Annotated in this window: 39 protein-coding genes and 2 pseudogenes; 24 read left to right on the top strand and 17 right to left on the bottom strand. The window is 39.2% G+C overall.

Annotation, left to right across the window (positions count from 1 at the left end):
• Positions 1-436: 436 nt before the first annotated feature.
• Together CUU66_RS03965 and CUU66_RS23980 are read right to left on the bottom strand one after the other, a co-directional pair.
• Entirely contained in the window at positions 437-637 is a 201-nt protein-coding gene (locus tag CUU66_RS03965) for a cold-shock protein (protein ID WP_026694422.1), read from the bottom strand.
• An 85-nt stretch (positions 638-722) separates the two neighbouring features.
• Positions 723-899 (bottom strand): hypothetical protein, encoded by a 177-nt coding sequence (locus CUU66_RS23980; protein ID WP_180955147.1) that lies wholly within the window; start codon positions 897-899, stop codon positions 723-725.
• A gap of 110 nt (positions 900-1,009) precedes the next feature.
• Here CUU66_RS23980 and CUU66_RS03970 point away from each other — a divergent pair, with 110 nt between their 5' ends.
• Positions 1,010-1,726 carry a gamma-glutamyl-gamma-aminobutyrate hydrolase family protein gene (locus CUU66_RS03970; protein WP_101640384.1) on the top strand — a complete coding sequence of 239 codons (717 nt, stop codon included), beginning with the start codon at positions 1,010-1,012 and terminating at the stop codon, positions 1,724-1,726.
• 170 nt (positions 1,727-1,896) lie between these two features.
• On the opposite strand, the gene CUU66_RS03975 is transcribed toward CUU66_RS03970, so the two are convergent.
• The gene (locus CUU66_RS03975; RefSeq protein ID WP_257967887.1) at positions 1,897-2,622 is read right to left on the bottom strand and encodes a transposase; all 726 of its coding nucleotides are present in this window, start codon (positions 2,620-2,622) and stop codon (positions 1,897-1,899) included.
• Positions 2,623-3,096: 474 nt separating this feature from the next.
• Between CUU66_RS03975 and rsgA the strand changes: the two genes are divergently transcribed.
• Complete coding sequence (rsgA, locus tag CUU66_RS03980) at positions 3,097-4,170, top strand: ribosome small subunit-dependent GTPase A (protein WP_101640385.1); 1,074 nt, start codon at positions 3,097-3,099, stop codon at positions 4,168-4,170.
• A gap of 231 nt (positions 4,171-4,401) precedes the next feature.
• Positions 4,402-5,265 carry a phosphotransferase family protein gene (locus CUU66_RS03985; RefSeq protein WP_101640386.1) on the top strand — a complete coding sequence of 288 codons (864 nt, stop codon included), beginning with the start codon at positions 4,402-4,404 and terminating at the stop codon, positions 5,263-5,265.
• A gap of 654 nt (positions 5,266-5,919) precedes the next feature.
• On the opposite strand, the gene ytaF is transcribed toward CUU66_RS03985, so the two are convergent.
• The 3 genes from ytaF to CUU66_RS04000 all read right to left on the bottom strand — a co-directional run bounded on the left by ytaF (position 5,920) and on the right by CUU66_RS04000 (position 9,289).
• A complete protein-coding gene (ytaF, locus tag CUU66_RS03990) occupies positions 5,920-6,588 on the bottom strand; it encodes a sporulation membrane protein YtaF (RefSeq protein WP_180955148.1) in 669 nt (222 codons plus the stop codon).
• Between the two features lie 851 nt (positions 6,589-7,439).
• Positions 7,440-8,261, bottom strand: coding sequence for an undecaprenyl-diphosphate phosphatase (locus tag CUU66_RS03995; protein WP_101640388.1), 822 nt, complete (start codon positions 8,259-8,261; stop codon positions 7,440-7,442).
• A 161-nt stretch (positions 8,262-8,422) separates the two neighbouring features.
• Entirely contained in the window at positions 8,423-9,289 is an 867-nt protein-coding gene (locus CUU66_RS04000) for an EAL domain-containing protein (RefSeq protein ID WP_101640389.1), read from the bottom strand.
• Positions 9,290-9,458: 169 nt separating this feature from the next.
• On the opposite strand from CUU66_RS04000, the gene CUU66_RS04005 reads away from it, so the two are divergent.
• Positions 9,459-11,204, top strand: a complete 1,746-nt coding sequence (locus CUU66_RS04005; protein ID WP_101640390.1) for a methyl-accepting chemotaxis protein — start codon at positions 9,459-9,461, stop codon at positions 11,202-11,204.
• Here CUU66_RS04005 and CUU66_RS25295 read toward each other — a convergent pair.
• Positions 11,181-11,672 carry a transposase gene (locus CUU66_RS25295; RefSeq protein WP_101640391.1) on the bottom strand — a complete coding sequence of 164 codons (492 nt, stop codon included), beginning with the start codon at positions 11,670-11,672 and terminating at the stop codon, positions 11,181-11,183. The genes CUU66_RS04005 and CUU66_RS25295 overlap by 24 nt on opposite strands.
• Positions 11,673-11,818: 146 nt before the next feature.
• A complete protein-coding gene (locus tag CUU66_RS04015) occupies positions 11,819-12,868 on the bottom strand; it encodes an N-acetylmuramoyl-L-alanine amidase (protein WP_101640392.1) in 1,050 nt (349 codons plus the stop codon).
• A gap of 591 nt (positions 12,869-13,459) precedes the next feature.
• On the opposite strand from CUU66_RS04015, the gene CUU66_RS04020 reads away from it, so the two are divergent.
• From CUU66_RS04020 to CUU66_RS04035, 3 genes are all read left to right on the top strand, one after another.
• Positions 13,460-13,657, top strand: coding sequence for a hypothetical protein (locus tag CUU66_RS04020; RefSeq protein WP_101640393.1), 198 nt, complete (start codon positions 13,460-13,462; stop codon positions 13,655-13,657).
• Between the two features lie 2 nt (positions 13,658-13,659).
• On the top strand, positions 13,660-14,007 hold the full coding sequence (locus CUU66_RS04025) for a hypothetical protein (RefSeq protein ID WP_101640394.1): 348 nt from the start codon (positions 13,660-13,662) through the stop codon (positions 14,005-14,007).
• 558 nt (positions 14,008-14,565) lie between these two features.
• Positions 14,566-15,597, top strand: coding sequence for a S66 family peptidase (locus tag CUU66_RS04035; RefSeq protein ID WP_101640396.1), 1,032 nt, complete (start codon positions 14,566-14,568; stop codon positions 15,595-15,597).
• 269 nt (positions 15,598-15,866) lie between these two features.
• Here CUU66_RS04035 and CUU66_RS25525 read toward each other — a convergent pair.
• A pseudogene (locus CUU66_RS25525) lies at positions 15,867-17,074 on the bottom strand (IS110 family transposase).
• Between the two features lie 719 nt (positions 17,075-17,793).
• On the opposite strand from CUU66_RS25525, the gene CUU66_RS04045 reads away from it, so the two are divergent.
• From CUU66_RS04045 to CUU66_RS04060, 4 genes are all read left to right on the top strand, one after another.
• Positions 17,794-18,021: a FeoA family protein gene (locus CUU66_RS04045; protein ID WP_026695108.1), complete on the top strand. Its 228-nt coding sequence runs from the start codon at positions 17,794-17,796 to the stop codon at positions 18,019-18,021.
• Positions 18,018-20,018 (top strand): ferrous iron transport protein B, encoded by a 2,001-nt coding sequence (gene feoB, locus CUU66_RS04050; protein WP_101640397.1) that lies wholly within the window; start codon positions 18,018-18,020, stop codon positions 20,016-20,018. The genes CUU66_RS04045 and feoB overlap by 4 nt, the downstream gene beginning before the upstream one ends.
• Before the next feature lie 46 nt (positions 20,019-20,064).
• A complete protein-coding gene (locus tag CUU66_RS04055) occupies positions 20,065-20,250 on the top strand; it encodes a FeoB-associated Cys-rich membrane protein (RefSeq protein ID WP_101640398.1) in 186 nt (61 codons plus the stop codon).
• A gap of 798 nt (positions 20,251-21,048) precedes the next feature.
• The gene (locus CUU66_RS04060) at positions 21,049-22,083 is read left to right on the top strand and encodes a metallophosphoesterase (RefSeq protein WP_219622776.1); all 1,035 of its coding nucleotides are present in this window, start codon (positions 21,049-21,051) and stop codon (positions 22,081-22,083) included.
• Between the two features lie 283 nt (positions 22,084-22,366).
• On the opposite strand, the gene CUU66_RS04065 is transcribed toward CUU66_RS04060, so the two are convergent.
• Entirely contained in the window at positions 22,367-23,701 is a 1,335-nt protein-coding gene (locus CUU66_RS04065) for a multicopper oxidase family protein (RefSeq protein ID WP_101640399.1), read from the bottom strand.
• 295 nt (positions 23,702-23,996) lie between these two features.
• Between CUU66_RS04065 and CUU66_RS04070 the strand changes: the two genes are divergently transcribed.
• Entirely contained in the window at positions 23,997-26,411 is a 2,415-nt protein-coding gene (locus tag CUU66_RS04070) for an Ig-like domain-containing protein (RefSeq protein ID WP_101640400.1), read from the top strand.
• A 257-nt stretch (positions 26,412-26,668) separates the two neighbouring features.
• Here the strand turns inward: CUU66_RS04070 and phoU are convergent, their stop codons facing one another.
• Genes phoU through CUU66_RS04095 form a run of 5 tightly spaced genes read right to left on the bottom strand, consistent with a single transcriptional unit; the run spans position 26,669 to position 31,057 of the window.
• Positions 26,669-27,328: a phosphate signaling complex protein PhoU gene (phoU, locus tag CUU66_RS04075; RefSeq protein ID WP_101640401.1), complete on the bottom strand. Its 660-nt coding sequence runs from the start codon at positions 27,326-27,328 to the stop codon at positions 26,669-26,671.
• Positions 27,329-27,366: 38 nt separating this feature from the next.
• A complete protein-coding gene (gene pstB, locus CUU66_RS04080; RefSeq protein ID WP_101640402.1) occupies positions 27,367-28,167 on the bottom strand; it encodes a phosphate ABC transporter ATP-binding protein PstB in 801 nt (266 codons plus the stop codon).
• Between the two features lie 27 nt (positions 28,168-28,194).
• A complete protein-coding gene (pstA, locus tag CUU66_RS04085; protein ID WP_101640421.1) occupies positions 28,195-29,037 on the bottom strand; it encodes a phosphate ABC transporter permease PstA in 843 nt (280 codons plus the stop codon).
• A 37-nt stretch (positions 29,038-29,074) separates the two neighbouring features.
• Positions 29,075-30,043 carry a phosphate ABC transporter permease subunit PstC gene (gene pstC, locus CUU66_RS04090; protein ID WP_101640403.1) on the bottom strand — a complete coding sequence of 323 codons (969 nt, stop codon included), beginning with the start codon at positions 30,041-30,043 and terminating at the stop codon, positions 29,075-29,077.
• Between the two features lie 45 nt (positions 30,044-30,088).
• On the bottom strand, positions 30,089-31,057 hold the full coding sequence (locus CUU66_RS04095) for a PstS family phosphate ABC transporter substrate-binding protein (RefSeq protein ID WP_101640404.1): 969 nt from the start codon (positions 31,055-31,057) through the stop codon (positions 30,089-30,091).
• Positions 31,058-31,248: 191 nt separating this feature from the next.
• Here CUU66_RS04095 and CUU66_RS04100 point away from each other — a divergent pair, with 191 nt between their 5' ends.
• From CUU66_RS04100 to CUU66_RS04115, 4 genes are all read left to right on the top strand, one after another.
• Positions 31,249-31,482: a hypothetical protein gene (locus CUU66_RS04100; protein ID WP_101640405.1), complete on the top strand. Its 234-nt coding sequence runs from the start codon at positions 31,249-31,251 to the stop codon at positions 31,480-31,482.
• A 521-nt stretch (positions 31,483-32,003) separates the two neighbouring features.
• Positions 32,004-32,573, top strand: coding sequence for a DeoR family transcriptional regulator (locus CUU66_RS04105; protein ID WP_101640406.1), 570 nt, complete (start codon positions 32,004-32,006; stop codon positions 32,571-32,573).
• A gap of 69 nt (positions 32,574-32,642) precedes the next feature.
• Positions 32,643-34,289, top strand: coding sequence for a copper resistance protein CopC (locus CUU66_RS04110; RefSeq protein WP_101640407.1), 1,647 nt, complete (start codon positions 32,643-32,645; stop codon positions 34,287-34,289).
• A 20-nt stretch (positions 34,290-34,309) separates the two neighbouring features.
• The gene (locus tag CUU66_RS04115) at positions 34,310-34,966 is read left to right on the top strand and encodes a YcnI family copper-binding membrane protein (RefSeq protein WP_101640408.1); all 657 of its coding nucleotides are present in this window, start codon (positions 34,310-34,312) and stop codon (positions 34,964-34,966) included.
• A 359-nt stretch (positions 34,967-35,325) separates the two neighbouring features.
• Here the strand turns inward: CUU66_RS04115 and CUU66_RS04120 are convergent, their stop codons facing one another.
• Complete coding sequence (locus CUU66_RS04120) at positions 35,326-36,234, bottom strand: vanadium-dependent haloperoxidase (protein WP_101640409.1); 909 nt, start codon at positions 36,232-36,234, stop codon at positions 35,326-35,328.
• Positions 36,235-36,708: 474 nt separating this feature from the next.
• Between CUU66_RS04120 and CUU66_RS04125 the strand changes: the two genes are divergently transcribed.
• The 3 genes from CUU66_RS04125 (at position 36,709) to CUU66_RS04135 (ending at position 39,839) form a co-directional block, all read left to right on the top strand.
• Positions 36,709-37,959 carry an Nramp family divalent metal transporter gene (locus CUU66_RS04125; protein ID WP_101640410.1) on the top strand — a complete coding sequence of 417 codons (1,251 nt, stop codon included), beginning with the start codon at positions 36,709-36,711 and terminating at the stop codon, positions 37,957-37,959.
• Positions 37,960-38,102: 143 nt separating this feature from the next.
• Entirely contained in the window at positions 38,103-38,975 is an 873-nt protein-coding gene (locus tag CUU66_RS04130; protein WP_101640411.1) for a permease, read from the top strand.
• A gap of 15 nt (positions 38,976-38,990) precedes the next feature.
• Positions 38,991-39,839 carry a TIGR03943 family putative permease subunit gene (locus CUU66_RS04135; protein ID WP_101640412.1) on the top strand — a complete coding sequence of 283 codons (849 nt, stop codon included), beginning with the start codon at positions 38,991-38,993 and terminating at the stop codon, positions 39,837-39,839.
• Positions 39,840-40,039: 200 nt separating this feature from the next.
• Here CUU66_RS04135 and CUU66_RS25315 read toward each other — a convergent pair.
• Positions 40,040-41,673: pseudogene (locus tag CUU66_RS25315) on the bottom strand (metal ABC transporter solute-binding protein, Zn/Mn family).
• 280 nt (positions 41,674-41,953) lie between these two features.
• Here CUU66_RS25315 and rpsN point away from each other — a divergent pair.
• The 5 genes from rpsN to CUU66_RS04170 all read left to right on the top strand — a co-directional run bounded on the left by rpsN (position 41,954) and on the right by CUU66_RS04170 (position 46,138).
• Entirely contained in the window at positions 41,954-42,223 is a 270-nt protein-coding gene (rpsN, locus tag CUU66_RS04150) for a 30S ribosomal protein S14 (protein ID WP_101640415.1), read from the top strand.
• Between the two features lie 72 nt (positions 42,224-42,295).
• Positions 42,296-43,480: a GTP-binding protein gene (locus CUU66_RS04155; RefSeq protein WP_101640416.1), complete on the top strand. Its 1,185-nt coding sequence runs from the start codon at positions 42,296-42,298 to the stop codon at positions 43,478-43,480.
• 53 nt (positions 43,481-43,533) lie between these two features.
• A complete protein-coding gene (gene rpmG / locus CUU66_RS04160) occupies positions 43,534-43,683 on the top strand; it encodes a 50S ribosomal protein L33 (protein ID WP_101640417.1) in 150 nt (49 codons plus the stop codon).
• A 493-nt stretch (positions 43,684-44,176) separates the two neighbouring features.
• A complete protein-coding gene (locus CUU66_RS04165) occupies positions 44,177-45,181 on the top strand; it encodes a permease (protein ID WP_101640418.1) in 1,005 nt (334 codons plus the stop codon).
• Positions 45,182-45,193: 12 nt separating this feature from the next.
• Positions 45,194-46,138: a TIGR03943 family putative permease subunit gene (locus CUU66_RS04170; RefSeq protein ID WP_101640419.1), complete on the top strand. Its 945-nt coding sequence runs from the start codon at positions 45,194-45,196 to the stop codon at positions 46,136-46,138.
• Positions 46,139-47,789 lie beyond the last annotated feature (1,651 nt).

A 47,789-nucleotide genomic window follows, 5' to 3' on the forward strand; every position in this document is an offset into this window, starting at 1 on the left:
GACAAAACTACTAAGGATAGCAGAATTAGCAAAATCTGAATCTAAGAGATTAGCTACATTTTGAGAATGGTAACTAGGAGGAGCCGTGTGCATTAATAGTGCAAGCACGGTTCTGTGAGGGGGGTGGAGTCCAATTTACCGCAAGGTAGAAAGGCTCCCTTCTACTCGACTAATGGAAGACGTATCGAACTTCCGCAGCTTTTTTCATGTTTCACTAGCAGTCAGGTAAGCGTACAGAAAAAATCCATATACATTCTCCATATTGTTAATACAGTATGTTATACTGTAAACAAACCTTTGAAGCTTTAAATCTTTTTATATTACCTGTTCCATCTCCCTACTCGAACAATGAGTAGGGTTTTTTAATGAGTAATATAAAGAGAATATAAAAAAACAAGCTCTTTAATAAGAGCTTGTTTATGTCTTCGAAATAAGATTAAGCTTTTTGAACGTTAGTAGCTTGTGGTCCACGTTGACCTTGCTCAACGTCAAAAGTAACTTTTTGGCCTTCGTCTAAAGATTTGAATCCTTCAGATTGGATAGCAGAGAAATGTACGAATACGTCGTCTCCACCTTCGCGTTCGATGAATCCGAAGCCTTTTTCTGCGTTAAACCATTTTACTGTACCTTGTTCCATTTTTGTTGCCTCCTAGTGCGTTAAAACACAATGTATTACTATCCTTGCCCAAAGTGATTCTCAAGAAGAAAAGTCTATATTCATACTATCCCATTACACCGAACAAAAATAATTCTTTTTTATCATAACAGGATACTGAAAATATTGCAAATTTTGGGGGCTGTTCTAAGACCGATGAACTCTTCCTTTCAAGGCTTAAGGTGATCCTTCTTGCTAACCAACCAAAAATAATATCGGTAATTAATGACCATAAAAGTTCCATTCCTTACATCCCTCCGCCATAGAAAAATTAGCAAAAGTATTCTTAGTGGTTCTTCGACTTCTAAATTAGGGTATTTAAAAAATAAATTATTAACAAATGGAGATGAAATTATGAAAAGAAAGCCTATTATTGGTATAACTTGTTCAAACATAGAGTATTCAGGTATAACGAGTAGTTTATTGCATTATAGCTATTCTGATTCTGTAATTAATGCCGGTGGGATTCCTATAATACTACCCGTTGGTAACAAGGAAATAACGGAGAAAATGTTTTCTATATGCGATGGTATTCTTTTAAGTGGCGGTGAAGACATAAATCCTCAGCTGTTTGGTGCTGAACCTCATCCAAAGTTAGGAAAAATTATACCCGAAAGAGACAGCATGGAAATATCTATAATTGAATTTGCTAGAAATAAAAATATTCCTATTTTTGCAATATGTAGAGGAATTCAAATCTTAAACGCAGCACTAGGTGGAACGAATATACAAGATGTTGAAAGTGAAAAGGATAACTGCCTAAAACACTTCCAAGATACCTCCTCTAGAGGGGATGCAACTCATTTAATTACTGTCGAAAAGGGCAGTAAATTAAATAAAATTACAGGGAAAATGGAATTAAATGTAAATAGTTTTCATCATCAAGCAGTTAATGAAGTAGCTCCAATACTTAAACCTATTGCGGTTGCAAAGGATGGAGTTATTGAAGCTGTAGAATCAAATGACAACGAGAATCACTGGATTTTGGGTGTACAGTGGCATCCAGAAGATATGACTAAAACAGACAAGTATATGAAACTTTTATTTAAGGCATTTATTGAAGCATGTTAAACACCGCAATTTGCTTTTTTTGCAAAGAGCTTTGCCTATTATTGGTATTACTCCACTACCATGAAAATTAAATTCTGCCACTTTAGAAAAATGGCCATACTTAAATAGACGCAGCTCAGTCAGTTTTTTAAAAAGGAGAGCGTCTTATCAGTCAATTGTTTTTTAAAATACTAGGATGCTTCCGAAATGGTTACGGTGAATCCCAGGTTCTCAAGTCTCCGGACTGAATGCCTAACAATAGAAGCCTGTCTCTGTTTGTCAAAGTAATCTTCGCCTAGGTCAACGTACATTTCTTTCTGGTAAGAAGGTAATACGCGATTCGAACATCGCGTGGGCGACCACAATGGCTGCACGTTTCTTACCTTTTCGACCGGCTTTCCGTCTGTAGAGGTCACCCAGGTATTTTTCGAACCCCTGAATGATTGAGCTGCTTCTGTTAATGCTGAACGAAGATACTTATTGCCTTTTTTGGCTCTTGCAGATTTCCTTTTTCCAGCACTTTCATTGTGGCCCGGTACTAGGGCAGCCCAATAACATAAGTGTGCGGCACTAGGGAACTGCGTTCCAACATAGGGACCAATCTCAGCGAGGATCTGTTCGGTCATCCTTTTAGCTATGCCAGGAATGGAATCGAGCCGTTCAATATCTTCCTCATAGAAACTTACCCTCTCTGCAATCTCGTTATCCAGCAGTTCAATTTGGTCAGTAAGGAAGTCAATATGCGTCAGTATTGTCTTTAACATAAGCCGTTGGTGAGAGTTCACATATCCTTTTAGTGCAAGCACAAGTTCATCTTTCTTCCGTTTCATTGTGCGTCGAGCCAAGTTTGATAGTTTTACAGGATCGTCCTCGCCATCCGCGATAGCACGAAGCATGTCCTTTGCAGAAACACCCATAATATCGGAAACCACCGATCCTAGTTTAATATTCGCCCCTTCAAGCACCTTTTGAATCCGGTTGTGCTGCCTAAAGGGGCGTTAGTTTAAGATCATTTGCCTTAGGCAGCCATATGCTTTTGTGGTAACGGACAACGTTAGTAGAAAAGTTTTAGTTGTAAATTCATTATTGAAAATGGTAAGATTTACATAAATAAGTTGAAGGGAGTGAGTTGTAACGATGAAGAAAAATTTAATTCGTCTTACCTTGGAGCTATCCAATATAAAACTCACTCAAGTGGATAAACAATTTTAAAGAACTGCAATGGGTGTGTTAGATAAAAATTGTGAAACGAATAATCTTTATTATTCCATTTTCTTCGAATTAGCCACAGGGTATGTAAAAACTCTGCGGCTTTTTATGTTGGATAAGGACGAGTTAAGGCTTTTTCTAAATTTTTCTTCCACATATCATTAAATTGGAGGAAAAACACGATGTTACATTTATTAGGATGGGATACTGGTTTTGAGGATCAATTTGCTAAATATCAAGAAAAAAATCTTAGTCCAGCTAGAGTAATCAGAAGAGGGAACCAATCATATACGATCTTTGATGGAAAACGTAGCCTCCAAGCAAAAATAACTGGGAAGTTCAGGCATCATAGCAACGTGTCCAAAGATTACCCAGCTGTAGGCGATTGGATTGTGTATGAAACAAAAGCACACAGCGAAATTGCAACTATACATGCTGTATTGCCGAGAAAAAGCTACTTCTCGCGGAAGCTCCCCATTTCAGGAGGAAGGAAGTTCAAAAAGGGTGTACTGGAAGGTGGCTCTACAGAGGAGCAAGTCATTGCAGCAAATATAGATGTTGTTTTGATAGTAAGCGGGCTGGATGGCAATTTTGATGTCCGCAGAATCGAAAGATTCCTCACCCTCACTTACAACAGTGGTGCTGCCCCTGTCATTGTTTTAAACAAAATGGATCTATGTAACAAAATAGACGAATACGTGGAGCAGGTGAGACAAATTGCCATAAACGTTCCGACCCTGGTCATTAGTGTGGAGAAAAATAAGAATATGGATAGTTTATTGCCATATTTAACTTCGGGTAAAACGATCGCTCTCCTTGGATCATCAGGGGTAGGAAAATCCACATTAACAAATTACCTAATGGGGGAAGAGAGACAAGTTAAGCAGCCTACAAGCAAGGCTTCCGGTAAGGGAAAACATACTACTACAAGTGCCGAGCTTATTCTTCACCAGTCTGGTTACATGATTATAGACACACCAGGCTTAAGAGAGGTACAGCTCTGGGGAGATGAGGAAGTCCTGAAGGAAACATTCCAAGATGTTACCGTTCTTTTTAAGCGTTGTAGGTATTCTAATTGCCGCCATCAGACAGAACCCGGATGTGCCATTAAACAAGCAATTGAAGATGGTGTACTGAGCCAGAGCCGGTATGAAAGCTATTTAAAGCAATATGACGAACTTTTTAGGTTGAACAGGAAGAAAAAGAAACTGGATATACAATTAAATAAAAAATTGAAACAGAGAAAAAATAATTAAGTGATTAAGCATGGTGGTAGTTCTATGAGAGCCACCTTTTTTGTTAGAAAAATGGACTTAAAGCAATGAAGAAATGTACTTAAACTTAAGAGTGCGTTAGTTTAAGATCCAGCTGCCTTTCTAGGCGGCTTTGGTTTGTTGAACTAACTGTGGTTAGTAGAAAAAATGCTGCCATTTGGATATAGTAGGTAAGTTAACAGGGAGTAGTAATGATTAAGGAGGATAATTTTGATGTTACATCGTGTCATTCAACAATTTGGATTGCGGGTACAATCCATTAATGAGGTTGAAGATTCCCATAGTTCAACAGTCTATAAATGTACTTTGTCTAATAGTGAAAATGTTTTCTTGAAAATCCCTTATACAAAATTGAAGTGTCAGCGGGAGTTTGAAGCCTATGAACTTCTAAAAGGAAGTATTTCCATTCCTGACATGCTGGATTATTGGTCTGGTGATCTGGAGTGTCCTGGTGCTTTTTTGTTATCTGAATTAAAAGGAAAGCCATTAACTTCTGAGGCTTCGCCATCAGTAGCGTTTCAAGTGGGAGTCCTTCATGCCGAGATGCATACTATTCGTCCGCCTGCTGTACAAGTGTTAACTGGCATACAAAACGAATTTACGAACTGGTCTAACTTTGTTGAACATCAATTTTATAGTTTTGCTGAGGATGTAAGGGACGTTTTGGATGCACAATTATACAAACAAGCCATTGTAAAATTTGAAGAAATGAAACGATGGCTTCCCTCCCCAGATGGGCCAAGCTTTATACATATGGATTTTCGTTCAGCTAATATAATTGTTGATGGTAATAAAGTTTCAGGAATAATAGATTTCGAGAGCGTTCGGTTTGGTTCAACTGAAATTGATTTTACCAAACTGTTTCGTGACTTTTTACGCTTTGATACTACCTTGTACAAGGCATATCGAGAAGGTTATAAAAGTATCAGACCATTAATTGACCTAGAAATGGTATTGCCTTTTTATAGATTTACAGATGCCTTTAATAGTATTGGGTGGTGTAAACGTCGTGGAATTGAGAAGAATGCTTTATTTTTAAAACAAAATGTAGAGAGTTTAAAGAAATTTCTATTATAAAATGGGGAATGCACTCTTCACCTTTCTAAGGCAAGCCAAATTACTATCTATACTCCTAATATGCAATTTATTATGTAAGATGGTGAAGAATGGTACTTTAAGTAACGCGTGCGTTGTATAAAAAGAAATGACTTAACCGCATTGAAAAATGGATGGGTAGTTACTTCAAGAAAATATTAAAAGCCAGAGTACAAAGTATTCTGGCTTTATTAGCGGGCTATATTTTTAGCTCTGTTTGAATAACTGGTGCCAATCTCTTATTGGAAATGTTCCGTTTTATTTCCATCATAAAAAGTGGCGAACGTTAGAACGAGACCATGAATCTCATTTAATTTCATTGGAGTTAACGATGTTCTCCGAGCAAATACTAATTATGAATAACCTGAAGTGTAAAGGAGTGGGAATATCAATAGCTGGAGGAGTAGTCTGATTCGGTTTCTTCTAGTTATCAGTCTGAATATCAAGAGAGAATTCTTCAGCTTGGTTAACTAACGGGAGGAGCCAGCTGGAAAATGTGCGAACCACATATAGACGCTTTTTCCTCAATGTCGTAGTAACAACTGTACCGTATCACTTGGAGAAATAAAAAAACTATTAGTCAGAGCTGTGACATAAGCACAGCTCTTTTTCTTAATTACTACCTGTTGAGGAGTATTACGAAAGGATTTTCAACAAACCCAAGAGCAATAATAAACATCCGGGTAAAAATTGAATTTTGCATACCCATTTAATATTTGAAAATCGTTGGCCCAAGTTTGTACCAACAGTAAGAAAAATTCCGCTTATGATAGCAATGATTATGGGTGTCAGAATTAAAGGGTATTCTTGAAACCCAGCACCAATTCCTACTCCTGATGCGTCTAAAGAAAGAGCGATCCCTAACATAAATGACTCCTTGAAAGATATCCGTCCTGACTGGTTAACGTCTGCTTTTTCCGGATTCTTTAGGATTTCAATAACAATTTTGATATTTAGTATCCTTATGATTTTCCTTTTATTTATTGCTGTTCCTTCCAATGGTACAACTGCTCTGGCACTTAAGTTTTTTTCCTTTTTAATTGCAGCATTTATTACCGCTATACTGCCTAAACATATTAATATTAGTCCCCCAATGAGGGATGTACTTTCTGCAGAAATATATTGGCTAATTCCTTGGCCAAAAAGCATTGATACAAAGAAAACGGCTCCTGTAAAAAAACCTATAGTCAACAGCGAAGTAAAGGGAGTATGTATTCCTTTAATTCCATAGGAAAACCCTACTGCGAAGCTGTCAAAACTCAATGAAATTCCGAGTAACATAATGAATAATAATTCAATAAACATTGGTATTCCCCCAGCAGGCACTAATTGATGTTTCATATTCTATGAGGGGGAAGTAATTAGTTGCATGTACCAAACGTAAGCAAAAAGGTTTCCTATGTCTGTGAAAGGAAACCTTTTTGTCGATTGAATCGATGTATTGAGTGCGTCAATATTTTTTCATGTCGAAAAGATGTGAATCAACACAGCCCAAAACGGGGTAATCATTCCCGACAAGGATAAAAATACAGAGATTAAAAAATACATGCAAAGTCAGATTTAAATAACCGGAGCGGAGTCCTTATATGCAAAACTTCAATCAGAAAAACCTGTAAAGAGGACAAATAAAAAAGAATGGATAATTCGCCGGCCAGGGCAGTATATATGTCATTTTGTAAAAAACCAGAAAGCAAAGTTTAATAGAATCAAGATCATAATAAGCAACCAAACTAGATTATTTATTAGAAAATGTAGATTTAACCATTTCATTGTAAGACCTCACAATTAAGTTAACTAACAAAGAAGTAATAAGTAAAAGTATTGGCTCCGCCTTCGCCAGATACCATGATAGCCACCCGTGCTATCCCCACTAAATCTAAATTAACGTTTAGATATTAATAGAATTTGTGCTAGATGTAAGATGTTTGTAAATCTTTAAAGCATAGATACATTAGTGGGAGAAAAAGTAGTAATGCTTGTAGGAAGGTTTTCTATTTAACGGATATTACCTAAAAGTGAATGGTGAAATAAAAGAACAAGGGGGGAAGGCAGCTTTCTTTGTTTCACTACGGAGATTGTTGATATGGCACTTAGGTAAATACCTCAATTAAAAAATTACCACTCATCTTAACAGGATGGTGGTATCTTATTGATGCTTAAAAATAAAACAAGAATATTAAAGCTGCTAATAGAATTCGGTATAAAGCAAAAGGAATTAGTTGAACTCGGTTAATCAATTTGAGGAAGAACTTTATTGAAATTAATGCAAAGGCAAAAGCACTAATGAATCCGACGAGAAAAAATGGAATAACTTCTAAAGTAAAGTACTGCCATTTGCTTAGTAAGGATAAAAAACTGGCACCCGCCATGATCGGAACAGCCATTATAAATGTAAAATCTGCTGCTGCCCGGTGACTCATGCCAAGTAAAACACCGCCTGAAATGGTTGAACCAGATCTGGAAAATCCCGGCCATAACGATAAACATTGAATAAGGCCGACTGTAAAGGCCTGTTTATAAGTAATCTCATCAACGGTCTCAGTGGTTTGCTTACGTCCGCCTAATAAATCAGCTGCAATCATTAAAAAAGCACCTATAACTAAACCGACTAAAACCGTACCCGTTGAAAACAAATGTTCATCAATGTAGTCTTCAAATAAAACTCCTAAAATGCCTGCCGGTAACAATCCCACGATAACATGGGTTAACCGAAGCCTTCCAACTTGGCGGCTTACCCCTTTTTTATAACCCAATAGCTCGATAAAACGATTTCGGAAGACAACGACAACGGCAAGAATGGAGCCAAGCTGAATCACAACCTTGAATGTATTAGCTACTTTTTCCCCTAGAAAGTCCTGAGAACGAAGCCACATATCATCCACAATAATCATGTGGCCAGTCGAAGAGACCGGTGCAAACTCAGTTAATCCTTCTACGATTCCTAATATAAATCCGACAATCAATTCCCATGTATTCATCTGTTTTCTCCTAACCTATAATGCTGAGATTTGTAATACAAGCCTTTTCTGTTTAACTTTGGGGCTGGCTGGAGCTAGTTTATATGATAGTCATCACATTTGTACCTTGATGTTTAAGTTTTTTTGTACAATTGATTTCTGATAAATCAAAATATTCAATTTCAAGCATAATACAAAGTTCTTAATTTAGAGGTTGGTATTGTGCCTTCTTTTAAAATTGGCAAGGGTTTTCCAAGGGCGTATCCTTGCCCTAAGTGCACCCCAAGCTTTTGTAAGTACTCTAATTCTGCTAGGTTTTCTATTCCCTCTGCTATTACTTGAGTATTTGATTGCAAGGCAAAATCCAAAAGAAGCTCCACTAATTGCTGCTGACCTGAGTGTTTATCAATATCCCTGATCAGTGATTTATCCAATTTAATAAATTCTGGCTTTACATATACAAGGGTTTTTAAACTGTTATATCCAGTTCCTGCATCATCTACTGCGATTCTATACCCTTGCTGCCGGTAATGCTTGATTACTTTTACAAACGAATTATAATCAATGACAGCGTCCTTCTCAGTCAGCTCTAATACAATCTGTTTGGGAGATAGCCCATGCTTACTTAAAAGTTCTAAGGTTTTCCCGCTCCTGTACAACGGATTTTCCAATAATTGAGGCTGTATATTAATAAATAATAAATTACTAGTTGGGGCTGTGAATGATCTTGCTTGTTCAGAGTACCTTTCAAGTGAAATATCTCTTAAAAAATACTCCACTTCCATCACGTCTTTGCTCTTCCCGACAAAATCATAGAATTTTTCTGTAGTGGGGAATAGTGATGTTTTTGGAGGACGGTTTAATATTTCATACCCAACAGTACCCCCTGTATGGAGGGAAAGAATAGGCTGAAAGACCGTCTGTATGGCAGTGGGCTCTATTAACCTTTTAAGTTCCTGATTTTGTTTAAATTCAAGATAAAGAAGTTTCCGATTCGATTTTAAGAAAGACAGATAATTTAAGCAGTCTATAATTTTATTGTTTATCATAATTCCATCCTGTATTCTAATATACTTTGTAAACACCTATACCTAGTATAGGTGTTTAATTTTTATAAGAGTATTAATTGTATGTAAATATAATGTAAATATAGAACAATATACCTAGTGGCGTGATACATTATTCTACAGAAAAAACTTAGAAATTTGAGGGGAATATATGCTTATACAAGCCATTAAAAAAGTAGGTAAAACAAGTTCTAGTAGAGACAGGTTAAACCTAACTGTTGGTAAAAAGATTTTAGGCGGGTTTATTATTATCTTAGTTTTGTTAGGAGGAATGGGAGCGATTTCTACTCACGGCATAGCTTTGGTGGATGGCAGGCACGTAAAATTGCTCAATGAAGAAGTCTCGACAGTTGAAAAAATTAAAGACTTAAAGCTTGAAATCATGATTCAATCAAACGCAATTCGAGGATACTTACTTACTGCCGATTCCTCTTATTTAGCCGAATATGATGATTCAATCAGACACTTTGAAAGTAAAGTGAAATACATACAAGCTTCAAATGCGTCAGCAGAGACCAAAAGACAGATAAAGAAGTTAACTCAAATCCATAACGACTATCTGGATAATATTCAAAAACAACTTGAGTTAAAACAGACTAAACGAAATGCTGAATACCTGATTACGGTTAAAACTTCAGCCAAGAAAATATCTAATGAGTTTAGCAGCTATGCAGATCAAATTATAAACTATGAGAAAGGAGAGCTAACTAGTAAAAGCAGTAAAGTAACGAATGAAACTCATAATACTAAATCGTTAATAACAACTTTAAGTATAATTGCCCTCATAATTGGGATTTTTCTTGCCTATTATATTAGCCGGGCGATTTCAGTACCTGTAAATAAGGCTTCTGAAGCCATTAAACGGCTTTCTGCGGGAGATTTCTCTATTAGCGAAATAAAAATACGGAATAAAGATGAAATTGGGACAATGATAGTATCATTAAATAAAATGGTTACGGACCTTCGAGACGTATTAAAACAAGTTAATGCTTCAACAAGCCAAGTGACGATCAGTAGTGAGCTGCTTGCCGCAAGTGCCCAACATTGTGGAGCAGCGGCAGGACAGGTTGCTCAAATTTCCATGCAAAATTCAATAGAAATGGAACAGCAAATGCAGCATGTTTCCAATGTAACTCAGTCTATAAATGATATGGGGGGAGGTATTGAACAAATTTCTAATGAAAGTGAACAAATGATTGAAGCAACCGGAGAAGCAACCCTAATTACAGAGCAGGGATTAGATTCTGTATACAAAATATTCCATCAAATGAATCAAATCAAAGAATCCTTTTCTCACACTACCGAATTAATTAAATCGCTAGAGGAGAGGTCTCAGCATATTGGAAACATTATCATTATGATTACCAAAATAGCTGAAAGTACAAACCTTTTAGCTTTAAATGCCTCGATTGAAGCTGCCAGAGCTGGAGAACATGGCAATGCCTTCAGTGTAGTTGCTGAACAAGTCAGAAAATTGGCGATTGAATCAAAAGAATCTGCGGCCGACATTAAAAACATGATTACTGATATTCAAAGTGAGACTAAAGAAGCTGTGTTAGCCATAAACAGTGGTAATCTAAAAGTACAGGAAGGTTTAGTTAGCACTTCAACTGTTAATACCGCTTTTACTAATATTAAAGATTCAATTCATTCAGTTCATCAGAAAGCTTCAAGGGTTTCCCTGGCTTTAGATAAATTAAATCAATCTAGTAAGCAAATTTCACATTCAGTTATATATGTAAATGACATTAGTAAACTAAGTACGTCAGCGAGTCAAGAAATCGCAGCTGCAGCCGATGGACAGCTTGAGGCGATGACGAAAGTAACGCTTTCTTCGGAATCCTTGTCAAATTGGTCTGATCAATTACAGGTATTACTTTCCCGATTTAAAATCTGAGGAAAACTCAAACCTGTAAGGCCTGCCTTTTTCAGGTGTGCTATTTTGCAACCCAACGATATCTCTAATTACAAGAAGGGATGGTTTGCGGAAAATCCCTAACCTGCACCGGGCAGCCATATACAAGGCATGCCTGAGTCTGCTGGATCCTATTTTGGTAACGTAGTTTACCTTTTCTTTAAACCGGTCAGATTCATATATTTCTGGATCTATTCCGGCGAAAGCAACGAGCTTCTTTAGGTGGCAAAATCGATTGATTTTCTCAATTTTAGAAATAATCGCTGCCAAGATTTTTTTTTCCGATACCGGGGAACGATTGGAAAATCTATATTCTCCCATTTCTTTTGCCAAATCATCTATCTCTTTTGAAAACAAAATAATGCAATGGCGATTTTCTTCAACAAGCGGGTGGTTTAGTTCGAAAGAGATGGGCTGCTGCAGCCGGCATGATCGAAATAGGGCTATCACTGTGTGACCTTTTATTGTATAACCTGGAGTATACTAATACGAGGCTCAATGAAGAATTAAAGGTTGGAAATCTTTTGTTGCATGATATTGTAGATGACGATGTAAAAAACCACAGATATAATCCCCTGTGGTTTTTGCATTGAAAATTAGTATTTTTTAAAGTAACTCACAATTCCGTTTGTAATGCCAAGAGCTGATTTGTCTCTGAATGAACTCGTCTTTAACAAAGATGCGTCATATGAATTAGACAGGAACCCAACTTCTACAAGGACGCTCGGCACTGTGTTCTTTCGGAGAACGATAAAAGACTCACTTTTCACTCCGTTATTTTTCAAACGGGTTGCCGAGTAAGTGGAACTTTGGATGAATGTTGCAAGTTCCTTGCTTTTGGCCGGATATGGATTGATTCGATTGTCATCTTCATCCCTGGAACCATTGTAATAGGTATCCAGTCCGTTAGCTGAAGAAGATGTGTACGAGTTGTTGTGGATGCTCACAAAAATGTCCGCTCCAACCTTGTGGGAATAAGCGGCACGAGCATCAGGAGAAACATATACATCCGTGCTTCGGGTCAGGTACACTTTAGCTCCGTTTGCTTCAAGTTTAGTTTTCGCTCTTTTTGCTATATCGAGAGTGATGTTTTTCTCGTATAACCCATACCCGGCAGCTCCTGGGTCGCTTCCTCCGTGTCCAGGGTCTAATACGATGACATCGCCTGTTGTTAAAGGTTTTGCTGTCGTATTAGAAGCTGTGACTGCAATTAAATAATCTTTGGACACATAAGCATCTCTTCCGTTATATGTGACGATTTTCCAATCACCTGTCTGTCCGTGTGTACTGATGATGGCTCCCTTTGCATATGAACCTAGAATTCTGGCAGAAGTAGATGGAGTTTCTCTGATATTCAGAGAAGTGGCGTTCACTTTGTATTTAGTTATATAGAGCTTTAGATATTGGTCGGAGGCATAAACAGTCTGTCCCTTGTAGGAAATCTTGTCCCAATCTCCAGTGGTGCTAATTGCCTGTAATACCGTCCCGTTTGGAACATTCGCAATGATTCTGCTGGAGGTTGACGGTTTTTCCCGTAAATTTAGGGAGGTAGCGTTCACCTGTACGTTCGTGGCAGCACTAGCATGAATGACGGCAAGGGGCAATAATATTAAAACGACAACAACTGACAATAGAACTTTCTTCATGTTTCCCTCTCTTTGGTGTTTTTTCTAATAGGTTACAGAAGTATTATAAAGTTAAAAAACATAAAAAACAGGAGATAAAAGTCACATTTCATATATAGGTCCATAGGTCTTGATTGCATCCTTTCTTGATTATTAGGCTCTGTTAAACATTCAAGTGCGCACTAACGGACATCATTAAGGAAATTCAAAAACTACATACAGCAGACCTACTTCGATTGAAAGAAAGTCTTTCGCTAAGAGGGATTGTTTAGACAAAAGGAATACATTAAAAAATGGCAGGGATGAAGAGGATTCAAAATGTGAATCAAATGGAGGCTATCCCGCCGATATTGTAACCTCCAGAATACCCAAAACAATCCGGATAAATATCTTAGTAATTGATAAGTCTATTAACTTACAGTAGCCTTTCACAGTTGTCCATTTAATAATACCTTTACTTGAAACCGCACATTTACTTGAGCTTAATAACTTTGTCCTATAATTCGTTACAGAGAGCTGTTTTTTACCAAAAATCGCAGCACAATGATAGGAAGAAACGGGAGGGAGAAGGTTTGAAGCAATCAGTACATAAAGAGGCTGCTAAGTGAGGCAGTGAACGGACGTTCCAGGTTTATCTTTTCTTCTGATGGCAGCAAATCAGATATTGCATCTGTTTCGACATATCAAAAGGCAGCTTCTTCCGATGGTTCAGTCCGAGAAGTTGATGGCTTCAATCGAAAGCCAGGCTTAATCCGCGGCTGCGGTGGAACCGGTGGGGATAATCCAACAGAAGAACCAAAACATGATTAGGCTTGAAAATTGGTCATATTCTTTGCGACGAGATTATAGTCCAAGGTATAAAGAGTGATAAATCGGATGCAATTGATTTAATTGTTCATCCTATTGGAGTTGGAATGTTTAGTACAGAACAATTTGATGAATGGATTGCTGAAGCAACTAAAATCGCTATAACCTATAAAACTAAAATTATTGGAACGAGTCACTCTGATGGTTCATATAGAAACGCAGGTGTATCTATACCAATAGCCTATTGTATAGATAAGGATGGGTCAGCTGTTTTTATTTCAAAGAATGATGTTCGAACACGAGTTTTTAATTGGGAAACAAGTGAAGTGTTAATTTCTAATGAATTAAATTAAATCAATAATCCTTTTTGAACGAACGGGTGCGTTAGTTAAATAAGATGGTTTTATGCTGGCAGCTTTTTATGACATAGTAGACTCATACTGTTTATTAAGGAGGGAATAATGATAGCTATATATAAAGATACCATTTTCGGATTTATCATTGTGGCTATGGTAATACATTTTACAAAAGGCTTAAACATATTGGATAGTTGGATATTGACTGATATAGTAGAATTTCTACTTTGTTTTACTTTACTTATTGTTGTTTCCCTGCTTATTGAAACTATTACTAAGAGGCGTACTTAGGTTTTGTGGCTTTTGTTTTACTGAGCAATACGAGATTCCTGCTCAGTAACAGGCGTACCCATCTGATTCTTTTTACTAACGAGTGCGTTAGTTCAAGAACATCAGGCTGCTTCGGTGGCTTTTTTTGTGTTGTTCTACTAACGAGGAAATAAGAATCCTCTTTATTCGATAATCAGACTATATCCGTGAATAACAGCAGGTAATTTGATGTTTTTATAGAAATTAAATAAGTAAATAATCGAGTTATATAGGGTGTGAGTTAATGTGTTAATTAAGCCAAAAAAATTACAAGCGGGAGATCGTGTTGCAACAGTAAGTCCTTCTTGGGGAGGAGCAGGTGAACCAGCACTTAGATGGCGATATGAACAAGGTGTAAACAGATTAGAGGAAATTTTTGGGCTGAAAGTTATCCCAATGCCAAATAGTTTGAAAGGGGGAGACTATCTTTATAAAAGTCCACAAGCTCGTGCTGAAGATTTGATGACAGCATTTAAGGATGAGAGTATAAAAGGAATTATTTCCAATATTGGTGGAGAGGATAGTATTCGCTTACTCCCTTATATAGATTTTGATGTTATAAATGAAAACCCGAAAATTTTTATGGGTTACTCTGATGTGACCATTTCACATTTATTTTGTCATAAAGCAGGAATTTCTTCTTTTTACGGTCCGGCGATTTTAACCGATTTTGCTGAAAACGTGGAGATGGATCCATATACGATTGAAATGGTGAAACGAACACTCTTCTCAAATGACATTATTGGTGAAATACAACCTGCTAATGAATGGACGAGTGAGCGATTAGAATGGATAGAAGAGAACAAGAACCGTCGACGTACCATGCAGAAAAATTTAGGTAACGAGGTACTTCAAGGATCGGGTGTGGTACAAGGACATTTGATTGGTGGGTGTATTGAAGTACTAGAGTTTGCAAAGGGAACAGATCTTTGGCCAGAGAAGAAACATTGGGAGAATAGCGTACTTTTCTTTGAAACATCGGAAGAAAAACCAGAACCAAATCTTATTAAGTATTGGCTACGGAATTATGCTGTACAAGGCATCTTAAAAATAGTAAATGGAATCATTTTTGGTAAACCAAAAGATGAGAAGTATTTCGACGAGTACAAAGAAGAAATTCAAAAAGTAATGAAGGAATTTGATCTGGAGAATTTGCCAATTCTATATAACTTGAATTTTGGTCATACCGAACCGAAATTTATATTGCCATATGGTGCAATGGCAGAAATTAATTGTGAAAAGAGGACCTTTTCGATTCTAGAAAGTGGAGTGGAATAAATAAAGAAAGGTAAAATGGATAAATCGATATTATTTGTTATTCCACAATAGGTCGCTTTTCTTTCATAAGAAGACGTCTTTTTTAATAAAATCAAATCTTTTAGCAACATATTTAATGGATTAAGGTGTAGATAGTGAACGATTCTACTTCAACTACCATGAAGATTAAATTTTGTAACTTTAGAAAAATGGCCATATTTTAATAGACGCAGCGCAGTCAGTTTTTTTAAAAAAGGAGAGCGTCTTACCAGCCATTTGTTTTTTTAGGATTAGGATGCTTCCGAAATGGTGACGGTGAATCCCAGGTTTTCAAGTCTCCGGACTGAATGCCTAACAATAGAAGCCTGTCTCTGTTTGTCAAAGTAATCTTCGCCTAGGTCAACGTACATTTCTTTTCTCGTAAGCAGGTAATACGCGATTCGTAACATCGCATGGGCGACCACAATGGCTGCACGCTTCTTACCTTTTCGGCCGGCTGTCTGTCTGTACAGTGGACCCGGATAATTCTTCGAACCCCTGACTGATTGAGCTGCTTCAGTTAATGCGGACCGAAGAAACTTATTTCCTTTTTTGGCTCTCGCAGATTTCCTTTTTCCAGCACTTTCATTGTAGCCTGGAACAAGGACAGCCCAGGAACATAAGTGTGCTGCACTAGGGAACTGCGTTCCTCCATCAGGTCCAATTTCAGCTAGGATCTGTTCGGCCATCCTTTTAGCTATTCCAGGAATAGAATCGAGCCGTTGATATCTTCCTGATAGAAACTCACCTTTTTTTAATCACTATCCAGCATTTCAATTTGGTCAGTAAGGAAAGCAATACGCGTTAAAATGGTTTTTAACATTAGCCGTAGGTGAGGGTTCACGTATCCTTTTAGTGCCAGCTCCAACTCGTCTTTCTTCCGTTTCATTGTGCGTCGTGCTAAGTTTGATAGTTTTACAGGATCGTCCTCACCATCCGCAATGGCACGAAGCATGTCCTTCGCAGAATCACCCATGATGTCGGAAACCACCGACCCGAGTTTAATATTCGCTCCTTCAAGCACCTTCTGGATCGGGTTGTGCTGCCAGGCACGTTCCTCGAAAATGCTTCGGCGATAACGAACAAGTTCCCTTAGTTCCCGCTGGGTCCGGTTGGGGATGGCTCTTAGCTATCCATGCCTCAGAAGCTGGGAGATCCATTCTGCATCCTTTACATCGGTCTTGCGACCCGGAAGGGACTTCATGTGCTGGGCATTGACGACAAGGAATTCTATCTCTTCAGCTTCCAATAGGTTAACCACAGGCTTCCAGTAAACGCTGGTGCTTTCCATCGCAATGTGGCTGCATCCGTGTTCCTTAATCCAATCGATTAACTCTAAAAGAAATACCGTTTTAGTGGAAAACGTTCGAACCTCCTTTCCTTTAGATGTCATGATGCAGGCTGTAATATTGTCTTTGTGGACATCCAACCCACAAGCTCTTTCAATGATTACATCCATTGAACTCTTCCTTTCGAGGCTAGTTAGAATGGAGGCTGGTGCAGCAACCAATTAGGATTAATCTACCATGAGTGCTTCCCGCAAGGGGAGCGGCAGTCGTTGGTGCACCGTGGCCGCCCGCGTCAGACTAACGGATGGGCTCAATGGCACCATAGTGTATCGGCCTTCCTCTCCAGCCCTAGAAACAGTATGGACGGCTTGGGAACATTTTCATTCTCTGTGGTGAATCGCTGGTTTTGCGATTTATGAGAGGCTAACGGGTGCATGAGTGAAAGAGGGAAGGGCTGCTTTGGCATCCTTTTCTGTTTTAGAATTCAGATTGACATAGGCACAGGGTAGTTCAGAAAGGAGGCTTCTACGATAGTCTCCTTTTAACTTTCTTCAAAGGAATGTTCCTCAAAATAAAGAAGAAATAAGATTAGGTAAAAGAGAGGTATATTGAGGGGGACAATAATGAGGTACAAAGATTTAGTGAGTGAAAATAGGGGGGCCGTTTAAAAATGTGGTGTTCTTTTTGTAGAGTTGTAACGGAACAGAAAAAACGTGAAATGCCCCAACTTTTCTTCTGGACCCTGGATAAAATCTATTTACTAATGAGAATGAATCTCATATAATAGAAATAAGATTACTGATAATAATTATCATTGTTGTTTAGAAGCCTCATCCTGTTAATGAGGTTTATGGATATAACCAGCTGACATGAAATTGGGGTGGAATCTATGGTACTGACGGAGCTGCAGCCAGGAGGCAGAGCAAAGATACTCGATATCGAAAAAGTGAATGTTCTTGTAAAAAGACGTCTTTTAGACCTTGGTGTTATAGAAGGAACGGAAATCTCAATAAAGCGCATACTTCCATTTGGAGGCCCGTTTGCTCTTGAAGCCGGGGGCCAGTCCATCGGCATCCGCCGAAAGGAAGCAAAGCTGATTCAGGTTGAAGTGTCATGATTCAAGTAGCGCTGGCTGGAAACCCAAATACCGGTAAAACTTCATTGTTCAATATACTGACTGGCTCATATGAGTATGTGGGAAACTGGTCCGGAGTTACGGTTGAAAAGAAAGTAGGCGTCTTGAAAAGCAAAGAGGGAAAGATTATCGATCTGCCCGGCATTTATTCGCTGAACCCGCTTTCGAATGATGAGGCAGTCGCCACCCATTTCCTATTGAATGAGGAATTCACAAGCATACTTAATATAATTGATGCTTCACAGATTAAAAGAAACCTATACTTAACGCTTCAGCTGCTGGAGTACGGCAAGCCGATTATTATCGGCCTCAATATGATTGATGTAGCGCGGGGAAGAGGGCTCGTGATTGACGAAAGAAAGCTCTCAGAACAGCTTGGCTGTCCGGTAAAACCCATTGTAGCCCGTACAGGGAAAGGATGCCGGGAGCTTTCCGGGATGCTTGCTGGATTGAACCGCAGCTTTGAACCCCTGATTCTGGATTATGGTCCTGAATTGGAAGCTTCCATACATAGGCTGAGCGGCTTATTTCCTGAAAACGAGGAGTTCCCGCCTTCAAGATGGCTGGCCCTTCAATTCTTTGAGGGGAATACGGTTGTTAAGGAGCTTCTGGAGAAACACATCTCCCATCAGCAGCTGCAGGAAATCTATTCAGAAGCTGAAAAAGCGGTGAAGCATTCGTCTAAGTCACTGTCTTACTATATCAGGACGGTTAAATCGGCATATATAGACCGAATCCTTTCGTCGGCCGTCAAAACCCATGCATCAGCTTCCTACACATTGTCTGACCGGATTGACACCATTGTTACGAATAAATATCTGGGAATTCCCATTTTCATTCTGTTCATGTTTTTGATTTTTAAATTGACATTTGACTGGCTCGGCACTCCCTTGTCAGATATGCTTGACGGCTTTCTGACGGGAACGGTAACAGACTTTCTAAAATCTGCGCTGAATTCGGCAGGGGCATCCGATTTTATCAAGGCGGTGGTCCTTCAGGGAATTGTGGCAGGAGTCGGCGGCGTACTGGTGTTTGTTCCGCAGATCATGATTCTATTTTTCTTGATATCCTTCATTGAGGATTCCGGCTATATGGCCAGGATTGCCCTCGTGATGGATAAAGTTTTGGAAAGTGTAGGGCTGAACGGAAAGGCCTTCATCCCGATGATTATAGGCTTCGGCTGCAATGTGCCTGGAATAATGGCCGCTAGGACAATCGAGCAGCCTAAGGAAAGGCTCTTGACGGTGATCCTGACACCGCTGATGTCCTGTTCTGCAAGGCTTTCCGTATACAGTCTCTTTGCAGGAGCTTTTTTCACGCATAATCAGGCATTGATTGTGCTGTCCCTTTATCTGTTGGGAATTATCATTGCCCTCTTGCTGGCCAAGATATTCTCATCCACTCTTTTGAAAAATGAAAGCTCCATGTTTGTCATCGAGCTGCCGCCATACCGTTTCCCGCAATGGCAGTCACTGCTCCGCAATACCTGGGAAAAAGGGAAGGGCTTTATCAAGAAAGCCGGAACCTTCATTTTCGGAGGCTCAGTTGCCATTTGGTTCTTAAGCTATGCGGGTCCTGCAGGGTTCAATGTATCTATGGATAAAAGCTTCCTGGCGATGATTGGAGGAGTACTTGCCCCTCTGTTCGAGCCAATCGGTTTTGGCAGCTGGCAGGCAGGTGCTGCCCTCCTGACAGGTTTCCTGGCCAAAGAAGTGGTTGTTTCCACTATGAATATTATTTATGTAGCTCCTGACTTAACGACTTTGCAGGGAATCATGGCACATCATTTCACCCCGCTGTCAGCCTACAGCTTCATGGCATTTTTACTGCTGTACGTACCATGCCTGGCCACGGTTGCAGTCATTAAAAACGAAACAAGATCGGCAAAATGGACGTGGTTTTCCATCGTATATGCGCTGATCATAGCCTATATTGTATCGCTTGCCATCTATCAAATCGGTCGTCTGCTTGGATATTGACAAGCTTTGCCTCCGAGAAAACTTTGCAGAAGGAAGGGAATCTTGCATGATCATCAATCTATTGATTGGCGCCATCATCTTTGGATACGCCGGATTTACCCTGTATAAACATGTAGTAAAAAGCAGACAGGGAAAATGCGCGGCCTGCTCCTTAAGCAAAAACTGTAAGTCCGCCTGCAGCGCAGTTCAAGGCGAGCCGAATATGTGGGCAGCAAATAAGGAATTAAGTTAAATTCAAAGGGTCTAGCTGGGAAATCTTCTGGCTGGGCCCTTTTTATGTTGGTGCAGACCTGTATCTGCCTGCTATTTTAGTTCCTTAATTTTTTCCTCCTCCCTCTTCATATAAAGTTCAATTTTTTTTTTAGATACTGATTAAGAAAGCTAATGTTGCTGGTGTATTGAAGCCGGTGATTCTGGAGCATTTCTCTGCGCTGCCCAATTCAAGAGGCCGTGAAAAAGAATTAAATAACCTTTAACGGGTTAATTCGTGAAGGATTCTTGGGTGTCTGTTCTCCATGTTTTGTATGTTGTTCTTCTTTCGAAATAGAGTTTAATGTCCTGTATATTCGCTTACCGATTGGGCAATCTCGATGTCTAACATCGGAGGTACGACAACCTCTTTTAAATAACTTTCCCATAAGGTTGAACAGAAGGGTGTTCACCACATATATTTTTTATTGATCCATGCTAAAATCCGCTTGCACCAAACTTTCCACTAGAGACTGAATAATAACTAGAATTCAAACCCAGTTTGTGAATATTGTACTTAAACTAGGGGGGGCGTTAGGTAATATAAATATTCGTTAGCTTTTCTTAAAATTAGTCAATAAATTTTTTCGAATGGGCGGAACGGATCGCTTGTTTCAGAACGGTCGTCAAAATGAAACTTCCTTTAGAACTATCCTTATGTTAAGACTTGATATTATTGTGAATTCTAATTAAACGTTCTGTAAAAATGGCAATTTACAGATTTTTTTGCTTTATCATAAAATAGTAATCTGAAAGACGAAAGGGGAATATTTGAGTGTTAATGAAACAAAGAAAAAAAAACATCGCCCAAAAGTTTATGTTTATGAGTGCTTCTGCTGCACTGGGACTATCTTTATTTGCGGCAAGCCCAGCCTCGGCAGCAAATAACGAACATACAAACAAAAAACCTTCCTTTGAATTCGGGCTAATCTCGGACATTCAATATTGCGATTGTGATACATCGGGTGTGCGTTATTATCGTAATTCCATAAGTAAACTGCAGGAAGCAACGGCTACACTCAATCAGCATAATCTTGAGTTCACCGTGCAAACGGGTGATCTAATCGACCGGAACGTAGAAAGCTTCAACACCATTCTTCCATATTTCAATAAGATTGAAGGGAAAAAATATCACCTTCTCGGAAATCACGATTTCGCCGTACCGACAGATGAAGTGGTAGATATTTTAGGTATGAAGAACCAATACTACGACTTTGCCGAAAAGGGCTGGCGTTTTGTCGTACTTGACACAAATGATATAAGCATGTATGCGAATGAACCAGGTTCCCCGAAATACCAACAAGCTGAAAAGATGTATAACCAGTTGAAGGCGACCGGAGCCAAAAATGCCCAGCCATGGAATGGGGGAGTGGGCACTGAGCAAATGACGTGGCTACATAACGTTCTAAAGAATTCTGCTAAAAACCATGAAAAAGTTGTAATTATCGGACACCATCCGGTTTACCCGGCAAACGAGCATAACGCATGGAACGATGCTGAAATCATGCAAGAATTGGAGTCTGCGGGTAATGTGGTGGCGTACTTCAATGGACATAATCATGCAGGTAATTACGGAGAGAAAAACGGAATCAAATATGTGAATTTCGAAGGTATGCTGGATACGCCTGATACTAATGCCTACGCAGTCGTCAAAGCGTTTAAGGACCGCTTGGAAATTGATGGATTTGGCAGGGTGGCGGACCGTACAATCGAGGTGTCAACCCTATTCAAGAACAACACTAAAAAACACCAAAATGGCGAACACGAAGAAGATGAACTTGAGGAACAATGGACGGTGAACACCGTTAATCGATAAAAACATGAACTATGACAAGGGCTTTCATTTTACCCCTTGTCTTTTCTTTTTTTTAGCAATAAATACTCTGTATATCAATATGGTTCTGCTTTACACCTTTGAATTTGGATAAGTGAACGCAGGTTGTGATGTAGTGTACTTAAGCAAACGGGTGCGTTATTTTACATTAGTCATATGACTATTATTTTATTGCAATCATAAACAATTCTTATGCCCTGATTTACATAAAAAAAGACCACTGCACATTCACGCAGTGATCTTTTCCATTAGATTGCTCGAGCCGTCAGCTCATATCGCCGCCCTGTAGAAGCTGCTCCATATCATTAATTTGTTTTGTCAAATTGTCCATTGATTTTTTTAGTGAAGCAGGGTTCACCTTACCGTCAAGCTGCTTTTGAATGGATGTGGCAGTTTCATCGAGCGCCGTCCATTCGTCGTAATGCTCTGATGCGACCACATTATAAAAACCTTTTAATCCCTTTGTTAATTCGCTGATTTCAGGTTTCATCAGCTCATATTTTTTCTCATATTGATATTGTTTAAGTACTGCAAGGTTATGCTTTACGTTGCCTATTGGAGTGGTTCCGCCATGATTCACATGATGATGGTATTCATCGTATACCATCATCATGTGCATGCCATGTGTTGCATGAGGTCCCATGTGGCAGTGAATGGGCCACATGCCAGGGTTATCTGCCGTTAACAGCAGATCATATCTTTCACCAGGTCCGATTGTGACTGAATCCTTTGTGATGGGTTCAGGATAATCTCTGCCATCAGAAGCCACAATCTTAAAATGGTGTCCATGCGTATGGAAGGTGTGAACCTCAGAACCCGCATTAATGAGCCGGATCAAATACTTTCCGCCTTTTTTTACTTGTATCGGCGGGATTTCTGGATCTAATTTACCGTTGATTGTATAATATTTCGCTTTTCTATCGGCGGTATCATACTCACCTTCAAGCTTGATGTTTTCGGCAGCAGTCCCAACATATTGACCTGCTTCCTTACCCTCAGCCGCGCTTAGAGCCGGGTCCCGCTCTGATAACAGAATTGTAAATTCTTTATCAGCCTTATACTTCGTGTCCTTCGGTTCTATTACAATTGCGCCATACAGCCCCATTTCCGGGTGTCTGTCCTGTTCAACATGGCAGTGATACCAAAATGTTCCGGGTTCTTTCGCATCGAATTCATATGTGAAAGTGTTGCCTTTCATCATTCCATGCTGGCTCATATCTGGTGTGCCGTCTCCCTGGAAGCTATTGTCGATTCCGTGAAAATGAATAGTATGCATTTCCTTTTGCTGATTGTGGAAAACCACTTTTACATGCTGACCCTGCTTAGCGCGCAACTCCGGTCCAGGTATGGTAGGCTTTGAGGCAGGAGCATTTTTCTCAGGGTCCCATAGTCCGAAACCCCATGAATACAATGTAGTTCCCTGCGCCATTTCCTGCTGCATGTCTGCGGCGTACAAATGGAAGACCTTTGTTTCTTTTGGTTCTTTTTTTCCGTCTTGTGCCGAGGCATCTTGTTTGGAAAAATAAATGGTGAAAACAGCAATACCAACAACTATAATTAATCCGCACGTCATGAGGATCATTTTGCGAATGTTGTTCATCTATTACACTCCTATATTCAAGTAGTAGAGAAATCAATTTCTATGTTAAAGCTTGTATAACCAATCGTCAAAGCGATTTACGAAAACAACACACCATATTTACATTTCGTTTATTGAAGCTGCAACCACTACGCTAACATTACGTTTAAAAAGGTTAATAATTTACATATTTTTAAAACCCTTCACATTGTTGTCACAAAAGTTTACAAAAAATTAAAATATATTTAGTGGTAGTTTTACAATATTAGTCTTTAATAGACAATGAAAGATACCTATTTTGCTAGGAGGATGTTAAATGAAAAGCATAACTAAAAAGGGAGCTGCAGCAGCTGCACTTGCACTAGCGATTACCATTCCTGCATTATCGCCATCTGCAGCCGCACCATCACCGCAAGTAAAGGTTGATTCAGTCAAGTTTAGCGGCATGAAGGCGCCTGCTACCATAGATCAAATGGTAAAGACCTATACAAATGCTTCTGTGGAAGTGAAATACAGTAATGGAAAGGTCAAAAAATTCCCTCTTACGTATAAACAGCTTTTTAAATCAGAAGACAAAGTAGCCACAGTAAATGGTGAAAAAATCCCAGCGGGCACGCCTATCGACTATTATGGAGATCCTATTGTTGACAACAGTCTTCCTGGCAGCCCTGCATATTTCGTATCAGATGCTCCTGATTCAAACAGTCTGCTGAATCCGATTGACGGCAAGCTATATATGCTCACTCATTACGAGTATCAAACGCTCGATGCTGCAGGAAAATCTGCATACGGCATAGTCCCTGCCAGTATTTCATTAACGACTTTAGACCAGGATAAGAATACCGGTGAACTTAAGGAAAAAGAAGTAAAGAAAGTTGATTTTTCTAATGTTAACGGCCTTTGGATTCCATGTAATGGCTCACTTTCACCATGGAACACTCACTTAAGTTCTGAAGAATATGAACCGGATGCACGCGGTTTTGAATTTGACCCGGCTTCAAGTGCAAGAACATGGACTGAAAGCTTTGCCAACCTTTATTTTGGTGATAAGTCTAAAGCTAATCCATATTTCTATGGCTATATCCCCGAGATTTCAGTAAATAGAGACGGAGAAGCCAAAGCAGTAAAACACTATAGCGTCGGCCGTTTCTCCCATGAGTTAATGAAAGTAATGCCTGATAACAAAACGGCATTCTTCGGCGATGATGGTTCAAATACCACGATGTTCATGTATGTAGCGAACAAGGAGAAAGACTTGTCCGCTGGTACTTTATACGCCGCTAAATTCCATCAAACAAAGGTAAATGACGATAAGTCAGGTGCAGGTAACCTTGAATGGATCAAGTTAGGGGAAGCCAGTGATAAAGAGATTAAAAAGCTGATAGATAAAGGCATCAAATTCAGCGATATTTTCGAAACTTCTGATGTGCCAAAAGAAGGCTTTAAAGCTATTAAACAATATTCCTACGGAAAAGTTGAGTATCTAAAGCTTAAGCCAGGTATGGAAAAGGCAGCTGCTTTCCTAGAATCCCGCCGTTATGCCGGTTATCTGGGGGGAACTACTGAATTCAACAAAATGGAAGGTATCACACTAAATTCAAAAGACAAAAAAGTATATGTTGCTATCGCTGACCAAAGCAGCGGCATGGAAAAAGCGGCTGCGGGTTCTGAAGTACCTGACGATATTCAGCTGCCGAAATTAAAAGCAGGTGCTGCTTATCAGTTAGATTTAACAGCAGGGCAAAAAGACAGCACAGGACAGCTGATTAATAGTAATTATGTTGCTGCCACAATGAATGGTTTATTGGCGGGAGAAGACCTGGCCAGCGCTGATGCCTATGGAAACACTGCAAATGTGAACAAGATAGCCAGTCCGGATAATTTAAGCTACTCCGAGGCAATGAGAACTTTATTCATCGGTGAAGACAGCGGACAGCATACAAACAACTTTGTATGGGCGTATAATATCGATACCAAGGAATTGTCACGAGTGCTTTCAGCACCAGCGGGTGCGGAATCTACTGGGTTGTTTGCAGCAGATGACCGCAATGGGTTCTCTTACATCATGAGCAACTTCCAGCACCCTGGTGATGAAGTCGATAAGAAGCAATTTGACCCAGCTGTTGTAAATAAGGAAGAATTATTGAAGGCAATTGACGAACAGATTGGCATCAACAAAACTGGCGGCATTGGCTATATCTCAGGTCTTCCATCATTCACGAAAATGCCTGATTTCGTTGCTCCAACAGCACCTGGTGTGGACAAAGTAACCGATAAATCCACAACAGTCAGCGGGAAAGCAGAAGCCAGTTCCACTGTAAAACTGTATTTAAACGGAAAATATCAAAAGAGCACTACTGCAGACAAGAGTGGAAAATATAAATTCTCCATCAGTAAGCAGGCTGCAGGAACCGAGATTAAAGTAACTGCGACTGATACGGCAGGAAACGTTAGCAGCGCCAAGACGGTCAAAGTGCTGGATACTACGGCTCCAGGCAAGCCTTCTGTAAATAAAGTTACCTATAAAACTCTTTATGTAACAGGCAAGGCTGAAAAGGGTTCCACTGTTTACATTTACAAAGAAAAAACAGTCCTCGGCAAAGCAGCTGCCGATGCTAAAGGAACTTACAAAGTCAAAATTAAATCCCAGAAAAAGGGTGCAGCATTAAGGATCGTTGCTAAGGATAAAGCAGGCAATATAAGCCAATCGACTAATGTAAAAGTCAACTAAGCTGCTGGATTAGGCAATTCGAAGAACCCAGGCTCGGAAAGAGCCCGGGTTCTTTATATTTTCCTTAATTTCTTGATAGTAAATACTTATATCTACCTTAGAGATGGTTATGTACAAGGGTCGGAAGAAGAACGCAAAGTGGGGGGAGTTAAATTACTGCATTTCTATGGCGGTCTTCCACAGCAAAAATATCCTTGGCTCTTAGTAGCCGCCACGAATATTGCTGTAATACGTTTGCTTTTATTTCTCTTTAGACACTAGGTATTTAAATCGTACCTTCTTCCTTTCACCAGATAATACGCACTTTCTGCTATATTTGTACAATGGTCAGCTGCTCTTTCTAGATAGCGGCATACAAATGACAATTGTGTGGTTTCAGATAATGATTCAGGTGTTCCTTCATTATTTTCCAGGTAATGCAGAATCGTTTGTCCATAGAGTTCATCTACTTGGTCATCCAAACTGGCTACTTTCTTTGCTTTTTCAACATCTTCCTCGATAAAGGCTGCCAAGGAAAGTTCCAACATTTCTAATGTTAATTGATGCATTTTTCTTATGCTTTCCACGGGTCCTATTTTACCTTCTTTGCCGATGCGAATGGTTGACTTGGCTATATTAACGGAAAAATCAGCAATTCTCTCTACGTCAGTAGCTATTTTGATAACACCAATGATTCGGCGGAGATCGATGGAGACCGGCTGCTGCTTTGCAATAAGTAAGATAGCAAAATCATTAATCTCATCTTCTAAAATGTTTGCTTTTGTATCTTCTTCCATCACCTCGAGAGCTAGATTTATGTCCTTTGTTTCTAGAGCTTTTAACGATCTTATCAGTGAATCATGTGTAAAAGCTCCAAGCTCTTTAAGTTTTCTTTGAAGTTCCTTTAGATCGACTTCAAATTTTTCACGAATTGGCATATGGAAACATCCTTTCGCAGTATTGGGGCGTCGTATTGTTATCCAAAACGACCCGTGATATAGTCTTCTGTTCTTTTATCAGAGGGGTTAGAGAAAATCTTATCTGTTTCCGAAAATTCAATGACCTCACCATTTAAAAAGAAGGCTGTCTTATCTGAAATCCGTGCCGCCTGCTGCATGTTGTGTGTCACAATGATAATGCTGAAATTCTTTTTTAGCTCTTGCAGCAATTCTTCGACTTTTAGAGTCGAAATAGGATCAAGGGCTGAGGTAGGCTCGTCCATAAGTATCACATCCGGTTCAATCGCCATGCAGCGGGCAATGCACAGCCGCTGCTGTTGGCCACCGGACAGTCCATAGGCATTCGTATTTAGCCTGTCTTTTACTTCGTCCCATATTGCTGCCCCTCTCAGGCTTTTTTCGACGATTTGATCCAGTATTTTTTTATCACGAATGCCATGAATTCTTGGTCCATATACAACATTTTCATAAATCGATTTTGGGAAGGGATTTGGTTTTTGAAATACCATCCCAACCTTCGTACGCAATTCCTCGACAGGATAAGATTTATCTAGAATATTTCTTCCGCGGTATACGATCTCTCCCGTTACTTTAACACCTGGTATTAGTTCAATCATTCGATTTAAAGTTTTAATATAAGTTGATTTTCCACATCCAGAAGGACCTATAATGGCCGTGACTTCATTTTCAACTACATTTAACTGAATATCTTTTAAAGCGTGATTTTCTCCGTACCATAAGTTCAGTCCATTCGTTTTATAGACCAATTTAGTATCGTTATTTCCCTTTACACTTTTTTGAGTCTGAGTTTCACTCATAGCTTAACCCTCCTTAAAGGCTTTTTCTCAATATCGTCTTTGATATCTATTTCTGATCAGAACAGCAATGGTATTTAAAAGAAGCAGTAAAATTAATAACACCATGATACCCGCAGCAGCTAATGCCTGAAACTCTTCCTGGGGGCGGCTCGTCCAGTTGAATATCTGCATCGGTAAAACAGTAAAGATATCGAAGACCGATCTTGGCAAAAAGGCAAGAAATAGGGGCAGACCCAGCACAACAAGTGGAGCTGTCTCACCAATAGCTCTTGATAAGGCTAATATCCCGCCAGTTAAGATTCCTGGTATTGCTGCCGGAAGAACGACACGAAGGATAGTCTGCCACTTAGTTGCTCCTAAACCATAGGAGGCATGCCGTAATTCTTTCGGTACAGATCGTATGGCTTCCTGAGAAGCAACAATGATTACAGGCAGTACAAGCAGACTCATTGTCAAACCAGCCGCTAATACACTGCTCCCTAAAGCAAACGCACGCACAAAGACTGTCAGGCCAAGAAGTCCGAAAACTATGGATGGAACTCCAGCTAGATTTGATATGTTGATTTGAATAAAAGTTGTAATAGCATTTTTCTTTGCATACTCTTCTAAGAAAATAGCCGTGCCGACCCCTAAAATTAAAGAAACAGGAGCGACGACAGCCATTAGCCAGATCGAACCGATCAAGGCTGTATACACTCCGGCCTGTTCAGGGTTTCGAGAAGGAAGGTTTTGTAAAAATTGGAAGTTGAAATAAGGAAGACCCTGAGAAATAATTCGGTATAGAAGAATTCCTAGTACTAATAATCCAAATAGAGTCGCCAGTAAAAATAGTGACCTGAAAAAGATATTAAAAGATACTCGGGGCTTCATATGGTTTAACACTCTGCTGTGATCAATTAATTTCACTTTAATACTCCTCCCTAAAGCGTCTGGACACAAACTGTGCAATAAAATTCATGATCAGAGTAAAGAGGAATAGAGTCATTCCGACCGCATAAATACTATAATAAACAGTTGTCCCATACCCCACATCCCCCTGGCTTACCTGCACAATATAGGCCGTCATTGTTTGAATGGATCTTGTAACATCCCATGTCAGGGTCGGGGTAGAACCCCCTGCAACAGTAACGATCATGGTTTCTCCTATAGCACGGGAAACTGCTAAAACAATAGAAGCAATAATCCCAGAAAGAGCAGAAGGAAGGACGACCTTAAAAGCCACTTCAAATTTTGTAGACCCCAAACCAAGAGCACCTTCTCTAATGGAATTAGGTACTGAAGACATTGCATCCTCAGAGAGAGAAGCGATCATTGGAATAATCATTATGCCAATAACTATACCCGGACTTAACGCGTTAAAGATTTCTAGGCCCGGCATAACGTTTCTAAGAATCGGAGTCACAAAGGTTAGTGCGAAATATCCATATACAATAGTTGGGATTCCAGCTAACACTTCCAAAATGGGTTTGATGATTTTTTTAGTTTTTTCGGTTGCATATTCACTCAAATATATCGCAGATGCAATTCCAATCGGGACTGCAACCAAAATGGCAATTCCTGTTACTTTTAATGTACCCGTTACTAGTGGCAGGATTCCATACGAACCATGAGTCTCTGAAAATGGAAACCACTTTTTCGCTGTAAGAAATTCCACTATAGAGACGCGGGTGAAGAAGGTTATTGTTTCAAAAATAAGTGTAAGCACAATTCCAATCGTTGTTAGAACAGATATTAAAGCAGTAATAAAAAGAAGGATAGGAACCAGTCTTTCGAATGAAAAACCGGCCCGTTTCTTTTTAAACTTCTTTGAAATTAAATCCTGAATTGAATGATTAACATTTTCATCTCCCACGTTAACACCTCTTTCGTGATTCATAAGATAAGTGAGAAGTCATAACTGCACCTCCCACTTAATTAATAACTACTTTATTGCTTTCAACTTATCTAATTCTTTTTGGTATTCTTCTTTTGGCAGGCTGACATAGCCGACATCTTCTGCTAGACGACCAGCATTTTGAAGGGTGAATTGCAGAAAGTCGTTGACTTCTTTTTGTTTTTTCACAGCAGAGTTGCTGGCATAAACAAATAACGGACGAGACAAAGGCGTATATTCACCCGATTTTATGGTTTCATGTGAGGGGGTCACTGGACCTTTTCCTGCATCGATAGGAACCACTTTAAGGTCATCTTTATTTTCGAGATAGTATGCAAAACCGAAAAAACCGATTGCATTTTTATCGCCATTAACACCTTGTACAAGAACATTATCATCTTCAGAAAGAGTGGCACCTTCTACTAAAGGTTTTTTCTTAAGAATGTCTTCGTCAAAATAATCGTATGTGCCTGAGTCTGTTCCTGGCGAATAGAACTTAATTTCCTTATCCGGCCAACCCTTGCGTACGTCTGACCATTTTTTAACAGTCCCGTTTTCAAGCCACATTTTACTTAATTCCTCAACTGTGAGGTGATCTACCCAATCGTTGTCTTTATTGACAACTACTGAAATTCCGTCAAATGCCAAGCGGAATTCAGTGTAGTCAATGCCATTCTTTTTGAGAGTGGCCTGTTCTTCTTTTTTAATTGGACGTGAAGCATCGCTTAATTGTGTTTCTCCGGCTCCAAATGCTTCAAAACCGCCTCCGGTTCCCGATGAACCGACGGATACTTTTACCCCTGGCTGCTTAGAACCATAATCCTCTACAACAGCTTCCATGATAGGGTAAACAGTGGATGAACCATCCACCTTAATATTTCCTTCTAAATTACCTGCAGCTCCGCCATTTTCCTTCTTTTGATCTCCGGCGTTGTTATTTCCTTTACCGCAAGCTGACGTTATGCTGATCGAAGTAACAATTAACAGTAATAAAACAACGAATTTGAACTTTTTCATCTTCAGTGCCTCCTGATTGTATAAGCAATATTAAATTCATCCCTAGTATTTTCCGAAATTCCGTTATTATAAGTAAAAAGTTAAAGCAGGCTTATGAAGCCTAAATGTATATTGCCATTCGGCTATTGCAACAATAAAAAGGAAATCTTGGTTTAATATATACATCTCATCGCTAGAGAGAGGGTTTTTATATGACTCAAAAAAACTTATTTAATGAAGAAACTGTCTTGGCTAATATTAAATTAAATGCCAAGCTGGAGGATAATAGAGTCAGGGCTTCGAAAGAAGGAATGCCTGAAGCGGAAAGTACCAATATAAAAATACAAGATGCATTTTACGGAAATGATGAAGATAAACAAGACTTCCCGCCAACTTATATCTACAACAACACTCCAGCTATTAAAGTCACTGGAGATGAGGATTAAACGGTTCAAATTTAGGAAAGACTTCGTCTAACTGAAAATTAAAAAGGATGCCCCCGTGGGACTTCGCATAGATTTCGTCAACTAAACAGTTCGCCCCATACTTATAGAAAAACGATTGAGGCTGGTTGGGACCTAGATCCCGTATAACAAGCGAAGCTTCATACTACAAGAGAGGGGTACCGGTTAGTTCATCATGGTCAGTGTTCAATAAAAAAAACGCCCGATTTGTTCAATCGGTGCGTTTTTTTATTGTACGGGCTAATATGCAATTAAATGGAAAGATTCATAAATAATAGAGAGCATAGTTCTCTCATGCTCTCAAGTTGCTGTAAATATCTTACTGATGATATACACCCAATGATAGGTGCTGCTGGTTAAGGTCAATACTAGACTCTTTATAAAATGGGTTGGGAATGGCTCGGTGAAAAAAAATGTGATTTTCCACCAAATATTCACATTTGTTCATGATTCCATGTTGTATAAAGGTGCTTCCTATTCTATTCTGAGGTAGGGGGGAAGTTATGTTACCGATTGAACGGCAGCGACAAATATTGTCCTGGTTAAAAAAAGAAGACACCTTGTCCATCACAGACATCAGCAGGCGTTTAAGTGTATCCGAGATGACCGTTTACCGAGATATTAAACCGTTAATTGAAGAGAATGAGATTGTTAAAACAACGGGCGGAATTACGTTAATGAAAAAAATTTCTTCCAACTCATGTGCTTATTGTTTAAGGCAGTCTGAGAACCGCCATTCAGTTCAAATCATAACGAACGATTTAAAAGTAGAGCAATTATGTTGCCCTCATTGCGGTTTGCTGCATTATGCAGATATAAAATCTGAGGTATCCCAAATCATATGTCGTGATTTTCTAAAAAACACAACCATAAGTGCACGAATGGCATACTTCCTGTTCGATGCCGATTTTGAGCTGAACTGCTGCCTTCCGCAGGTGATAGCCTTTGAGTCAGAAAAGCATGCCAAACAATTTCAAAAAGGCTTTGGAGGAACCATTTTTAGATTTGAAGCGGCAGTGAGTGAAATTTTGTTAAGGATGAGTGGTAACACAGGATGTTCATGCAAATACTAAAATAGTTATAATCGTTTCCATTTCAGGCGAAGTCAGTAACCGACTGTTAAGGAGGTGAACCACTGAATCGTGAAAAAGAAAAGTTACGCAGTTCTTTTACTAATCGCTGTATTGTTATTGACCTGTCCTTCTTTTTCGTTTGCTCATGCATACATAAAAAAGTCAGTTCCATCGGAGAATGAAACACTGGTAAATTCTCCACCAAAAGTTTCCATTCAATTTAATGAAACGATTCAATCCGCCTTTACTTCGATAGAGGTATACGATGCTGGAGGAAAACGGGTTGATAAAAAAAATGGGCAAGTAAATGCTAAGATCCCGTCTATCATTGAAGCATCACTGAAACCGAATTTGCCAGAAGGGGTTTACAGCACTCATTGGAGGGCTGTTTCAAGTGACGGACATCCTGTGCAGGGAGTCATCCCATTTCAAATAGGAGCGAAAAGCTCGCAGCCTGTTCTTTCGTCCAAGGAATCAGCCGGATACACCCCGCATTGGGATCTAATCGTCATACGCTGGATCCACTATGTCAGTAACGCTTGCATTGTCGGTGTGCTGTTTTTTAACCAGTTTTTATTGCCAAAGGAACCAAGAAAACATATAGCATTGGAAAAGAACTTTTCTAGTGTGTTACGAGTTTCCCTTATTTTCCTGGTTATTAGTGTTATTCTTAGTTTTCCACTCCAGGCAACGATTGAATCGGATCAATCATGGCTAGAGGTGTTCAACGTTGCGACGCTTACTGAGCTATTAACAAACACGTCATTTGGTCAGATTTGGATGGTTCAGATTGTGTTATTGGTGTTTCTTGGTTTTGCTTGTTTTGGTGTAACAGGTAACCAATTTAATAAACGGTTGTTTGTTTGGGCTTCATTTGCGATCAGCGTGGCATTGTTACTGACAAAATCGTTCACGAGTCACGCTGCTACATCAGAAAACAATATCCTGCCTGTTTCAATGGACTTTCTCCATTTATTCGCTGCTTCCATATGGATCGGCAGCCTAACGGCGATGGTATCCCTTTTCGCAAAAAGCAGGAAGTCAACATCTCAAGAACAAGATGGTGAAATCATTCAAAGGTTTTCAGCTTGGGGCATTGGTACGGTAGTAGTGCTCACCCTAACGGGTCTCTATGGCAGCTTTTTGCACATTCCAAATCTGGACAGTCTTTTCAATACGGGTTACGGCCGAGTTTTGTGCGGTAAAGTTATCCTCTTTATGATCATGCTTTTATTCGCAACCAATAATTTTCTAAGTGGTAGACAGAACAGACAAAAGGGGCTGAAACCATCTATATGGGCGGAGCTGAAAACTGGACTTATTGTACTTGCCCTGTCGGTGATTTTAACCAATATGCTTACACCTGTGGCAAAGCCTCCTGGAGACTTTCAAGAAACAAAAACATTAGAAAGCGGCAATCGAATCTCTTTTCAGATTACTCCTAATCGTACTGGCGAGAATGTGTTTGAGGTAACCTTAAGCGACCCTAACGGGGAGACTATTAAAAATATAGAACAAGCAACGCTTAAGTTTGAATCACTGGACATGGAGATGGCCGAACAAACGGTTACCCTTAACAAAATGGCCGATGGTAAATACGCCTACAAGGGCATGGATTTAAATATGGAAGGGAAATGGACCCTTACGGTACATGTCCTTACTAAAAACCTAGAAACAATGGATGCAGAATTTATAACAAAAGTGGTAAGTCCATAAAATGCAATGGAGGAATTTTAATGAGAAAATATGCGAAGAACAAAATGATTAAATTAATGCTGCCAACATTCCTAAGTCTGTTTTTGTTTGCAAGTTTGGCCAGTGCACACGTTACCGTAACACCAGCTTCATCGACAACAGGTGCGTGGGAAACATATACAGTGAAAGTTCCTGTTGAAAAAGAAGTAGCAACCACAAAAATCACGCTAAAAACGCCTAAAGGTGTGGAATTTAAGTCCTATCAACCCGTACCTGGCTGGAAGTTTTCTTCGGAGAAAGACTCTAGCGGTAAAGTGACATCTATCACATTCGAATCCACAGCCGAAGGCATTTTACCTGGTCAGTTCCAACAGTTTGTTTTTGTCGCACAAAACCCAGATACCGCCAGCAAAGCAGCTTGGGACGCTTTTCAATACTATAAAGATGGATCTGTTGTTGAATGGACAGGTGATGAAGGATCCGAAAAGCCACACGCCATCACTGACATAGTGGCAGGTACGGCAGAGGATCATGGCCACGATGCAAATAATGAAAGTGATCAAAAGGACGATAGCAATGATACCAAAGCAGGAGCTGACGAGAACTCTGATTCCTTGCCTTTAATTCTATCCATCATTTCTGCCGTTTTAGCATTAGCAGCACTTGTTGTTGCTTTTAGAAAAAATAATAGATCTTAACAACGAAAAGACTTGGCAACTAATGAATTGCCAAGTCTTTTCCTAACGGGTACATTCGTATTAGCTTAACCAGTTTTTACTGGTTGCTCTTTTTTATAGGACCTATTATTTCAGTAGCCAGGGTAGAACGTACGGGTGCGTTCATACAACCTTCTTCAATTATACCCGTCTGTACAGATTGAGGGAAATCAAAGAAAGCGTCCGGTGCAGGAACATTTTGATCAGAATAAAATAGTGTATAAACCCTTGTGTAAGAGGGCAGTTTTTTAAGCGGTATCTAATGTTCGATTAGTTTAAGTCCTTTTTGTTATTCCACTCCAGGTGGTTACTTAATTCTTCTATCTCCCTAATTTATTCCACTAACTCTTTAAACTCCTCATATACTCTTTCAGCCTGTCCCGTACACGAACACCTTTCGAGGCAGATTGGCACACATCTTCAAAGTCAAATGGAATAATTTGATGGTAAGGAGGGGGTGGCAGTTGTGCATTTCGATCTTCTGTAAATGGCACATCAACAGGCTGTCCATCTGCATTAACCTCTTTTCTGATTTCCTTTATAACTGCCCGTCCTATTGCCTTACCAATTCTAAGCCCTTCGCTTATATCTATTGGAAAATGTACACCCGCATATAAACGGGATACGCCATTTTCCAAAGCAAGTTCCTGTAAGCGATCGGCTTCCGCTGGAAAGAAATAACTAAGTACTTCGGCCGCAGCACCCGAAACGATAGCATGTCCGGAAATATATGAAGGATGGCGGGGAGTACATAGAAGGGGAACGAAATTTGGATTCTGCTGGACAGGGCGAGCAACATCATAACGGTATTTTACCTCCCAGCAAACGACCAAAGCATCTTGGATAGCAGCCTGAGTTATAGCGAGAATTCGTGCAGCACGCGGGCTTGAAATGGAAGTGGGAGGGATACCGACCCTGAAGATTGTATATGTGTCAATTAACCGGTCTATAATTGGTGTCCATTGCTTTGTAACAGCACCGGTTCCCCAATAGACAGCAATACGTTCTTGTTCACGAGTGAGTCTTTTAGCCGTCCGCTCCACTACCTTTAATTCTGCTTGCCAATCAATGGCATTTGGATTTTTCACTTTTGGTAACGGTTTTCCTTTTAGGTCGGAAAACCAGCCGTGATCATCCCTCTTAAGAAAAAAGAGCGGCCAGGTTCCTGCTAAAGGCTCTTCAGGATTCCTTGGAGGTTTTTCTTCTCCGTTATAAGGCGTCTTAGACCAACGCGGATATTTTGTTTTCAATTAATTTAAGCCTCCTTACGAGTTTCAATATAATATGAGGAGCTGTAAGGACAAGTTCTCAATCTAACGAAAAAATGTACAATTGAAAGTAAAAACCTGTCCTAAATACATTTTTATTAATCTAATTGTTTTAGGGTATTTTTCAATAGCTGTATTGCAGGAATTCGATTAGATACTCGGAAACCAGGCTATAAAAAAAGCTTGGTTGAAAGATTAACGCTTTACTTGAAGAATCGATCCAAACTAAGAAAAAATCACTCAATTAGGTGATTAGTTGATTTTTTGTTTAATCCTTCTGCCCCTTGCATTTAGTTATATTGGAATTAGGTAAGGTCCCAAGCCGTCTTCAAAATTGACCCGGACCATGATTTCAAGACTATTTATTTTGACATAATTAGCAGTGTGGTCTTATAATTTACTTAATCAAAAAAAGTTTGCCTAAGGAAACTTATTGTGTGTAAAGAGGGGTCAAAAATGGAGTCTAACAATAATGAATTTCTAATAAGACCGAATCCAAAGGGTCTAAAGAATGTATTACCATACATTGGACCGGCTTTTATAGCTGCAGTCGCTTATATAGATCCTGGTAATTACGCAACTAATATTACTGCTGGTTCTAAATACGGATATACGCTCTTGTGGGTCATTTTCGCATCTAATCTCATGGCGGTGCTTATTCAATCACTTTCTGCTAAGTTAGGTATTGCTACTGGCAAAAATCTGCCTGAGCTTTGCCGAAGCCAATTTTCTAAAAAAACGTCCATCCTTTTATGGATTCAAGCGGAAATTGTCATAATGGCAACCGATTTAGCTGAGTTTATTGGGGCTGCCCTCGGGTTATTTTTGCTTTTTGATATTCCGCTCGTATATTCTGCTCTGATTGCTGCGGTCGGATCGTTTGCCATTCTAGAAATTCAGAGAAAGGGGATGCGGACATTAGAGTTTGTGATTGCAGGGATGATTTTTGTAGTAGTACTAGCATTTGGCATTCAAGTTTTTCATGCTAATCCAAATCCAAGCGGTGTTATTTCTGGCTTGTTTACTCCAAAATTTGAAGGAATAGATAGTGTTTTATTGGCATCAGGTATGCTGGGGGCTACTGTCATGCCTCATGCGATTTATCTGCATTCAGCTCTGACTCAAAAAAGAATTACAGGCTCAACTGAAGTAGAACGGTTACGAATTTTTCGCTTCGAATTAGTAGATGTTTTTTTAGCAATGTTGATTGCAGGTGCTATCAATGCGAGTATGCTTGTTGTATCATCGGCAGTATTTCATAAAAATGGCTTAATTATTGAGGATCTAAATATAGCCTTTCATCAGTTTGGACAATTAATAAGCCCTTTTACAGCCATTTGTTTCGGAGTAGGGTTGCTGGCGGCCGGTTTATCAAGTTCCTCTGTCGGGACTCTGACGGGAGATATAGTGATGCAGGGGTTTATTAAAAGGCATATAAATATTTATGTACGACGATTAATAACAATTATTCCTCCCCTAACTATAATTTTGATAGGAGTTAATCCTTCCAAAGCTCTGGTAATGAGCCAGGTCGTTCTTTCGTTTGGTATTTCATTTGCATTAATTCCTTTAATACTTTTCACCAGTAACAAAGTAATAATGGGTAATCTTGTCAACCGGAGATTAACTACTAACATCGCCTGGGTAATAGCCACACTAATTATTGGACTTAATTTGCTGTTGTTGTTCCAGACGTTTGTTGATTGAAAAGAATTTTTTTAGAATCTAGGATTCTTCAATAATATTGATGTAGAAAGCTCTAATATGAAATCTTAATCTAAACTTAAGCATTGAAGGGTAAACTGACTTTTTGGCCTAGTTATATAAGTAGTACGGAGATGAATTAAAACATGAATCAATCATTATTACAAATGAATACCGTTTTTGTCAGTATTCTAATTGAAGCTATTCCTTTTATTTTGTTGGCAGTAGTTATCTCAGGTGTCATCCAGATATTCGTTACTGAAGAAATGCTGGCAAAGATCATACCGAAAAATCGTTTTTTATCCGTCCTGGTCACCATGTTGTTGGGTATTTTCTTCCCTTCATGTGAATGCGGGATTGTCCCATTGACTAAAAGGTTAATATCTAAAGGAGTGCCCGTACATGCAGGAGTAGCATTTATGCTCACTGCACCTGTTATAAATCCTGTGGTTGTAATGAGCACGTATGCTGCATTCGGAAACAGCTGGAAGATGGTGGGATATAGATGCGGAATATCCTGCCTGGTTTCTTTTTTTACAAGCATTTCCCTGTCTTTTCACTTCAAGGGAAGTGGATTAAAACACGAAATACAGAGTATGCCCCATACTTCAAAGGCGAGCTTTAAGTCTAAATTCGATGATATGATTGGTCATTCGATCGAGGAGTTTTTTTCAGTAGGTAAATTCGTCATCATGGGTGCCCTGATAGCTGCAGCCATGCAGACTTTTATTAAGACATCTACTTTAGTGGAAATTGGCCATGGAAAAGTCGGTGCAGTATTATTGATGATGGTTCTAGCTTTTATTCTTTCTGTTTGTTCATCAGCTGACGCGTTTATTGCATCTTCTTTCCGAAGTACATTCAGCACAGGTTCAATCGTGGCTTTTTTAGTATTTGGACCTATCTTTGATATTAAGAATCTATTGATGCTTATGGGTACATTCAAGAAAAAGTTTGTATATATGCTGCTAATGTATACTTCTACAATTACCATCATCGGAGCACTCATTTTTTTCTAGGAAGGGAAGCAGGTTATGAGACGAGTCTTTATTCTAATGGGCTTTGCTTTTATCTTTATGCATTTACATGTAACAGGGCAGATCTCAAAATACATTAATATGAAGTATTCCAACATTTCATGGTTTGCTATGGGTCTATTATTCTTTTTAATGTTTTACCAGTGGTATCTCGTTTCCAAAAGAGACAAAGAACATGAGGAGCATCATAGCCATTGTCATTGTCATGACCATGATGGCCACAGTCATTCTGAGGATACATGGTTCAGTAAAATAGGGACTTCTGCGTTAATGATTTTCCCTATATTCTCTGTTCTATTTATTCCAGCAGCAACATTGAACTCTACAATGATTGAAGCAAAAGGTTTCAACTTTCCCATCATACAGGACAAGGATCCATCGAGTATTCATCAGTTCCTGGCACCTGATACAAGCTATTACTATCAAAGCGAAGATTATACGGACATGATTGATGCTTCACTAAAAAAAGTAAAAAATACCGATTCTATAGTCATCAATGATAAAAATTATCTGCAGGTAATGGAGCTCATCTATCACTCACCAGGTTTGTTTATGGGGAAACACATTCAGTTTCAAGGCTTTTCGTATAAGAATGAATTTGTCCAACATAATCAGCTATTCCTGTTCCGTTTTGGAATCATTCACTGTCTTGCAGACTCGGGAGTATATGGGATGCTTGTCGACTTCCCCAAAACGATGAACATACAGAATGATCAGTGGATCCAAGCCGAGGGGACTTTAAGTTCGATTTACTATCAACCGTTCAAGAGGAACATCCCACTGTTAAAAGTTGATTCGTGGGAGCACATTCAGAAACCGAGTGAGGAATATGTTTATAAGCAATAGGGCCACTTCTAGAGTGAGTAACTTTATTAGATATGGGAAAGAAATGGTTTTCCTCCTAGCGGGGAAGGTGGAGGAAAAGGTTTACACAAATAGGTGCATCTGACGGAGGAACGTAAAAATAATACGAGGAAAAAATAATGTCAACAGACATTATTTTTTCACTCGATGAACTAAAGGTTTCATTATTACCAATTTACAAATTAATGTGCAAGCATTTCATCTGTAATTTCTTTTCCGCTTGAGTGAGAAGGATAATAAGTTGGCCAATTGTCTAATTCTTTTAATAGAGTGTCATGCTCACTATCCCCAAAATAGATATGGAAATGTTCTGCTTTGGTCGGATAAATGCTATGATCACTGAATTGAATGTGTTTTGGCAGTCCGTTTGCATCTCCAACTAAATCAAAAAGATAACGAACCCCTCTATTTCCCGCTTCATAATTCAAGACTTCGTATCCATGATACTTATATTCTCCTGTTTTTCGTTCTCCATTTTTATAGAAAGTTAGAGTATTGCCTTTAATAATGATCCGTTCAACGTCTGTTTTATACCCAACTTTATAATATTCTTTGTACTCTTCAAAGGTTTTATCTTTATTTGTTTCCACTTTTTTTGTAGTACCCCGTCTAGAGATCCATTTAATAAGTAAGGATAGACAGATTGCCAATCACCTTCCCAATCTGATAATTCCCTATCATCTATTTCAGAGTCTTTAAAAATTCCTGAATAAATTTCTTGGCTTTTTTCATCATCATGACCATGAGCATGACTGTGGTCATGGGCATCGTTCGTACTTGCTGTAGCTGCAGAACTTAAAGCCGTCTTAATTGTTTTAAGGTTTTTCCTCATGATCGTAAAGTAATCATCATTGTTCTTGATATTTTCATCTGTTATTGCTTCAAGATTGTGCAGCGTTAAAGATTTTAGGCCAAGTTGTTCCTGGATTGTCTTGGCTATTTTTGGCTTAGCATTTTGTTCAAAGATTACATAACGAAGGTTATGTTCTTTGGTTTCATCAATAATAGTTTTTAATTCCTTTTGTGACGGTTCCTGTGTAGGTGATAAACCTGCAATGCTTATCTGCTCTATTCCATATCGTTTTTCCCAATAACCATAGGCAGCATGTGATACTAATAAATCCTTGCCAGGTGATTGTTCAATCACCGTTTGAAATTCGTCATTGAGCTTGTTTAGTTCTTTATTTAAACTGTTGAAATTAGTTTCAAACTCATCTTTATGCTCTGGCATTAATTCTGTTAACGTATTTTTAATATTGCTGGCTAACTCAGCGGCAAGTATAGGGTCTAACCAAACATGCGGGTCATAATCTCCATGGTCATGTCCCTCGTGTTCACTGTGTGCTTCTTCTTCTGGATGCTCTTCTTCCTCGTGCCCGCTATGTGCTTCTTCTGAATGTTCATGTTCACTATGAGAGGAGGGCAGCAGTTCAAGTCCCTCTGCAGCTTTAAGAGTTTTTACTTTTTCTTTTTGCAGCATTTCTGTCGCTTTCTCAGCAAAGCCTTCCACACCAACTCCAGTATAAATAAACAAATCAGAGTCAGCCAGCTTTGTTAGATCCTTTGTAGAAGGCTCATATGAATGTGCATCCACATTTGGGGGATAGATACTATGTACGTCAACAAAGTCTCCGCCGATTTTTTTGGTAAAATCCTCAAGAGGGTAGATCGTCGTGTAAACATCTAATGTTTTACTCTCATTCTTCTTATCATCCTTTGAAGCCGTGTCTGAGCCGCCGCAGCCACCCAGGATTAAACTAGACAATAAGACAGATGTGGTTACTATCCTTTTTAAATTCATATCTAAATCTCCCATACTCTTAATTTTTGTCACTAATAAAACAAATCGTAATGATGACGATTTACATTCTAGATCATTTTTATGTCATTGTAAATAGAAATATTCATTAGGATTTATCATAAAAAGTTCAGTGTCAAAGAAATGGAATGATTTAGCTTGATTTTATAAAAAATATATTCTAAGATGTAAATCGTAACCGTTCTGATTTGTGGTGATGTTTAAAATTAGTCACAGAGAGAGAATAAATGAATGAATCTTTAAAATATAAAGGAAAAATTTATTCAAGGAGGCAACTATGGCAAAAAAGTCAAAAATAGTGAAAGAACTTAAAAGACAAAATATGGTAGAAAAATATCAATTGATACGTAAAGAATTAAAAGAAAAAGGGGATTACATTGCTTTAAGCAAACTGCCTCGTGACTCTGCTCCTTCAAGGTTACATAATCGATGCCAGTTAACAGGAAGACCCCGCGGGTTTATGAGAAAATTTAGGCTGTCCCGTATCGCTTTTCGTGAACTGGCCCACAAAGGACAGATTCCTGGTGTGAAAAAATCCAGCTGGTAAAGGGAAGTTTAGGGAACCGGATTAATTATAAAGTTTAAATCGGAATCGTTTTGATTTAATAGGAGGGTTATAATGACTGCCAAAGTAAAAGTTACTGTTTTAAGCGGATATTTAGGTGCAGGAAAAACAACGCTGTTAAACCATATTTTATCTAACCGTGAACATAAAAAGATTGCTGTCATAGTGAATGACATGAGTGAAATTAACATTGATGCTTCTCTAATTAAGCAAGGAGGGTTCTCTCGTACAGAGGAACAGCTTGTGGAGCTTCAGAATGGATGTATCTGCTGTACATTAAGAGAAGACTTAATGGTCGAAGTGAAAAAGCTTGTGCGTAACGGGGATATTGACTATATCATCATTGAGTCCAGCGGTATTTCGGAACCCATACCTGTAGCTCAGACCTTTACATATATTGATGAAGATTTAGGCATCAACTTATCCGAATATTGCCAGTTGGATAATATGGTAACGGTTGTGGATGCCAATCGATTCTGGAAGGATTTTGCATCAGGAGAAAGCTTGCTGGAACGAAAGCAGGCAGTTAATGATAGTGATGATCGAGAAATCGTTGATTTATTAATGGACCAGATTGAATTTGCAAATGTTCTAGTCCTGAATAAAATTGATTTAGTACAAAAAGAGGAGGTTACTGAATTAAAGTCACTTCTTCAAAAGCTTAATCCAGATGCAAAGATTGTAGAAACAGTTAAGGCAAAGGCTGTATTAGATGATATTTTGGATACAGATCTGTTTGATTTTGACAGAGTTAGTCAAGGAGCTGGCTGGATTAAGGAGTTAAACGAAGAGCATACTCCAGAAACAGAAGAGTACGGAATCTCTTCTTTCGTTTATCGAAGGAAGCTGCCATTCCATCCTGATCGATTAAGAGTATGGTTAGAAAACTGGCCTGTAGAAATTGTCCGGGCTAAAGGTTTTTTCTGGTTAGCCACACGGAGCAGCCATGCCGGATTTTTGTCTCAAGCGGGTCCCTCTATTACTATACAAGGAGCCGGACAGTGGATTGTTTCTCTGCCTGCAGAGGAAAGAGAACAAATCTTAATGGAAGAGCCGGAGCTATTAATGAACTGGGATCAAGAATTTGGAGATAAAATGACAGAACTTGTATTCATTGGTGTAAAAATGAACAAAGATGAAATTGAGAAATTGTTAGATATATGTCTTTTAACTGATGAAGAAATGAAAATGGATTGGAGTAATCTCCAGGATAATCTTCCAGAGTTTAATCTAATCTGATAAGAAACAGACGAAAGAGAGTAATACGAATCTAATTTAATTGGAGGAAAAAAATGAGAGTTAAAATTACGCTTGCTTGTACGGAAACAGGTGACAGGAATTATATAACCACTAAGAATAAAAGGACACATCCAGATCGCGTGGAACTGGTAAAATATTGTCCTCGTTTGAAGAGACGGACCTTACATCGTGAAACAAAATAAATAAAAAGTGGCTGCTTTACGCAGCCAATCAGACTGTAGACAAACTCGAGGAAACTCAGGTTTGCCTGCAGTCTTTTTAAGATTTAATCTGTTCTTGAAACTGGTCTATTGATTGCAGTGAAGGGCACTCGCTTTCCGCGGGTCGGGCGGTGAACCTCCTCGGCACTGTGCGCCTGCAGGGCCTCACCTGTCCGGCTGCTCTTGCAGGAGTCTCGCGCCTGGAACGTAGATCAACAGGGTTCTTTACCTATAGTTTAGCAGTGGAACCCAAGGGGTCCGTAATGAGTGCATTCCGAACCCCTTTTTTCGACAAACCGAGTGGCTGCTTTCGCCGCCACTTTTTACTTCTAAATTAACAAAACACCTACACATAAAGTCATTTACAAATTAATAATCTTATTATAGAATGTAAACCGTAATAATTTCGGTTTATAAAGGCGTGCGGAAGTTTCCAAATGATTAAAATCCTAAAAACTACAATTAGGAGGTTCAGATGAATAAAGTTTTTCGTGTAAATATTATCGATATTACTGGAATGGCAATTGTAATTTTAACTTTGCTATTTTTTTCTTATAGTACAGGCTTCAAAGGCACCTTTAATTTTCCTCCTTCTGTGTTAAATTTAAATACGATCTTTCTCAGTATATTGATTGAAGCTCTGCCTTTTGTACTAATTGGTGTATTGATTGCAGGTTTTATTCAAATTTTCGTGACCGAAGAGCATATTCAAAGGTGGATTCCCAAAAATAAAATCCTGGCAGTCATCATGAGTTGTATTGTGGGAGCCGTATTTCCTGCTTGTGAATGTGGAATTGTACCGATTGTCCGCAGACTTGTGTCAAAGGGAGTACCTATTCACGCTGCAATGGGATTTATGTTAACAGGTCCTCTCATCAACCCGATTGTCATTGCTTCTACATATATGGCGTTCGGCAATGATTTTAAGATTGCTGGACTGAGGATGGGTTTAGGTTTTCTTATAGCTGTCATAGTCTCATTGGCGGTCAGTTTCCTGTTTAAAGGAAATCAATTGAAAGCATCAGCCGGCATCGAGGCATCCTCTACCCATGTACATACTGACAAAGGATCCTTTGGCAGCCGATTATGGTCCATGCTTACACATTCCATCGATGAGTTTTTTGATATGGCGAAATACTTGATCATGGGTGCTTTTTTAGCAGCTCTGGTACAAACTTATATGCCTGCCAAAACACTGTTAGAAGCGGGAAATGGGCCGGTTACCTCTCTACTGGTCATGATGGGGTTAGCTTACGTCTTATCCTTATGTTCGGAGGCGGATGCTTTTATTGGGGCTTCCTTCAGCAGCATTTTTCCTACCTCATCCATCTTGGGATTCTTAATATTTGGGCCCATGATTGATTTAAAAAATACTTTAATGATGCTAAGTGTATTTAGATTTAAGTTTGTTGCTGGAATGCTTACTTTGGTGATATCGATAATCTTTATTACCATAATGATCGCCCAAAGATTTTTATAAGGAGGAGAGAGTGTGACATTCCATTTTCAGCAGGCTGTTAGAGCAGTCATTTTACTAGCATTTTCGGGGATGCTTTTCATGCTGCATTTCTCTGGAGACATCACAAAGCTTATCAATCCTAAATATGTGGGGTTAAGCCAGTCAGCTTCTATCATATTCTTATTCTTATTCTTTATCCAAATCACTAGAATATGGACAGACACTGGGAAAAGCCATCATCATTGTCATGACGATCATGCCTGCGGTCATGATCACGGCGATTCATCCTTTAATGCCAAAAAGCTGATTTCCTATGCGGTCATTGTTGTCCCTATATTAACGGGTTTTTTCCTCCCTGCGAAGGTTCTTGATGCCTCGATTGCAAATAAGAAGGGCGGTATGGCAGTTTTGTCCCATCAAAATCAAAATCCTCAAGAAAAAAAAGATTCAAGTGATTCCAAAACTGCAACTTCAGAGGACCTGAGCCAGAGTGCAGAAGACAATATTTCTGTGAAAGATGATGTGATCGATCCTGGATTAGCAAGCCGAGAAGAAGTATCCAAGGAAAAATATGATCAGTTAATTAAAAAGCTCCAACAAAGCCCTAAAATCAAAATGAATGACTATGTTTATGCTGCATACTATGAGGAAATTAGTAAGGATATAAAAAAGTTTAAGGGAAGAAAGATTGAATTAAAGGGATTTGTGTATAAAGAGGATGGGTTCGGACCAAATCAACTCGTAATCTCAAGGTTTTTAATTACCCATTGTGTGGCGGATGCCAGTATCATAGGCTTTCTTTCTGAAATTCCGGATGCTTCTTCTTTAAAAGAGGATACATGGATTGAAGCAACTGGTATTTTGGATGTCACTACTTATAATGGGACAGAACTTCCTACGATAAAAATAACTGACTTGAAAAAGACCAGTGAGCCAAAGGAACCTTATCTCTATCCTATAAATGTAAAACTGCTATAAATCAAAATAATAGAGTTGATGATAGGAAAGTCCCCTTATTAAATGATAATTCAATAGGTAGTTATATAAAGAGGATCTCTGTTGGACAGGAATCATCTTGTGTTCAATTGAAAGGATTTTTTAGGTTCCAGCAGATGCCACTAGGCTCCGGTAGTTTTAAAGAAAGGCTGTTTTCGAAAACTTTGTTGTTATTGAACAAGGGGTTGATTGGAACGTGAGGATGCCCGCTTTCCGCGGGGCGGGCGCCCGAGCCTCCTCGGCTTCGCCTGTGGGGTCTCACCTGATCGAAAAGCGGAGGACGGTGCTTTTCAAGAGATCGATTCAAAAGCTGATTGATGATCTTTTCTAACTAGAGGCAAAACACTAAAAGAAAAGCAGACACCTGATAAAGAAGACAGAAGCTTAGTCGCCCTTACCACGCTCCTACCGCCACGTCCTGTGGCCCCGCCTGGCTCGCACATCCTGTGCATCGTGCGTTAGCCCGGCATAAGACGAGCGGCAGTGAAAGGCCGATTTTGCCTGTTAATGGCGATTGGCTAGACCCGCGGTGTCAGTCCGGAGTGGACAATACCCGCTGCTCCCGCACAGAAAAGCGGAAAGCGGTGCCTGCTCAGGCATATAAATATTAAACGCTCAGTGTTAATCCCAATAGATATAAAATTCTAAACAAAGTGGCAGGCAGAGACCCGATAAAGAAGACTTGCTGATTGGCGAACGACAGTGAAGACAGAAGCTTAGTCGCACTTACCACGCTCGAACGCCACGTCCTGTGGCCACGCCTGGCTTGCACATCCTGTGCTTCGTGCGTCAGCCAAGCAGTGGGGAGGGCTTTTCTCCCCATGGACGGATTGGCTTATGACTCGAGGGTCTCAGCTTGTAGCTGGATCAAGGAGTCTCGCTCCTTACGTTCCAATCAACCTGTTTAACAATAGAGTTTGTTCACAGAACTTATTAAAAAAACAACAATCTTTTAGAAAAGAGCCTAAAGAAAAGATAGATATAGTTTGAGATGCTGTTGCTTAATTGGTTACAGTTGAAAATTGTAAGGCTACCTAGAGCAGTCCTTTTCTTGCTCTTCTAACATGGGCATTGAATACAGAACCCAGTTTAGAAGGTTTAAAAAATCTTTTTGAACTACAGTGTGTTAAATTAATAACCAATGGTCAAAGGACGAGACCAACATTGGGGCCGGAATTAATACCGGGCGATATAATATACTTTTATTCCAAGCTCTATTTAAAGCACTGGTTTCCAGGATATTGAGCTAGATCTAAAATACCTGGAGAAAGTCCTGCCATATATTCACAAGCTATGGGAAAGGTACATCTTGAAAGCATATATGAAGGCCGGAACAGTCTTCAGGTATGATGGGAAAGGTGTGCATCGGAAGTTTATATAAAGAAAGAACTGCTGATGCTGTTGTGTGAAGTTCTTTCTTTATATAAGCATTATTTAATTAGTTTTAAAAATCATAAAAATACATTGCCTTATTTGAGGCTGGGACAAAACCTCCTCTGAAGTGAAAAAGCCAGTGGAATTTTACTCATCGTAAAATTTCACTGGCTTTGTTTATTTTTTGAATAAAAATAAGGACACCTTCTGTTAAAATTAAGTTACCACACAAAATCCATACAGAAAGAAGTGTCCTTAT

The sequence above is a fragment of the Peribacillus deserti genome, from assembly GCF_002863585.1.
Taxonomy (GTDB): Bacteria; Bacillota; Bacilli; order Bacillales; family DSM-1321; genus Paraperibacillus; species Paraperibacillus deserti_A.

Coding starts and splice junctions, on each gene's coding strand:
- CUU66_RS04155 (WP_101640416.1), top strand. CDS start 42,296: ATGACTGCCAAAGTAAAAGTTACTGTTTTAAGCGGATATTTAGGTGCA.
- pstC (WP_101640403.1), bottom strand. CDS start 30,043: ATGAATCACGAAAGAGGTGTTAACGTGGGAGATGAAAATGTTAATCAT.
- phoU (WP_101640401.1), bottom strand. CDS start 27,328: ATGCCAATTCGTGAAAAATTTGAAGTCGATCTAAAGGAACTTCAAAGA.
- rpsN (WP_101640415.1), top strand. CDS start 41,954: ATGGCAAAAAAGTCAAAAATAGTGAAAGAACTTAAAAGACAAAATATG.
- CUU66_RS04055 (WP_101640398.1), top strand. CDS start 20,065: ATGATCATCAATCTATTGATTGGCGCCATCATCTTTGGATACGCCGGA.
- CUU66_RS04115 (WP_101640408.1), top strand. CDS start 34,310: ATGAGAAAATATGCGAAGAACAAAATGATTAAATTAATGCTGCCAACA.
- feoB (WP_101640397.1), top strand. CDS start 18,018: ATGATTCAAGTAGCGCTGGCTGGAAACCCAAATACCGGTAAAACTTCA.
- ytaF (WP_180955148.1), bottom strand. CDS start 6,588: ATGTTTATTGAATTATTATTCATTATGTTACTCGGAATTTCATTGAGT.
- pstB (WP_101640402.1), bottom strand. CDS start 28,167: ATGAGTGAAACTCAGACTCAAAAAAGTGTAAAGGGAAATAACGATACT.
- CUU66_RS04045 (WP_026695108.1), top strand. CDS start 17,794: ATGGTACTGACGGAGCTGCAGCCAGGAGGCAGAGCAAAGATACTCGAT.
- CUU66_RS04095 (WP_101640404.1), bottom strand. CDS start 31,057: ATGAAAAAGTTCAAATTCGTTGTTTTATTACTGTTAATTGTTACTTCG.
- CUU66_RS04105 (WP_101640406.1), top strand. CDS start 32,004: ATGTTACCGATTGAACGGCAGCGACAAATATTGTCCTGGTTAAAAAAA.
- CUU66_RS04130 (WP_101640411.1), top strand. CDS start 38,103: ATGAATCAATCATTATTACAAATGAATACCGTTTTTGTCAGTATTCTA.
- CUU66_RS03970 (WP_101640384.1), top strand. CDS start 1,010: ATGAAAAGAAAGCCTATTATTGGTATAACTTGTTCAAACATAGAGTAT.
- rpmG (WP_101640417.1), top strand. CDS start 43,534: ATGAGAGTTAAAATTACGCTTGCTTGTACGGAAACAGGTGACAGGAAT.
- CUU66_RS04165 (WP_101640418.1), top strand. CDS start 44,177: ATGAATAAAGTTTTTCGTGTAAATATTATCGATATTACTGGAATGGCA.
- CUU66_RS03965 (WP_026694422.1), bottom strand. CDS start 637: ATGGAACAAGGTACAGTAAAATGGTTTAACGCAGAAAAAGGCTTCGGA.
- CUU66_RS04125 (WP_101640410.1), top strand. CDS start 36,709: ATGGAGTCTAACAATAATGAATTTCTAATAAGACCGAATCCAAAGGGT.
- CUU66_RS04135 (WP_101640412.1), top strand. CDS start 38,991: ATGAGACGAGTCTTTATTCTAATGGGCTTTGCTTTTATCTTTATGCAT.
- CUU66_RS04100 (WP_101640405.1), top strand. CDS start 31,249: ATGACTCAAAAAAACTTATTTAATGAAGAAACTGTCTTGGCTAATATT.
- CUU66_RS04060 (WP_219622776.1), top strand. CDS start 21,049: ATGAAACAAAGAAAAAAAAACATCGCCCAAAAGTTTATGTTTATGAGT.
- rsgA (WP_101640385.1), top strand. CDS start 3,097: ATGTTACATTTATTAGGATGGGATACTGGTTTTGAGGATCAATTTGCT.
- CUU66_RS23980 (WP_180955147.1), bottom strand. CDS start 899: ATGGAACTTTTATGGTCATTAATTACCGATATTATTTTTGGTTGGTTA.
- CUU66_RS04015 (WP_101640392.1), bottom strand. CDS start 12,868: ATGAAGAAAGTTCTATTGTCAGTTGTTGTCGTTTTAATATTATTGCCC.
- CUU66_RS03995 (WP_101640388.1), bottom strand. CDS start 8,261: ATGAATACATGGGAATTGATTGTCGGATTTATATTAGGAATCGTAGAA.
- CUU66_RS04070 (WP_101640400.1), top strand. CDS start 23,997: ATGAAAAGCATAACTAAAAAGGGAGCTGCAGCAGCTGCACTTGCACTA.
- CUU66_RS04000 (WP_101640389.1), bottom strand. CDS start 9,289: ATGATAAACAATAAAATTATAGACTGCTTAAATTATCTGTCTTTCTTA.
- CUU66_RS03985 (WP_101640386.1), top strand. CDS start 4,402: ATGTTACATCGTGTCATTCAACAATTTGGATTGCGGGTACAATCCATT.
- pstA (WP_101640421.1), bottom strand. CDS start 29,037: ATGAAGCCCCGAGTATCTTTTAATATCTTTTTCAGGTCACTATTTTTA.
- CUU66_RS04005 (WP_101640390.1), top strand. CDS start 9,459: ATGCTTATACAAGCCATTAAAAAAGTAGGTAAAACAAGTTCTAGTAGA.
- CUU66_RS03975 (WP_257967887.1), bottom strand. CDS start 2,622: ATGGGTGTTTCTGCAAAGGACATGCTTCGTGCTATCGCGGATGGCGAG.
- CUU66_RS04065 (WP_101640399.1), bottom strand. CDS start 23,701: ATGAACAACATTCGCAAAATGATCCTCATGACGTGCGGATTAATTATA.